This is a genomic window from Paenibacillus haidiansis (genome assembly GCF_036553665.1).
Classification (GTDB): Bacteria; Bacillota; Bacilli; order Paenibacillales; family Paenibacillaceae; genus Fontibacillus; species Fontibacillus haidiansis.
Genome location: NZ_JAZHPZ010000008.1, coordinates 1 through 57,671, shown reverse-complemented (window position 1 = coordinate 57,671; position 57,671 = coordinate 1). Strand labels below are relative to the sequence as shown.

Below are 57,671 nucleotides of genomic sequence, written 5' to 3'. Positions count from 1 at the left end.
GCGTTCCGGCATCGCCGATGACAATCGGCCGGCACATCTCGTAAACGTCGGGGTGCGCTAACGCCTTCACAATAACCTCAGGCCCGATACCGGCCGCGTCCCCCATCGTAATGGCAATAATCGGCTTCATCCTGTCACACCTTTCTGCAGTGCCTTTACGGAGCGGACCAGAACCTGATCGCTTCCGAAAGCCCCTGCTTTCGTAATAATATATCTGCCCGGTTCGCCCGGCGTCCGCCCGAGCGGGACTCCGTTCTCCACCTCATCAATCAGCTTGATCTCCACATCGCTTAAATGACGGCAGACCTGCTTCGCGGTATCGCCTCCGGTCAACACCATATGGCGGATTCCGCATTCGGCGATAATATCGGCAGCCACCCGGCCAAGCTCCACGCTGATGCGTTCGCCCACTTCCGTAGCGCCCAGTCCGCTTGTGCGTCCAAGCTCGCGAACCCGTTCGACCTCGTCCGGATCGCCCGACGTATAGAGAGCCACATGCTTCCCCTCCCGGGAGATGATGCCGACGGCAAGCTCCCGGACACGGTTTAACTCCGCCTCGCATGTACCTGGAAAGAGCAGCTTATCCGATTCAACGACGATAGCGGAGACGTTGTCCTCTTTCACCAGTTCGGTTAGCTGGCGGCGCGACCACGGGTTGACGCTGCCGACGACAATAAGCACACAATTCGGATTGTAATACACGGCATTATGGTTGAATGTTGCTTCTATCCGGACGGACTTCTCCGGTATAGCACCCGCTTGCTCCGGGGCTTCTCTCATGCTGAGGAGAATTTGCGTCGTCAGGGCGGCTGCCAAGCCCGCCGATCCGGCCCATACCACTTTCGGACGTCCCGGTTCTTCAGGGAACAGGGACGCGATCAAGGCCAGATCCTCTTCCCGCTCCGCGTCGAACACAAGGTAAGGAATGCCTGACCGGCGGTACCCGGCAATCCGTTCATCAAGCGCAGCGCGCTCTCCTCTCAGCTGTTCCAGCGGAATAAGGGCTGCCGGATAACGGCTTTGCCGCTCAAGAATGGCGGAGAAAGCCGATTCCGTTGCCGGATGCTTAGGATCATAGGCCATCTCCGTTTCGTGCAGCGGCATCCCGTTCACATACATAATTCCGTCCGTCAGCGTGCGCCCGGCCCTTGGAAAAGAAGGGGCGATGACAATGAAGTCAGGCTGCAGCGTCTCATAAACGGCGTCCAGCTCACTGCCGATATTTCCACGCAGCGTGGAGTCGAACTTTTTGTAGATGACGGGAGAGGATGCTTCTCCGCCGCGCCCCAGAAACAGACATACATCTTTGACTTTCTGATAAGCCTCCGGGGGAGAAAGAGAGCGGCTGTCGGTATCAAACACAACGGCCTCCTGTTTCCCGCCGCCCGTCCTCAGTTCAAGCAGTACGGAAGTGGCCAAGCCCTGACGGGCCATTTGCACCCCCGTATCGTTCGCCCCGGTCAAGTCATCCGCGATGACGGCGATGTTCATTTTCTATCCCCCTTAAAGTTTTGTGAGCGTTACTTTTCCGAATAAACTTCGTACAAAACTTGCTTCGGAAGCGTCGGCTTAGTTTTCTTTTAATTTACGCCACAGAGTCGAGCGGTTAATGCCCAGCCGCTTGGCGGCCAGCGACTGGTTCATGCCCTCCTGCTCCAGTACGGTCCGGATGATGTCCCGCTCGATGTCCTCCAGCGGCTGACGCAGGTTCAGTTCTTCCCTGCCGGACGCCGGGGACAATCCGCTGCGGGCTTTCCGGCTTCCTTCCTCCAGCATCGCCAGCGCTTCCCGTTCAATGAACGGCCCTTCCGCCGCCGATACAAATAGATCCATCACCGTGCGCAGTTCGGTAAAGTTGCCTTGCCACGGATGCGCGAGAAGCGCTTCCATCACTTCCTCCCGGATCCCGGCAATCTGCTTGCCCTGCCGTTCGTTCGTCCAGATCAGGCAGGCCCGGATGCTGCGTTCCAGCCACGGCGTATCCCGCAGGGCCGGAAGCGAGGTTCTCCGGTTCTGAAAGCTGCGCAGCAGCTTGCCGGCCAGCCGTTCCTCCACAGCGAGCGTCTCCGGGTCCCTGTCAAACAGAAACACCGCCTTCATCTTGCGTTTGATAATGAACTCGGCAAGCTCTCTCTGTTGCTTCGCAGGCAGCATCTCCGCCCCTTCTATGGCGGTGACGCGCCCGCCGCCGTACAGCATCAGCTCCATCATCGCCTTCAGCACCTCTTCCGACGGTCTGCGGATATTGAGGTACAAAATGCCTTCCCTCGATTCGGAGAGGGTGGCGTTGATGACGTAACGCTTGCGCCCGCTGCCTTTTTCGCCGTATACGGCTGCGGGATAAGCCTGAAATTCCGACTCTTGCCCGCCATCTTCCTGATGAGAGAAAAAAGGGGCATCCGTCAGAAGGTAACTGGCCGCAAGACCGCTGTGCTCAGGCTCTTCCACCGTTGCGCGCAGCATATATAAACGGCGTTCATCCGCGGCAGGCAGCAATTGCGCCCGCAGATACAAACCCTGCTCAGGCTCATAAACGACTGTCGCCCGGTCAAAGTCTGCTCCCCGTCCGACATCCCTGAGCATTTCGCGCAGACCCGGATACATGGTGTACAGCGTATCCGCCGTTTCAGGGAGCTTCAGCAGATGCTTGAACGAGGGGTTGGCGAACTCCAGCTTCCCGCTTTGGTCCGCTGCCGCATATCCGCCCTGCAGCTTGCCTAGCATCGCCTCGTACATTTCATTTTTTATTTTCAGCTTCTCGGCCGATTTATAGAGCTGCCCTGCACGTGAGAACGCTTCCATTAAGGACTCTTTGCCGGAGGTGATTAACACGCCCTGCAGCCCGCTCTCCGCCGCCATTTTGACCGTGATGCTGTCGCCGATGACAACCTCGACGCCTCTCGCCTTGGCGTCCGCCAGGGCAGCGCCGACTTCCCGCTCCTGATGGATAACCGTGTACGAAATATCGACCTCCATCAAACTGGACACGGACATAAAGCCTTCGATGATATTGGGAAATCCGATCATTTCACACTTGGCGTTATATCCTTTCACCAGCGTCAGGATCCGCAAAATGTCGAATCCGGAAACGGGAATCTCCACAACCGGCAGATAGGAGTGCTTTTGCAGCAGCTTTGCCGTCCCGCCTCTGCTGATAATGACATCGTAGCCTTCCGTGTGAATGCGGCCGATCAGCGGCAGCACCCTCGACAGATCTCCATGCTCCACTACAATTTCAAACTCCTGCAGCTCATTCTGCAAACTCAGCGTTAACTCGGATAACCCCGGGTAAGGAGCAATGACGATTGCTTTAATTTTCATACAACTACTCATCCTTGTTTTTTTATGCCATTATAACCCAGCCGATGCTCTTTAGGCAGTAATAAACAGTTCACCCCGGGTCCTTGAAGTGCGTGTTCAAAAAGTCGGGTTTTCAGCACCAAGAAGGTTGGATGAAGCTAGGGACTTAGGAGCGGAGCGTACGTTTTGGGTACGTGAGCACCTGAAATGATTCCGTAGGAAACCTACTTCGGAAGCATCCGCTTAGGCCCGGCTGAATTCAGGATTCGACGTCGAGTCCACTCCCTGTACTGCTTCGTCATGGAATGACGCCTTTTTGAACAACCTCTTAGTGAAACAGTTTGCCGTATACTGCCCCGATATCGTCCAGCGTCATCGCCTTCGGATTGTTGCCCATCAGCCGGGTGACCTGCGAAGCCGCGAGCGAAAGCTCGGGAATATCCTCGCGCGCAGCACCGAAGAGCGCCAGATCCTGAGGAATGCTCATCTCCTGCGTCCACAGCCGGATCTGCTCAATCACCCGCTCCGCATCGCGCTGTCTTCCAGCTCCCGACTGAAGTCCCATCGCTTCGGCAACGAGAGCCAGCCGCTCCACAATCGCATCGAAATTAAATTCCATCACATGCGGTAAAAGCATGGAATTGGCAACTCCGTGCGGCACATGGAATTTCCCGCCGATCGGATAAGCCAAGGCATGTACGGCCGCCGTTCCGGCGCAGGTCAGCGCCATTCCGCCGTACATGGAACCGATCAGCATATCCTCCCTTGCTTTTCTGTCGTCTCCGTGGTGATAGGCTTGCAGCAGGCTTGCGGAAATATTGCGGATCGATTCAAGCGCGAACATGTCGCTGAAACGATTCGCCTTGTTGGAAATAAACGATTCCAGCGCGTGGGTATAGGCATCCATTCCTGTCGAGGCCGTTATCTCACGCGGCAAACCCAGCGTCAGCAGCGGGTCCAAAATGACAAGCGCGGGCAGCAAATAGCGGCTGACAACGCCGATCTTCAGCTCTTCCTCCGGCAAAGTCACAATGGCGTTCGGCGTTACTTCCGAGCCCGTGCCCGAGGTGGTGGGAATCAGTACCGTCGGAATGCCCGGATTCGGAATCAGATCCGTCCCCAGCATTTCCCGGACAGAGAGGCTATTGGTTTTCATGACGGACAGCAGCTTTACAACATCCAGCACACTGCCGCCACCGATACCGATAATCGCATCGCAAGGAATTTCGGCTATTGCGCCATAGAGTTCTTCCAATTGGGCGATGGTCGGTTCAGGCTGAACATCGGTATTCCAGTGCACGGCGATACCGCCGCTCTTCAAGAGATTTGTAACTTCGTCCAGCGTGCCGCTGCTTTGAAGAAAGGGCTGGGATACAAGCAGCACCGATTCTAAAGATCCCAGCTTTTGCAAATGCTCCACAATCCGCTCTAAGGAGCCGCAGCCCGCGATAATGCTGCGAGCCGTTTGAAAGAAATACTGTTCCATCTTACCTTCTCCTCTGGATGGTCTGATACATCAACTATCGCATTAAGTATAGCATAGCGTTGCTATATTACAACAGTTTAACGGTTTTTATTAGAGAAAAATAAAATAATGTTTTATTTTGCAACATATATTACATAGAAACAGAGCTTCCAACCGCAATATGATATGCTCCCCATTTCGTATAAAGGAAAAATAAAAAAAGCCTGTTGCTGTAAGAGGAGCTTGATGCTCCAGGAAATTGAATACAGCAACGGCTTAACGCAGTCGTTTGCGATAATTTTTGATGGACAGAGGAAACTAACTTCTTAATTTATTTTGAATTTCTGCCCTTGTCCTCCTCTATAGCTAGAACCTCCCTTGCTGCTTCTATGAAAGATAATATAATTGGCGAAAGCCACTTGTCTTTATGCCATAACATTTGTGTATACACGTGCAAGTCGGGAATTTGCCATGGAAGAGCAACAAGTTCGCCCCGTTCAACTTCGGCTTTCGCGACGATTTCAGGAAGAAAGGCAATACCGATTCCCGAAATAGCGCATTGTTTAATGGCTTCGGCACTTTGAAATTCTAAATAAGTAATACTATCAATGCCCTCTTTCTCAAACGACCGGTCAAACATGGTTCGATAGGGGCAACCCTTTTCATTCGTCAGGAACACCTCGCCGTGAAAGTCTTCCAACTGTAGCACGGTTCGTTTCGCGAGCGGATGGTCCGGAGCGGCGAACAGGCGGAATGTTTCTTCCTGTAACGGTTCCACGGCAAGGCCGCTTGAGCGAATGGGTTCATCCAGCATAAAGACAACATCCGCGGCTCCCTCAAAGAGCATTTGCTTGAGCTGCTGATTCGGAACGGAGCGGAAGATCAGACGAACTCCCGGATGCCGCGAACGAAACCGCTGAAAGACAGCCGGAAGCCGATAGGCGCAAATAACCTCGTTGGCGCTTATCGTTAGGGTACCGCTTAGAATTTCATTGTCATGAACGACGCTGCGAGCTTCGTCCAATTTGTTTAGAACGTCTTGGATATGAGTTAAAAAGCGTTTACCCTCGGTTGTGAGAACGAGCTGCTTACCCAATCGATCAAAGAGACGAACACCAAGTTCATCCTCCAATGCTTTAATTTGCATCGTGACGTTGGAGGGAACATAGTTCAGCACTTCCGCAGCCCTACTGAAATTTAATGTCGATGCAACCGTACGGAACGTGTTCAGTTGGCGCAATTCCATCATTCGGTCCCCTTTTACTTTCAATAATATTGAATATTACTTTGAAATCTATTCACTTTTATTGAGAGTACCATAGGTCTATACTTAGCACAAGAAATACATTCTCGATGTGTGAGTGGTTTCATTTTGAAGGGAGCGACAATGCGATGGATTATGAAATTTTTGATTTAGGTGACGTAACCTTGCAATCAGGAGTGACGTTACCGGGCGCTTTTCTTGCTTATAAGACTTTTGGAAAATTAAATGAAAAGAAAGATAATGCCATCGTCTATCCGACTGCTTTTGGCGACACGCATGTTCAGAACGAATGGTTGATTGGAAACGGCATGGCACTGGATCCGCAAGATTATTTCATAATCGTCCCAAATTTGCTGGGCAACGGATTATCTTCGTCTCCGAGCAACACGCCTTCCCCATTCGACCGGGCTAATTTTCCTCAGGTAACCATCTATGACAACGTGAAATTCCAGCATCGGCTGGTGACCGAAAAATTCGGCATTCAAAAAATCGCTCTCGTTGTAGGGTGGTCCATGGGAGGCATTCAAGCCTACCAATGGGGGGCAAGTTATCCCGACATGGTGGAACGAATTGCACCTTTCGCCGGAGTTGCCAAGACTTGGCCCCAAACGTATGTGGTCCTTGACGGAATGAAAGCTGCGCTCATGAACGCTGTCCGTTTCGATTCAAGTAAACTAAACCAATTAACTTATGCGGACATGCGCGCCGTTGGCCGAGTCTATGCGGGGTGGGGCTTATCGCAGGCGTTTTACAGAGAGGAACTTTATCGTGAACTGGGATATGACTCATTGCAGGATTTTGTGGCCGGCGTCTGGGAAGACAGCTTTATGAAGATGGACCCGCATAATGTCCTGGCCATGTTATGGACAGGCCAACATGCCGATATTAGCGCAAACCCCTCCTATAACGGAGATTTCGATCAGGCGCTCAAAAGCATCAAAGCATTTGCCTGCGTCATGCCGGGGAGTACGGATCTCTTCTGCCCGGCGGACGATAACGAATACGAAGCCAAGCTTATACCTAATGCTGAATTTAATCCGATCCATTCAATCTGGGGCCATTTTGCCGGCCGCGGCATCAACCGTGCCGATAATCAATCTATAGACGACAACTTAAAACGCTTGTTGGCGCGTAGCGGCAACTGAATTCAGCCGGTATTTTCACGATCCTCAGCCTCTCCTCTCTCGTGGGTCATTTCTCTCTTGAATAAGCTATATGAGGTCACCAGGACTACTGGTCGACCTCCTTTTGATTACCTAATTAACAATGCATATCTCTCCAAAACTGTTGAGGATCCTCAACAGCTATATTCGTTTTAAACGGATTCTGATTTCACAGAAACTTTTGAGAGTCATACTTAGACTCCAGAAATCTTCGGGGATGAATAGTATCCCAAATGCTCCTATACAAGTGATATAACTTAAAAAGGTTGCCCCTCAATGTAAGAGGGACAACCTTTTTTGCTATAGGGATCATCCCATTCGCTACGATTCAGCCATCCCCCGAATACCCGGCTTAGCAGATAATGCATCCCACACGCTCATCAGTTGAGTTATGGCAGCATCAATGGCCTCGTATGGAACACCGTCACGGGCTTGCGTGGAAATTCCCCGTAGAAATGTTTCAAATAAAATCACCACCATGGAGATATCCGTGGATTCGGGTAACTCACCGTTAGCCACAGCTCGTTCTATACATTCTTTTATCCAACCCCGGACCCTCTCTCGTTCCTTGGACAACAGGTCTCGGATATGTTGTTGCTCGGGCGAACAGTTTACGGCAGACAAAACCAACAGACACCCTAAAGGATGGGAGGTTTCTGTCTGCATCCGCGCCGATTGCCGCAGTCCCAGTTCCATTGCTGCCCTCGATGTCAGGCTCGTATCCCTGAAAGATTCGGTAACATGTCCATAAGTAGATATATATCGATCCACCGCTTCGCGGAACAGCGCTTCCTTCGATTCAAACGCCGCGTAAAAACTCGCCGCCGAAATATCCCCCATCGCCGCCCGCAGCTGAGCCAGCGAAGTGGATTCAAAGCCGTATTCCCAGAACAAAAGCATGGCGGCGGCCAACGCCTCGTCGCGATTAAATGAGCGTGGACGTCCCGTTCGTGGCATAAAAAGACCTCCCTTTATTAATTTTATACTAATCGATCCGGAATTCCTTGACAAGGGAGCATGGCTAAACTTAATATATGGAATGATCGGTCTTTAATTCAATTCTGGCTTAACTGGAAAACTCATGATTTTTGCTCAATTCTTCGATGAGGGGTGTATCGACAGATGATAATTTTTAGAGACAAAACATATCGCTGTACCTCGGAAATTGTACTAGGCTTAGTCAGCGGCAAATGGAAAATATCTATATTAAATCAATTAACCAAAGGCCCGATACGGTTTAATCAACTGCAGCGGCTGCTTCCCGACGCGACCCAACGCATGCTTACAATGCAGCTAAGAATGCTGGAAAACGACGGACTCATTATTCGCAAGGTTTATCCGGTTTCGCCCCCAAAAGTGGAATATAGCTTGTCGGGGCTGGGTGAACAATTGGCTCCCATGCTCACGATGTTATGCGATTTTGGCACCACCTATACCGAGAGTTATCCCGACGAAATATCGTATACAAACCAAAAACATGCCTAAGACATCGCTTCAAATATTGAAACGGTAAGAGGTGCCCAGAGTGGGTACCTCTTACCTTTATATTTCGTGATCACAAGTTTCCTTCGTATTGGCCGTGCAGCCCTTTGTCCTCTTTAGATACGCTGCGAGCTCTCCGATCTAAACGATAGTTGATCCAAGCCAGCACGGCTGCCAAAACAGCCACAATTCCCCCGGACCAGGAAAGATCAATAAGCTCCAGGTTCGTCGTGACAAAACCTCCCAATGCGGATCCCATCGCAATCCCTACATTGACGGATACGGAGGTTAAGGACGAAGCCAAGTCTCTGGCCTCGGGAACATGCCGATCGGCCCAATCCATGAAGTACAACTGCATCGTCGAGTTCATAAGGTAGACAACGAGCGCCATCAATGAGATGCTGATGAGCCCCCCGACAAGCGAGCCGGAAGATACATAAAGTGACGCAAGAATGACGGCTTGAGCCAGGAATACATAGCGAATTTTCCCCATTCCGCCACCGGCAGCCAGCTTCCCCCCGATTAACGTGCTAAAGATGGACACGATACCATAAAGCAAAAAAACAAGGCTAATATACCGCGCCGGCACAAAAAGCACGTCCTGGAGCAAAGGGGCTAAATACGTATAGACGCTATAAGTTGCCGCAATGCTCAACGCAGGAATAAAGAAAGCAAGCACAACTCTGGGATAAGCGAATAATCTGAGTTGATTTTTGAGTGAGCTCCGCGCCCCCTTTATTCCCTTGGGAATGGTTGCACAGCTTGCTATCAGTGAAACGATCCCCAATAGCGTGGTAAACCAATAAGACATATGCCACCCGCCCCATTGCCCGATGAAAGTGCCAAGGGGGACGCCAAGAACGCTGGCCACGGTGAAACCCGTAAAGATGATGGAGATCACCGGCCCTCTTTTTTCCACGGGCATCGTTTCGCTGGCCACTGACATTGCGAGTGCTATCAAAACGCCGGTAACTACAGCCGTGATCACTCGGGACGCCAAAAGCAGACCGTACGATCCGGATATAGCCGTGATTATATTCCCGACAATAAATATGCCGATCAATGTGAGCATGAGCGGATACTTAGAAAATCGACTGAATAACGCCGTGAAAACCGGGGTTCCTATGGCAAAAGTTAGAGCAAAAGCCGTCACCAGGGAGCCTGCTGTCGATATGGCGATCTTCATATCCGCGGCTACTTCGGATAATAATCCGACCATCACAAATTCACTCGTTCCCAGGACAAAAGTCAATAAAAATAAATTAAAAGTCAGAAGCTTGTGTTTTCTAGTCAATATAAATCTCCTCCTGCTCCTATCCGGTACGGACAGTAAATCTCGTTTGGTTTAAAGACCTACAGCACTAAAAATTGCGTTCCGAACCCCTTCCCGGAAACATAAGCCGCCTCCAGCTCCTCCTTATCCCCTTTGTCCAATAAAACCACATTTTCGGGATACAGTTTGCCTAGCAACGCCCATAACACAAGTTCATTTCCGCCGGTTGGAATGAAATGAATGCCATCGGTATTCGTCACCAATCCGGAATGTGAGAGAATGTCCGCCGCAAGGTGCCAGGTGAGGGAGTCTCGCTCCGCAACTGCGGCAGCGGCATTGTCGTTTCCATACGGACGATATAAAAACCGATGCCCCCTAAAAAGCTGACCGAGATCTACCGCAAACTCGCGGCCTTCCATTTCCAGGCTGAACCGCAGGATTGATCTGTCGGTATCGGCACTGGGCAGCAACCGGGCGATGGATGGCTCATCGTAATGCTCTCCCGTAACAGGAAGCGTTTCTTTGTTCCCCGGTTTACCTGCTCCCGCCTCGTTACGCGGCGCGGCATAATAATCTTCATATTCATAATCGAAGGAGACCGCAGCCCAATCTTGTGTTTCATTTGCCGCTATGGTTTGTACCGGATGCCATTTCAACAGATACCGCGCCGCTGTCCGGGCCGACTCTCCCAAGCCCGCCGGCAAGACGGTTCCCAGACGATATTGGAAGCCGTAACCGGCTACGCTTAACCCGGAGCTGACCACACCTTGCGCATACTGAACAATCGATTTGTGAGTCAATTTCTTTCCTAGCAATTGTGTTAAAAAGATCTCCCGAGCCGGTTCCAGAAAACGCAGTCCTTTGAATCCCGTATGTTCCTTGACTTCAAACGGAACCTCCTCCCAATTGGCGAACGGAAGCAAGGCATCCCGCAGCAGAACGAATTGGTGGAGGTATTCATTATAAATTTGCATGATCCTCGGTCCGCCAAAGGGTCCCCATACCTGAGCGGTCGCTTCCGGGATCAGGGGATGACCATAACAATGGCTCCGAAATTCCAGCTTTCCGAGCGTTTCGGGCCCATACTTAGCCAGCGCTCTCTTCTCGGAGTTAATTTCCCGCGCCCAGCTCACCAATTGCTCGCCGATACGCACCGCCTGAGCCGTAATCTCGGCGCCAGCTTTATCCTCAAGAGCCAACGGCCCCAGCGGCAAAGACGACAAGCGTCCGGAAATCGCCAAATTGGCTTGAAGGCTGTCCAAGAGCACCGTCGGATCGCCGTTCACCGGTTCGCCAAGCTGAACCAGCATCGCCTCGAGCATCTTATCGAGCTCCATAACGACCTCTTTTGCCCGATATACACCGGCAGGCAAATTCCAATCCAAGCCCGCGTTCACGCCCTGTCTGATGGAGTCGCTAGGATACTGGCCAACAAGAGACTCAATATCGATAGCCTTCCCCCATACAATTCGCTTATCTTTCAAAGTAAGTTGATATTCCTGCATACCTTCGCACCTCTCACCTATGATTTTTAAACGACCGTACCGCTTAATGAAATCTGGATCGATCGTTCTTTATGTAGGTTATCAGGTTGCCTTACGCTTGAATAGTACGCACTTTTTTGTACGATCCGATCATTTTTGTAAGGTAGGATAGTTTTTGTTACTGGGATTATGGGGAGGGGCGTGATCTAAGTCATCGGCGGAAAAAGAAAAAGGCCCGTGACGTTTAACGCCACGAACCTTTGTCATACCAAGATTTTATATAAATATGACGCCTAGGGCTGTTCCATAATATTTTCCGAAGAGCCGTATGAATGTCATTTTGTTTGAGAGCATGTATTGCCTTTGGCATTAATAGAATCCGCATATAACTATGCAGCGTATTATTGCCACATAAAAATGAGGGCAGTCCTCGATATTCCTTATCGGGACCACCCTCTAGATACTTTTAAATTATTTACGTGTGCAGTTGCACTCATTTTTTACTGGTTCCACAGTTTTTTATCAGTGGGCTATACCTGTTAGGTGATAAAAAAGTCGTGAACCGAATTTGTTGGTTTTACTATGTTTGGCGCAGCACATGATAAAGACGAAAAATAAAAAGTCTGGAACCACTAGTTATTACCATGTAAAGAAAGTTGGAAACCTTCTTCCAAATGTGTTAAGTCATTTTTACCGTGGGATTCGAGTCCTTTATTTAAAATTATTAACTGGTTTTCAACATGCTTTATATATAACGTGAAGGCTTCAAAAATGTTAGTAGCATTTTGAAATTCAAAGGTTAATGTTGACGGCTCACCACGTCTATTCTGATTTTGATATTTAAAAATACCTTCATCAAAAACCACTTGTCCCATTCCATAATGTGTTTCTTCAGTTCGAATCATGTGAATGCCCTCATACCAGAAAGCAGCAGGTAAAATTAAGTTTTTTATCACCTCATCTTTATAGATTTCTTTCTTCTCTTTCTTTACCTCACTAAGCATGCTATTAAATCCATCTGAAAGTTCTATACCTCTACGGATTTTTTTGAATTCTTGTCTAATAACTTGCGATAAATAGTCCATACTTGAATATATATTTTCGCAGAAATCACTAAGAGCTGAAACTAATAAATCACTATCTGTTGGAGAAACTAAAGGGATATTATTATGCAAATTAATTAATGTTTCGTTAATAATAATCAAATGTCTTTCAATATTAGATGATTTTCTTATAAGGCTCGTATAGCTTCTATATGCATACGGATTCAAATAATTTGATAATTTAGTGTTAATCTGCATCGTCTTGAAGTTCCTCAATCATATCATTCAATGCAATATTAATACCAGTTAATAGGAGCTTACTGTCTGAAATAAAGTTAGGTTTAAACTCAGCATCTCGTTTCCAAACTTTATTGTACTCTTTAATAGATCCCTTATGACCAGCTAATTTATTTCGTGAATTATATGAAAGCTTAAAAGAATCATCCAGTTTTTCTGCAACTTTAATATTTAATTTCTTTAAAAAAAGGTTTAATTGGACTCTAGATCCTAAAGAGTTTCCGGATTCATCCTTTAGTTCTTCAGCAGGAATATTTTGTTTTATTAGGTTAGTATTAATTCTTTCCACAGTTATTTTATTTAATTGCATTAAAAAGTTTTGAAATACAGTAACAGAGTTATTAGTAGGCAAACTAAAAGCACTTTCTAGTTTTTTATCTGCATCCCCTAAGTCAGAGAATAACTTTAGTCCGTATTTCGATTCCATAATTGCATTGATATTATTTATTAAATGAAATATTTCTCGCTCAGGAAGTATAGCATCTGTAAATTCTGCTAACATTTGGCGTTTGAAGAATTTTTCTTCGATTTTACCCTCAGGTTTTTCATTAAAGAGTTTCCAATATTTTTGTTCTGAATTCGGTATTCTACCTAAATCCCCCAACCACACTATTACATAGCCTTCATTATTTATAGTAAATGGAATCGACCATTTATTTAAATATGAAATGTTCCCATCATCTACTGCATAATCATCGGGATTATTAGTGTATCTATTTAATACTTCTCTTCTGAAATACACAGGAGTTAAAAAATGAGGAGCACCTAGATTTACACCAAAATAATTAGCTAATTTATTTTCATCGCAAGTGAAAAGAATAGGCTGCTCATTATCATCAACACCTATAATGAAATCCTCATACTTATCTTTCTCAAAAAAATATTTGTAATGCTCGTGTAATGGCTCGCTGATAGGACTCAAAAGCGTTTTCCCTAAAAGGTAACTCATAGCATTATTTTCTGTATACTCTGCGGTATTAAGAACCAGCGCTATATTGTATGTGGTATCTTGATAACTTTTAGAAGTATACTTCACCTGTGACTCTTCGTTATAATATCTTCTATTATCAAAGCAAATAGCTAGAACTTTATTGTTAGCAGCTAAGAAATCTCTCAAATATTTTCTCTCAACTAATACACTATCTTTGGAAACTTTTATATGAGGCTGATCATTATCAGGATTAATATACTCATTACCTCTCAACAACAAATTCCCATACCATATAAGTTTAGGGTTAATTTCTATGACAGGTTCGTATTTATTGAAGGTTCTATATGTAACTATATACTCCAGTTCATCAACTATATCTCCGGCAACATAATAGATTTCATCACCTTGTTTATAAAAAGTACTATGTCCAAACGTATCAGTTGAGAAACCCCAGGACGGTTCTTCTAAATATTTTGATAACACTTCTTGATTGTTCTCAATTAGAGCTGACATTAAAAAAATATCATCAACCCCATCAGATTTTTTATCTTTTTTTATATTAATAAGGGGTATCCAGTTTTCTTTTGATATATTGGTATATATTTTGATTAAGTCTGAATAAGTTTTATCCATATCATTACCTCCAAGCTTTAATTTGCTTTTGTCAATATCATATTCTCTTTACAATGAAGAATTATTAATGCTGTCATTAGAATTGGGCTTGGTAACAACCTGCCATTTAAGAAGCATGGACTTTAAGACTTCATTGATACCTCTGCATTTATTAGAATCCAGCGCCTGTAAGAACTGAATAGTGTAGTTATTAATTTGTTAGTGAACCTCAAACCACTTTTAATCCAGTCCAATCGCTTTTTTATGCATGATTAAATAAAAAAGAAGAAGAGACCACCCTAATATGGGTAACCTCTAAGTTATGCTGCATTAAAATGAATCTAGTCCAGATTTGCAATTTGTCTTGCAATCAGAAAGATTGAAGACTAGAAAGTGGTGATTTCTGCAGAAAATCTTTAATGGACATCGGATCCATTCCATACTCACGATAAGCGGTTATCGCTTTCACACGCCATAGCTCATCACCAACTCCCGGATAATCAAGGCGCAACCTTCGAATTACAGCTATGGATTCATGAGCCCAGTTAAGAAAATACCCTTGGTTCCAATAGGCTACATCCCTAGATATTGTCACAGCTGCTCTCTCGACAGAAGTTGATGGTGAAATAATGACCCTAACAAAATTAATGTTTTTCGATAGGTGTGGAACCATCCTTGTAATCCAGCTCGGATGATCGTTGACTTGCCGTACCTTATGCAAAGAAATTGGGTTCTTACCGTCGGTTTCAGTGTAATCTTATGCCGCTAAGCAAAAATCACCAGTTTTCAGCTGCGTGCGCATCATCTAGAATGATAAAGTTAGGGTTATTAAAAAAAGGGCCTGAGTTAAATAAACTACTATAATTGGTTACTGCAATCGCCTCCGCATCACGATAAGCCGCCTTATCTAGAGGGTTATAATTTTTATTCGAACCTGTGAAGGCTATTGGGTGAATATCGTATTTATTCTTTGCTTCTTCTACCACTTGATTAACCAATTGATTGGTCGGGCATAAATAAACAACTCGTTCATTTAACATACGCCGCCGATATGCCCAACCAACAAACCAATTAAAGTCTTCCCGCTTCCTGTTGGCAGTTCCATGGCTACATCAGAGGATTTAAGTTTATTTTGGTAGACCCGTAGCACATCGGCTTGATGAGATAAAATTCCTTCAACTTTCCGATTTCGTAAGTCCAGTAACAATGCTTCCGGACTTTCAATGGAAGCTCCGCCCTGATAATTTGATTTAAATGCCATATACAGCTCCCCTTAAAAGAATTTTTTTACAACATCTAAAATTCAGTGGCGATAACTTTGCGGTAAATTTAGTTTATTTTTCTAGATAGATTTCACCTAATCGAATTAAATAATGTGCGTTTCTAAATAACTGAACACTTTAATATGCCACTTATTGGATATAATGTATTAAACACATCTTAGACAAAACATTCTTGGCTTTTTCAGATATCCCTGGAACACAAATGTATAAATTCTTCTTCGCCCTACTACAAGCTACATAATTTACTCGATGATCTTCATTACCATCTATATCTGGCTTTAATAGAAAGCTTAAATCTCGCTCTTCATTGTACTTGTGACCGTCTTTGCCCTTCACAATTACCATCACATTATTAAACTCACTGCCCTTGGCTTTATGAATTGTACGATGTAGGCTATCATCTTCAGTTATCTTTACATGCAGAGCAATACTGGAGTAAATCGTATTTTTATAATACTCTTCAATTAATGACGGAGCTTTGTCCCCTTTACTTTCCCGTATCTTTGGTATATTAAAGAAACCTGTTTCATTTAATTTACAATAAATTGTCCATAGTGATTTATCGCTAAAGTCACTATATTCGTTTAGCAGCATCTTAATAAGTATTAATGCGGTCTTTTGACCATTATGGTCATCTGTCAATCTCACATGTCTACTGAGTTCCTTTATCGCATCCTTATAATGATTCAGTCTTGCATACTCAATACTCTTGATAACCGAGATTAATACCTTTCTTCGATCAGGATTGGAATCCACAAATGCTTCATCAATTAACATCCATTTTTGTTCATCTTTATAATCCTTGTTATTTCTAACCGAATTAGCCATTAGATTAGAATATGAAAGGGTAGTAACCTCCTCATTATCTAGAACCTCTTGCACATACTTTAGAGCTCTCAAGGGGTCACCTACGATAATACACGGAGAGTTTCCGACTATTTTATCTGGGCTTCTTTGAATAATATCTTTTCTGATTCCATTTAATAAGTTAATTATGCTCTCAGTACTACGATGGTTATCTTCCATTTTATAAAGTACCATTTCCGGCAATGTAAAATTATCGAATTGCTTGACATCAGCACCTTGAAACTCATAAATGGATTGAGCTTTATCTCCAATAACTCCCACAACTATTTCTTTTTCAGCTATTAGTTTAACAATTTTAGCTTGGATCGGATTAGTATCTTGAAATTCATCAATAAAAAAATACGGGAATTTTGAACGTATTATACGAAGTGTTTCTGTTGATGAATTTAAAATCTCCCAAGCAAAAGCCAGTACATCTTCGTAATGTATGATTCCTTTTTCCCAAAACATTTTTTTATATTTGAGCAAACTCTTATGGAAGTCACTCTTTCTGTCTCGTATATGTAATTTGCATGAGTCACCTTCAATAAACCAGAATATCTTCTTCATTTCTTGCTCTTGTATATTTTTCATACTCAAATCAGTTTTTCTAAAATAACCATTTGAGAAAATATGCTCATAGGGAGAATCTACTTTCAAATGGTTAATCTCGTATTTACCACTAATTAAGTGCAGATATGGCTTAACAATATGTGTGAAGAGAAAACTATGTATTGTACTAACCTCTACATAATCAACATCGTCACCAAGTCTTTGTACAATAGTCTCAACTCCTACATTTGTATAAGTTATACAAGCGATTTTCCGACTACGACCTAGGCGAGTTGAATTATGAAGAACATTCTTTAGATGATTTATTAAGAACTTTGTTTTACCGGCACCTGGTCCAGCAGTAATCTTAAAATGTTTTTCGATATCAATTTTAGAATCGGATTTGACTAACTGCATACCCATACTATCGCATCCTTAATATAAGTTGGCACTTTAAAGTTGGTATTATTTTTCTTTCCGAGATTGTCTTCTAAAGCTGCTGCTAATTCGTAAGCATTCTCACCTTTTTTAATGGAGTTTAAATATCTTGATGCAATTAAGTGCTCTCTATTATCTGAACCAGTGTACTTTTTAATGTTAGCAGCAATTCGGGGATTTTCTTTCCCTTGCGTTCCCATTAACTTGAGCAACTGATCTAATGGTTTACCTTGTTTATAACAATCCATTATATCTGTTAACTCCTTCAAATTAGAAATTGATTCGGTAAGTATTAACTTACAATCAGGATTGTTGTATGCAAGTGCATATTCAAAAGTTTTACCTTTTCCTAACTCTTGAGAAAAGCACAAAATGTTTTTTCTTGGTTCATGCTTTTGGCGGTCAAATGGGTATTTTCCAACTAGCTCGTTTGAACATGACTTATAGGTATATTTAGTCTTTTCTTGATCTAGTTCATACGGATAGCATTTTTCAAAATGTGCATCCTTTACATTTTCTTTTCTAACAGGATCAAGATCTGTAATACAAGCAACTTTTTTGTGGATAGTATATTCATTATTAGAATCAAAGAGTTTAAGAAAATGCTCAAAATATCTCCCACCAATATTTATTACCGATATGTGATTACTTTCTAGATCATATCCTTCATATTGTGCGAATAGTGACATATTTAATTGCTCAGTGATTCCCTCAACAAGAATTATGCCCTTAGCAAACAACATATCGCATTTAGTAGAATCTAAAAACCGCTGTACGTAAGCTTTAGATGTAAGATCTTTACCAAAAGCTTTGCCTAAATAACCAACGTTTAACTTATTATCTTCTTTACGATGAAAACAGATGATTTCATCTAGACTAACTGCGGCTGTAATGCTTGGTGAATGTGTGGTGACAAACACTTGTCGAGCCTTTTCTTTAATATTGTCTCTTATAAATTTTAAAAACTTATATTGCATAGCAGGATGTAGATGTGCCTCAGGCTCCTCGATTACTAATATAGGAAAAATCTTAGCGTTGCTTCCAAGATAATCACCAGAAGCATCTTTCTGCATTTTTGCTAGTAGTAAAGACATAAATATTAAATTGTTGTATCCTAGTCCATTATGAGTAGCTGGAATAGAGATACCTGTTTGATATTTAACAATTAATCTAAGAGCAGAATACAATTCTGTATCCATAATATGACCATCAAAGTCTGGTTCTGCATTACCAAATGAAGCGCCGGTACTATTGGCGTAACTAAGCATCTCGCTCTTCCCCTGCTCCATTCTTAATTGCAAACTATTAATTAACTCAGATGCTCGAACAGAAAACTCTCTTTTTAATTGTTCTATCTCTTCTTGCTGCTGTGGCTTATCTTTAGTACTGTCATTCTTTATTTCATAATCCATAAAGAAATCAATGACTTCTCTTAATAAGGTGTTCCTACCCGTAAACAGATCGCGTTCAACGTCTCTTATAGCATCTAAAAATTGAAAATCAATTTTCCGCAAATTCTCTGAATCAGCAACTTGTTTATAATCCGGGTTCCCTCCATAGATATTACTCTTATATTTTCTCAAAAAATTATGTTTAATCGCCAGCCAGTACTGCTCAATATCATCAGATTGGATGTTTGCTAATACTCTCTTATACTCCGCTTCTTCTTTTTCAGGCAGGTAGAAAACATAAGTCAATTGCGCTTGATAGGGACTTTTGAGTTCAGTCAACCACGTAGATACAGTTACTAAATCTTCAGAAAACTCATCTTCATTTTTTGATTCAGAAAAAGTAACGGTAATTGAAACTTTAGGCGACTTTTTCTTTAACTCTTGGATAGTTACTTCTTTATTGAAATCATCGATTGATAATCTTTTGGATGATCCAACGTTTAGGACTAAATCAAGGGCTCTTAGTGCATTAGATTTTCCAGAATTATTATGGCCAATGATTACATTAACTCCTTCGTTAAACTCTACAATATTATTATTTCCTTTAAAGTTTCGATAATTCTCTATATTAATTTTGGAAATATACAACTTCAAAACTCCCCCTTCTCAAAATGGAAAATTTTGCATAAACACTTACTTTATTATTGTTGCAGAATATCGTTTTCCCGTACATCCACTAGCAGATTTTCAAAATCAAATTACTCGGCACCCATGCCGTATTCATCACTATTTAGATGCTCCAGAGCTAACCAATCACAGCCCAACTACTTTTGATTTTGGTAACAACAATAATTTGATATCTACTCCTATGAATTCAATTTATCTATTCAGCTTTATGTACAACCAACTACATGTTTACTATAAAAATTCGACCTCGGATGAGAATATCCTACCTCATACCCAAAAAATCCCCAAAAAATGCGCCGTTTGCAGCATACCAAAAAGGATGAGTAGCGATCGTGTTAATGCACACGCTACTCATCCTTCGTTCTATATTGAATTTTTTTACGTTTCCCAACGCTATTACAGATATCCCCTGCCTCTTTAAAAGACAATTGTTCAAGAAGTTGCTCAAATTCAATTGCGGCTGCATCCATTGCATCCAAATAACCAACTTTATTCAACGAAGCGATCAACGAACCTACTGCCCTTTTGGTAGTAATTTGGTTATGTAGTTGATAAGGTAATGTTATCTATGAATACTTCACTGAATATTTCAGTAAGCCAAAGTGCCATTGAATTAATGAGCGAGAGCCACCCTGTTAATGAAATAGAGCCACGTTGTTAATCGTGAAAGCCACCGGCTATGTTCTTTCTCTAGAATGAAAGAATGTGCCTCGACAATGGGATGTAAATTCATCGTGGGACGTCACCGAGACTAGGTACGACTGAGCAGCATTACTTCAAGTTGCCAATGTTCACGAAACACCGTTTCCGAAATGTTGACATCCAAAAATTTATAATGTAAATTGCAGGTGAAGGGGATATTCCCCCGTCACTTAAGGAGGTTATTAGCATTATGGAACTTCGTATAAAAATTACAGACACAGAATTTGCGGACATTGAAAGTCGGTCGAAAGCAGCAGGATTCCCATCAGTTAGCGCTTATAGTCGTAATCTGCTTTTTCCCCAACACAACTACGAACAGAAGTGGGTTGAGGTAAAGGCATACATTAGCAATCTCAATTCTGGCGATGTCTTTTATATACGCGACGCATTGCCTAATACACCATCACTCTTCGGGAGATGGGCTTTTGAGCAACGTGTCGATTTAGGAATTGAATCCGTTGGAAAAGACCGCAAAGGCACAAATCAATGGCGTAAAATTTAAGTTGTGCGCTTACATGTATGTATAAACAACAGTCCCTTTCCTCATAAATGCTGGCGTTATCCTCACCGCTGGGCATAGCCCTCGTAAGCCCATTACAGGAACCACCACTCCGCCGTTCGGGGGGGGGCTCTTTGCACTAACACGGTGGCTCTATCTCATTAACATATTGGCTCTGATAGATTAACCGCGCCGAAATATTCATTACTATTTGAAATTGCCGCCCTTTAATTGTTTGAATGGTTTTCGCTTAAGAAAATTCGGATCAATTCAAGATAATTTGCATAACGTTTCCATTACGGTAGCGGAGGCTAACTCTTCACGTTAATTTATCGATAAGTATTCAAAAAATAAAAGCCCCAGCCAAAAAAATCTCCGACTGAAGCCACTTGTTCTTCTTACAAAACTAATTGAAGTTCCTTCCATTCCTCATCTGCAACATAACGATACGACTGCGGAGCTACGAAATGTCCAAAAACCTCTTCCGGTTGAATAGGTTTTTCATATTCCTGATATTCCTTAATTTGAATCGCATATCCGGTTTCCCTATCTGAAAAATATTGCATAAAAAAGTTTTCAGAAATCCCTGATTCATTGTGAGTCCGATCCCATAGCGCCTGAGGAGTATCAGATATAATATGATCAAATGTAAATTCTCCGACAATCATCCCTACCGGCTTCGTGCAGTAAATGATGACGGACTCAACCTCTTTCTTAAAAATCCTCTTCCGGTATTCGAAAAGCTTCTTACCATTTACAATCTGCTCCACAAACTCAGGTCTAATCGATAACAATACTTTCAAGTACTCCACCTTCTTCTAGTATACGAACAAACTGTTCATCCGTGATTTGAAAGAAGCCCCAATAAATGTTTCGGTCAATCCCAATCTGCTCAATAAGCTTCTGACGAATCAATCGTTTGCTCAATGCTGCGTTGTATGTCATTTTTATTGTATAGCACCCGCCGCGGTTATACCAATATTGTAAATCATTTCGATCAAATACACTATATTTTGTGGCATAAGAATAAAATGCTTCAAAATTTTCGAATTCGGTTTGATAACGGACTTCTTCCACTACACATACAGAACTGACGACAGAACTGTATTCTGCTTTTTTTCCTTCATCCTTGGTTCGATACATGACCAATATATCTCCTCTTACCAGAGGATACACTTTCATTCTGGTTACATATATCTTGTGAATGCTGTTCGTGTATGAGACATCTTCCAGGATGTTGACGTTCTCATTTCTTAAGATAGAGTCTGGGAACATGACGGAATGATATTGAGGATAGATTGAAAGTATGTATTTGTTATTGCCTTTTATCGAAATCAAAGGATAATCCGTTAATATTTCGCCCGTAAATGTGGTCAGAGACTTTACAAACACCAACTCAGTTCCGTTTACAGTTACCTTTACTCCATGGCGTGAAAACCCATACTTTTCAAACAGATCTACGAGTGCCTTATGTTTTTCAAATACAGTGACGTAACATTGTTCTACACCCATTACAATTGCATAATCGACGGCCTTTTTGATAAAGCGTTCGCCTAAGCGCGTACCGTGTGGATTTATTTTGAGCGTACCTATCTTCAGAAGGCGCTTGCCGGAAATGGCGGGTTCTACATCTGTAATGGGTCCTGTTTCGACTTTAAAATAAAGAAAGCCTTGTACAAACCCGTTTTCGTAATACAGATATGCCTCATCATCTTCCTTCCGTTCAAACCAAGCTGTAAATTCCCGATAATCGGATTTCAGAGAATCAAAAAAGGGGTCGTTTAGATTAACCTCTCTAAACTTCTTCCGCTCAAGTATTCCGCTCATCGGGTCTCCTCCTTGTAACATTCGCTTACGAAGCTGCTCAAATCAAACGTATTGGTCGGAGTAATAATGCTAACAGGGCAGTGCAATTTTCCCGACACGTACTGAGCATATTCTATTTCTGCATTTTGAAACTTCTCTAGAAATGAAAGGTCATAATGCTGAGCATCTCTAGCACCTAATCTATCGTGAATGGAATTCACATCATCCTTTAGAATGATTACTCCAGATGGGTTAAGATCTGCGAATGTTTGGTATGGTACCCTTTCAATTGCATTCCCTTTATTAACAAGGCAAAAGTGCCCGTCTAATAAAAATCGCTGGGAACCGCGGATACGCCTCACAGCGGATAGAAGCAACAGTTGGTTTTCCTCAACTTGATCTACCCTCTTATCAGTTGTAAAAGATTCGTTTCTTTCTTGGGCAATTAGCGTACTTGCTGAGTAGTAAGCTATACCTGCATGAGCAGACCTTTCATTGCACCAGCTTGTTTTTCCGACGCCGTGTATACCAGCAACGAATATCAAGGAATTCACCTCAGAAACATAGTCTTATTGCACTAACATTTCGACAAATTACAGTAAATTCCTCTATACCCATCTAAAAAACTTGATTTTGATCAAAACCTATAATAATTCCGTACTTGGAAGGTCAAGGTATACAGAGTTGTCTATTGGTCCTAACTGTTTAAAAGGATACGGCGACTATGACAAATGAAAGTACCCTCATGTGGAGACAGCTAACCATTATAATTGTTGGCCAAACAGTAAATTTAGACACATGCAGTTCACATTGTCCAAATATCTTAATCTTATCAAATTCCTTGACTTTCATTGAACAATTACATTGATCTTAAATTTATTTTCAATTGTATAAACTCAATTATTTCATTCTTATCATAATCATCAAGATTTCTAAAAACTTCAATTAACCTTTTCTCGAATTCATCTTCATATGTCGTCCCATCTTCTGCAGCGACACCGGTTAATAGCCAATTTAAGTTCACATTATATTGTGTACCGAATAGATATTAATGTTTCCGCAGATGGGTTACTATTTCCCAGCTCAATCTCGCTCAGGTTCCCTTGAGAAATTCCTATGCTTTTTGCGAATTGAACTTGATTTAAATTGTTTTCTTTACGGATACATTTTATTTTATGGCCAATGTCATTCAACATTTTCACCACCAATCATGTGGTATGTATAATGTTTTTTAGCATTTTTAAAGGGAGCCACGAATCAATCCTTCGGGCTCCCTTCTAGATGCTGAAAATCATTCATCTTGCATTTCGGTTCACGACATCTTTTACTGGTTCACAACTTTTTTTACTGGTTCATGACATCTTTTACTGATTCACGACTTTTTTATCCTGGGACAATACTGTTCAGTGAAAATAAAGTTTTAGACTGGAGTTGTTGATTTGACGCAGATTTTTAGTTGGAAATTCGTCAGCTTTTGAAAAATAAGTTTTAGACTGAAATAAGGAACCATCATTTATTATAAAATTTGCGTGAAAATAAAGTATTAGACTGAAATGCGTTGTTCTAGTTGTTTTAGCGAAGTATCACTTCCAACAAATTGCACAGCAACATACTTTTCTTCTGTCCCAACTATAACCAAAAAGAGGAAATCTATGCTCATCTTGGAATCACGTAGCATGTTAGTTATTAATTTTCGATCAACTGAAGATGGTCTAGGTACAGGCTCAGGGTGGGTATGCCATTCGCCTAAGTATATTACCTCTCCATTAGAAGATCTCCACGCTAAATCTACGAACCACTGGGCTCTTTTTACATTCCGTTCAAAAAAATACCGTCCTGATTTATCACCAGGACCCGGAGTCGTAATTTGTTGTATAATAATTTGATCGTCAAATATTCGGCCCAGAAGGATACCGCCTGCTTCGTGTTGCTTTTTCTTGACTTGTCTATACGAATTGAGTATGTCAACAACCTCATCCGTAAACTTTACCAATTTATCTCCAAATATATATTCCATTTAGTTCGAGCAACCTTTGCAATTTGTTCGTTCCCTGATTGTACGAATGCGAACGGAATAGCTGTCCGCAGCAACCCACATTGAAGATATTTTTCTCTTGTTTAGTCTTTGTTCCTTTAAGTTACCTAGCCAGGTAAATATAGTATTCTCCTGCACTTTACCAGACAAAGCATCTCGAAGAAAAAGCATTAAATCGTTAATGAATCTTTTTAATTCTAGTGCGCCATACGGAACGAATGTGCTTTGGCAACCAGCTTCTCTTTTTGTAAATTCACCTGGATTAAAGAGTACGCTTTGAATGAAACGGTGTTGTTCATCAAACAAACATTGAAAACAGCCATTTTTAGTTGGGTCGACCCAAACTGCATGCGCCCCCGCCAGATAAGGTTCAACCCAAACGAATAATATAGGCTTTTCAATTATTCGCTCTTGAATTAGTTTATTAATGCGAAACTCTGTGGGGAGATGTCCTACCGCGACAACTGAAAAATCACAATTGTTCAGTATGGATTCATAACTGACAAGCAATTTTAATATATCTTCCGGGTAGCAAGCGACTTCACAATTTGGAAAATGTGACGTAATCATCTTTTGCAGAGCGTCAACTTTTTTCTTTCCAACATCACTTGCTCCGCAAACATGTCGAGCTATATTGTCAAAAGTTAATATATCCTTATCAACAAAAAGAAACTCTTCAACACCAATATCCGCTAAAGAACGTGCAATATGACTTCCAACTGACCCACATCCGACTATTCCGACTCTTAACCCACTCTCGACATTTCCGTCTCCGCCACGAATAAATAAATAATCTTTATCAACTCTTTTAATGGTATGCTTCAATAACTTAAGATCTCCGAAATCCCTCGTCAATTCAAGTAGTGCATTTTTTCTGCCAGGCCTGAACCCCTTCAATCCTGTCTTCTTTTTCTTCTTGCCTTTAAATGCTGAGGTAGAAATTAAAATATTCTCCCCATGTTCCCATACTCCAATAACTTTGCTGCTACCATAAGGGATGGAAAAAACAATTGTACTAGGCCTATTATCTCTATCCAAGAATTTCAAGAGTGTCTTTAGCGAATCACGAGAAAAGCTTCTGAGTCTCTGCAATAGTTCGCGGTTGTTCCTTGGAAATGGTGGAATTCCAATAGATTGTAATGGAAGGTAGAGAGCCTTTTTCCGCTTATCATATATTTTCCCGCCAACTTGCAGTATCCATCTTTGCCCATCGACTCTTGAATCGGCGAACAATAGTTGATTACCCCAAGAAGGATGGTGGAAGCTTATGGCTTCAATGATTTTGGGGTCATCAGTCAATTTAATAAGTGACAAATATTGATTAGTCGATTCCTGTCCCCAATAACTTTCGAATTCATCCATGTATTCCGTAATATTTAGTTTGTTCTTCCCGGTATAGATGAGTTGTTGAGCCTTTTGAATAATTTCTTTTATCACACCTATTGGGTCAACCGCATTTGGATGAGCTTGATCGGAATCAAATGTGCATAGGACTTGTTCCGCATCTAAATGCGGAATTGGGTAAAGCTCTGAGAAATACGGTTCGGGAATAACTACTTTCGGAAAAGAGTCTGGATAATTATATGGGATCGCGATTATTATTTCTATACTTTCTTCATTCAATTTAATCCTAAATGCTTTAGGATAATTTCGATCATTAAATTCCTTGTCGGTTTCTTCTACAGCGCCGTATGAATTTATAAGATGGAGTGTTACTAGCTGTAACACTCCATCATAATATTCCTCAAGTTTACGCAGATCTTCCATGGTTACCTAAAACTGCTGCCGAATTGGTTTGAATGGCAGAATTACTCCCTTTATTCTCATCTTTGGGTGGTTGATATTCAGGGAATCGTGAACCGAAAATTTTTCTCCACTTCTTTGAAGCCTCGGTTTTATCCTGATTTTCTAAAGCTTCCCCACCTTTTTTAACAAGATCTTCAAGCTTGTTCAGGAAATTTGTTCTTCTCGTTTCTGACCAGTTATCAAAGAGTTCCTCGCCAGGTACTACTGGTCTAACCAATGAAAATGATTCAGAAAGTGTATTATGAATTTCCTTTGCTGTTGCTACCAATGCTGCATCATCTTCATCCGGATAATCGCTTACAAAATGATTGGCTGCAAGTATTGTCAGAATCATTCCACTTGGAAACTTGGTATCGTTCTCCTTATAATCCTTCCATGCTTTTAGATACCGAACCAGTCTCTTTAATTGGTCCCCTTTTGTTTGAACTTCCCCCTTAAACCAATCGGTTAATGCCTTGGGGTCACTGGTTATCCATCCTTTAGATTTGTGCGCGAGTTTTGGACTTTGGTCGTCTTTTTTGATGTAAATCGGTAAATCGACGTGGTAATTTGCTTTATATATAACCCTGACACACGTATTTTTATCTACAGGATCCTCACTGGTATGGCCATTTGTGGCCTTAACAATCCAGCTATGAACAGTTGATGGGGTAGGCCAATCGCCCTCATCCGTGTCCTTTAAGTGTTCCAAATATATACCGTCATCAATATCATATTCACCATCAATAGGAGTTACCGTAGTATTCATCATGTATGAGCCCTGGCCATAAAACTTGGGCTTTTTCACATCTAATTCTTCAGAAAAATACTTCTTAATTTTATCCCGCAACGCATTCCTGGATGTTCGTAAACTTTCTTTTTTGTCAGATTTAAGATAGATTTCATCATCATGAAATTTAATGAACAAGTCATGACAATTTGACATACTTCTCGTCCTCCTGAATATGATATTCAAAGATTTTTCTGACCGAATCTTCAAACAGCCATTTTTTACTCGCTTGAACACCTTTATCAAGCATAATGCTGATTGCGGTAGGACAAGCACGGTCTAACTCAATATACTTTTTTTCTTGATCCGATAATTCTGTACTAGTTATTCGAACATAGTGACCCGGTAAGTATTTTGTTATAAATTTCATGTGATTGTCGACAGCGAAACTCTGTGTATCGATCATAGTGGAAATTAACTTATTCCCCCAACTACTGAACGATTTCGATTTCCACACCTTATGCGGCTCTGGAAATCTCGCGTGCTCATTTAAAGATGAAATTGATAATAGACAGTAGGAATCAAACCCCTTGTTAAGGTAGTATGTAAAATATTCTTGCATCCCCAATAAAGATGGGTTATTGGCCCAGAGTCCACCATCAACAAATTGTTGCGGACCCTCTTTTGTTTGCAGCTCTACAATCGGAAAGTAAGTGGGAGCAGCAGTAGTTGCAAGTGCGACTTCGGATAAGAGACGTTTACTATCCCTTGTTAAAGTTGGTTGGTGGTCTGATTTAAATACATAAGGTGACCCTGTGGTAACATTAACTGTTGGAATTAATACAGTTGTCTTGCAATCTTCTATTTTTTTATCCTGGAATACTTCTTCGAGCGCCAATTTTAGTTGATTGCTCGAATACTTTGATTTGATCAATATTTGTTTAAAATAATGAATCTTTCGATAGAATGGATTTTGATATGGAAATATAGAAGGTCCTTTTTCTTTATAGAATCTCACAATGTCTGACGCTGGCATGCCAGATGCCAATGCAAGTGCAATAATTCCCCCAGTTGATGTGCCGCATATGAGATTGAAATTCTGGTACACAGGTCCGTATACTTTTTCAATCTCTTCTAGAATTACAGCAGAATAAAGACCTTTAATACCTCCGCCGTCTATAGCTAATATCCGATAACATCCCGACACATTCTCACCTCTCAAAAAAATGGCGTAGAAACAGTCAAACTTGATGTCCTACGCCTTTGATGTCCGTTAATATTTAAACTCTTCCGTCTCCGCCTGCGCCATCAATTCGGCTTGCTGAAGCACCAGATCAATGGCCATTTTCTCCAGATCCGGCGGGTAACCGTATTTCTTCAGCAGTCGCTTAACGGTAATTCGCATCTGAGCACGTACATTCTCACGAAGCGTCCAGTCGACTTTGATGTTGCTTTTGATCGCTTGGGTCAGTTCATGTGCGATCTGCTTCAGCATCAGATCGCCCATCAGTTCTTTGGCCGATTCGTTCGAAGCTAAAGCTTCGTAGAAAGCCAGTTCTTCCTTGACCAGACCGAGATCTTCGCCGCGCTTGACGGCTGCGTTCATTTCTTTGGCCATCTGGATCAGTTCTTCGATAACCTGTGTCGTTTCGATGGTACGATTGTTGTATTTCCGAATGGCTTCCTCCAGCATCTCGGAAAATTTCTTCGATTGCACAATACTGGTTCGGGAAACGGCCTTCACTTTCCCCTGAAGCAGCCTGCGGAGAAGTTCCACAGCCAGATTTTTCTGCTTCAACCCGCGCACATGTTCCAGAAACTCGTCCGATAGTATCGCGATGTTCGGTTTCTGCAAGCCTACGGCTTCCAGAATATCGACGACTTCATCGGATACGACCGATTTCGAAATGAGCTGATTCAACTCGGCATCGAGTTCTTTCGTCGTTTTTCTCTTGTTTTCGTCTGTTATCAGCTTAATTATACCAGATTTAACCGCTTTGAAGAAACTGATTTCGACATTGACTTCCTCCGCGGCGGGAGTCGTCGCGCAGAGCGAGAAGGCTCTTGCCAATTCCGTCGTCCAATTCAGGAAGTTCCGCTTGCTCTCTTCACCTAATCCAAGTACGTAATCGACCGTCTCAACAATGGCCTTCATCCGTTCGGCTGCTTTCTCCGAAGCGAATTTACTGTAGTCATACCCATGAAGCAATTCGCGGATGAGCTGCAGCCTTTCCAGCATAAAGTCAACGGCTTGGTCTGTATCGATACCAGCAGTTTTTCGGTCATTTTCCGTATATTGTTGAAGCGCCGATTTCAGCAAGTCCGCAATTCCGATATAATCGACGATCAGACCGCCCGGCTTGTCGCGGAATACCCGATTCACGCGGGCGATCGCCTGCATCAGATTATGGCCTTTCATCGGCTTGTCGATGTACATCGTATTCATGCTCGGCACGTCAAAACCGGTCAGCCACATATCACGGACAATGACGATCTGAAGCGGATCGTTCACATCTTTCATCCGCTTCGCGAGATGTTCGCGTCGCCGCTTGTTGCCGATAAACGGTTGCCACTCCTCCGGATCGCTGGAACTTCCGGTCATGACGATTTTGATTTTGCCTTCGTTATCATCATCGCTGTGCCAATCCGGCCGGAGTGCAACAATCGCTCTGTACATATCGATGGCGATCCGCCGCGACATCACAACAATCATCGCTTTGCCGAAGCCGGCTTTCTGCCGTTGCTCGAAATGTTCGACGACATCCTGCGCGACTTTCCTGACCCGTTTCTCTGCACCGGCCAACGCTTCAAGCCTGGCCCAACGCGACTTCAGACGCTCCCGCTGCGTGTACTCCTGGTACTCCGTAATATCCTCATACTCGCTGTCAATGACCGGGAGCTCCGCCTCCGACAAATCTAGGCGGGCAATGCGGCTTTCATAATAAATTCTGACCGTGGTTCCGTCTTCTACGGCTCGGGTCATATCGTAAATATCGATGTAGTCACCGAAAACGGCAGGCGTATTTTTGTCTGTCAGTTCGACCGGCGTTCCGGTAAAGCCAATATAAGAAGCGTTCGGCAACGCATCGCGCATATACTTGGCATAGCCATACTTAATGGCCGCTTCGTCGTCCCCGGCGACCATATCCGCCTGAAACCCGTACTGGCTGCGATGCGCCTCGTCCGCAATCACAATCACATTGCGGCGTTCCGTAAGTACAGGATACTTGTCTTCATTTTCATCGGGGGTGAACTTGTGGACCGTTGTGAAAATGATCCCGCCCGACTCCACTGACAAAAGCTCACGCAAATGAGTCCGATTTTCCGCTTGCTGAGGCGTTTGCCTGAGCAAGTCCTTCGACTTGCTGAACGTGCTGAACAACTGATCGTCCAGATCGTTCCGGTCCGTCACCACGACGATCGTCGGGTTGTTCAGCGTCAGGACAAGTTTTCCCGCGTAGAAAACCATGGACAAGCTTTTGCCGGAGCCTTGCGTATGCCAGATGACGCCGATTTTGCGGTCCCCATCATCCATCGTCGCTCTTTCCGTACTTGCAATCGCCTTGTTGGTGGCGTGGTATTGGTGGTATCCCGCCAATATTTTGAACAGATGCTCCCCATCGGTCTGAAACAGCACGAAATGCTTGATAATATCAAGCAGTCGGCTTTTCTCGAACATTCCTTTCACAAGCACTTCAAGCTGGGGCAGGGAGGAGGGCGCCACGTCATCGCCGTCGATCGTGCGCCACATCATAAAGCGGTCTTCATTGGCTGTCAATGTGCCGACCCGCGCATTCACGCCGTCGCTGATGACCAGAAACGAGTTGTAGGTGAACAGGGACGGTATCGCGCCTTTGTACGTCTGCACTTGATTATAGGCATCGCTGATCCCGACTTCTTCGTTGGAGGCGCTTTTCAATTCAAATACGGCGATCGGCAATCCATTTACGAACACGACGATATCCGGGCGCTTCTCTCCCTGATTTTCAACGACGGTAAACTGGTTGACGACCAGAAAGTCGTTGTTGTCGATCCGGTCCGGGTCGGTGTCGAACAGCCATACTTTCTCTGTCGGATATTCGCCATTGGCGGCTTGATACTGCACGTCGATCCCATCGGTAATCATCTTCTGGAACGCCTTGTTATTGATCAGCAGGCTGGGACTGCGCGGCACTTCAATGACCCGGATCGCTTCCTCAATCGCTTCTCGCGGCACATGCTTGTTGATGCGAATGAGAGCCTCGCGCAGCCGATCTTTCAGGATGACGTCATGGTAAAACTGTCGTTCGGGATACTCGCCTTCCGGAGAAATATCCGGGCCGTATGCTTTCTCGTAGTTCAGTTCTTCGAACCACTCCAGTGCGGCCTGCTCCAGGTCGCTTTCGGTATAGGACGTCGTATAGTAGGCCATGTTGCACCTCCTTTGGATTAGGGCTGATAGTTTGCGCTTCTCTCCGCAACCATTGGCAGGTAAGGAGCGCTGTGATCCTGCTCGACAGGGATACGGATCTCGCCCGACATCAGTTTGGGGAGAAGGGTGTCCCTTATGTTCGACAAGTTCATGTTCTCATAAATATTATTAGTCATCATGGATACGAATCCGCGTACTACTGTTGTAAATTTCTCTGCGATTTCCATCGGTGGAATTACTATGGAATAGTTACTCATATCTCGCCAATTTGTCCTTGGCATTTTAGTACCGTTAGAACTCTGAGTAACATAATCGACCAATCTTTCACTAAAAAGCTGAAAGACAAGATATCCATAGAATTCATCTCTCTTAGAATTTATTGATAGAATATCTGTTGAACAGACTCCATCGAAAGGTGCGATTGAGACTTTATGAAAATAAGGTCGAAGTTTCCCAAAAAGAATATCGCCTTTATAGAACCACAGTTTGTTGCTCTCTAATTCATCGGAAACACCAAAATGGGAAATCGCGAGCTTTTTCCGGGGAATATGCTCTAATCCTATATATTTTGTTCCACTTGGTATTTCTTCCGGTCTTACTGTCTGTGTCCTGTTGGAAGCAATATCGCCGATTCTCCCTATCTTCCACCCCTTCGGAATGAGCCCCAATTCACTTTCCTCAAACTCGCCGCCGCTGGACTTATACGGTTCGACGTTTTCATTCGGAAACTCGAAGTCCACAAACCATCGTTTAAAAAGGGCTTGGGTCATTTCTTCAAGGTTTTTGTTGATGGCGTTGTTGAGTTCGATTTTTTTGTCTACTGATGCCAGCATTTCTCCAATCTCGCATTGTTCATTTTCAGGAGGCAAATAGATCACAGTGTTCTCTATAATATCTGAATTAAAAGCCGGGTATGCGGATGTCTGCCCTTCGGCGATCTGAGTCAAATATCTTGTATAAGAGTCCGATGTCAAATAATAGTACAGAAAATCCGGATGAACCCTCTTTGGTGATATCACTGCAAACCCTGTCGATGCAATCATATCGGGTTCAGCCTTACGAATCATGGTATAGTGCTTCAAATTCGGGCGAACCGTGGAAATCAAAATATCGTTATCCTGCACGATCCGACGAGCGCGACTAGGGGCGTCGTTCAGTTTGAATGTTTGTAGTTGATCTATATTACGATGGTTGACCGCCGCAATATCAATATACTGTATTGTATCAATACGATCACTTTTCTTGATCGACCTTTCATTCACAACTGCAATATCTTTCACCAACCTAGCCTTCCATTCATTAGGAGGCGTCATCCCATTAAATGGCTCAAAACTCAAATCCGATCCCCCCTAACCGCTTGCGAATTTCCTCTTCCAACTGCCGGGACTTGGCGAACTGTTCCGCTAGCTCCGACGTCAACCGCGCCATCTTATCCTCGAAAGGTTCGCTGTCTTCTTCCACATCTTCAATCCCGACATAACGACCAGGCGTCAGGATGTATTCATGCTCCTGCACCTCTGCAAGCTTCGCCGCTTTGCAGAAGCCCTTCATATCTTCATATGCACCCGCTTCTGGCTGTCCACGCCATGCATGGTATGTATCGGTGATCTTCCGGATGTCCTCTGCGCTCAACTCGCGATGTGTCCGATCGACCATATGACCCATTTTGCGTGCATCGATAAACAGGATTTCGCCGCGGCGGTCCCGAAGACCTTTTGGCGCTTTATTTTTGGCGATGAACCAGAGACAAACCGGAATTTGCGTAGAGTAGAACAACTGCCCCGGCAAGGTGACGATACAATCGACCAGATCGGCATTAACCAGCTTGCTGCGAATTTCAAACTCCGCCGTCGTACTTGTCGACATGGAGCCGTTCGCCAGTACGAAGCCGGCAACGCCGCTGGGCGCAAGCTTGTTCACGATATGCTGAATCCACGCATAGTTGGCATTCCCTGCGGGAGGCACCCCATATGCCCAACGGGTATCCTCCGTCAGCCGCTCGCCGCCCCAATCGCTGATATTAAACGGCGGATTCGCCAAGATGTAATCGGCCTTCAGGTTTTTATGTAAATCATTGTGAAACGTATCCGCGTGATGCTCGCCAAGGTTGCCGTCGATGCCGCGAATGGCGAGGTTCATTTTGCACAATTTCCACGTTGTCGGATTCGACTCTTGCCCGTACACCGCGATATCGCCGAGGCGCCCCTGATGTTCCTCTACAAACTTCTCGCTCTGAACGAACATGCCGCCGGACCCGCAGCAGGGGTCGTATACGCGGCCCTTGAACGGCTGAATCATCTCGACAAGCAGGCGAACGACGCTGTTCGGGGTATAGAATTCCCCACCGTTCTTGCCTTCCGCGCTGGCGAATTTGCTAAGGAAATACTCATATACCCGCCCCAGTACATCCTTCGAACGGCTTTCTTCATCGCCGACTTTGAACGAGAACAGATCGATCACTTCGCCGAGACGGGTTTTATCCAGCGCCGGCCTGGCGTAATCTTTCGGCAGCACGCCTTTCAGCGACGGATTTTCCTTCTCGATGGCAATCATGGCATTGTCGATGATCTGCCCGATTTCCGGCTTTTTCGCGTTATCCTTGATATGGCTCCAGCGCGCTTCCTTCGGTACCCAGAATATATTTTCTGCCACGTATTCGTCCCGGTCCTCCGGATCGGCATACGGTTCATTTTTCAATGCTTCATATTTTTCTTCAAATGCATCCGACACATATTTCAGAAATAGAAGACCGAGAGCTACATGCTTATACTCCGCTGCATCCATGCTGCCACGCAGCTTATCGGCCATGCTCCATAACTTTTCCTCGAATCCAATGTTCGCTGTTGCCATTATCCTGAATTCCTCCTCAGTAGAGTTGCTCATATAACTGGTTCTTCACTTGTTCCCAACGGTTAGCCGCTTCCCGAACGACCTCTTTATATCGTTCTTTCTCCCGGATATATTGCTGTATTAATTCTTGCTGTTTATCTTCCGGTACCAAGGGCAATTCCATTTCCGCCACATCCGCTGGATTCAAATTCATCACGGTTGTTCCCCGCTGGAAGCTTTGAATAAGGGCCGTCCCGACCGGGCTTTCCAGAAACATTTTGGCAAAATGGCTCTTGATTACCGACTTGAATCGAATCACGATTATATTCGAGGAGGCGATGACTACCCCTTGGGTCTCCGGAAACACAGCCAGCTTGTTCACGGTGCCGCGGCACGTCATAACCAAGTCGCCTGGGAGAATCTCGTAACGCTTCACTTTCCGCTCTTCCTCGTCAATCGTTTCAAGCTGATCCAATAACACTTCGCCGTCATCCAGATTGGATATATTCAGCACCTTAATGTTCCCGGGCTTTAGATCCTGTTTAAGAATCGATTTTCCCCGAAAAATTTCTGCCACATCGCGCAGCTTCACTTTCGGGGTTGCCGCCTGTTGGAAGGAACGAAGTGTATCCTGATCTTCATCCAACAGTAGTTCAATTCGCCAATGATCTAGTTGACGGAACCGATCTGGATGGATGGTAATCTCCCGTTCCGCCACAAGCTTTGACTTTTCCAAATGGAGCCGCCCGAGGATCACTTCTTCCACAGGCGCTTTGCCGAAGTCAACCTGATAGGTCTTGATAGAAGTGTAGGGACGAAACAAGCCGTCCGGAAGCGAATAAATTGTTTGAACCGGCGCCTGTTCATTCATTTGCTTCCGCCAGCTTGCGATTGAGCCGGATTGAAACAGCATCCGCGCGGGCAAGGTCACGCTTAATCTCCCGCCATCTTGCAAGAGTGGAAGAAGGTAGCTGGCCGCTGCGCCTTCGGACTCCCGAACCGCGACATCGTCATCGTTCATTTTCATACCGAAATTCGGCATCGCCAGGATCGCGTCGAATTGATGTTCTGCGGGCAGCGGCTGATAAATGGACCCTTGAACTATGCGGATATTGGGATAGGGCTCGAAATACGTTTTGAACAATCTGCTGATGATGTAGTTTTCCGTTAACAATGTGATTGTCCCTGGGCGATGGTAACATTTCGTTTCAATGAGTCCTTTGATATACTTTTCAGCTTCTGCAAACAGAATGTTGTTGCAACCATGTCGCTCGCAATGGTCGATAAACCGCTCGACGATTCCAGGATGGACGATAATGCCCCCAGTAACACGATCTTGTTGGATTGTTAGCATGGCGTATTCCAACAAGTCCATATCCTTGCCTGTGTGGTACAGTTTATAAAATAAATCCCGATCGCCGGGGAAATGGCCTAATTCTTTGTCTAAGGCGCGTTCCTTCATCCACTGAAACAGCGTCTCGGGTTCCGCCGTTAGCTCCGTTTCGGCCAACTGTTGTTGTTTCAGTAGTTGTTGTGTCCGCTTCACTCGAATGGCCTCGCGAAGCAACTGATCACGTGTTGATATATCGTGAAGCAGACAAATATTCCAGAACGATTCAATCAATTCATCACCTTCTTTCACTGCCAATAGCCAACTAAATTATACCATCCAAGAATTGAGTATTTCAATACCAAAAATAATCAAACATCTTTTGCCTAGCCGGATAATTTCCCGTTTATCCGATACGCCCAATCCCTAATTGAATCGTTTTGGTAATGCTTAACCTTTTCGATATTGAAGCCGTTGCATTGGTTTAAAATGTTCTGATCCCAGTGGCCGCCTTTTTGAACAAGCCCCTCAAGGAGTAACTTAATATCACACTCAACTGTCTTTAGTGAAATCTGCCGGGTTGGGTGGAGGATCAATGTCGAAATGGACCAATCATCCGGCCGGGCTACTTCGATAATAAACTTAGTCGTGATACCATGATCCGCCTGTACGATCGCACATGTTCGTCGGGAGCCGTTTGGACATACAGAAAATCTTTTGCCGGGAGGAATCCTGAGCACAGACATCCGGATATGACCGGGAAAGACATGCTTCAAGATTTGAGTCATCTCGAAAAAAGATTCAAGACCGATTGCTTCTGTGATTGGTATGGTTTCAAGCGTCTGAAAATCGATAGGAGGCGTATCACCGCCGACCATTGAATCCTGTGTGCTTACTTCCTCTAATCCTCCTGAGTTCTTCCCGCCTCTCCCGGAGGTGATGATCACGTCGTTGCCGGTATGGGAATGCCTCACATCCTCTCGACGAGTAGTAACTCTCGGATAATTGGAGAAACGCATAAACGTAGGAGGGGCCTCCAATACATCTTGCCGCGTGTTTTCCCTGGCACTATCGCTTTGATCATTCAATATGTAGTCTTTATTTTCGGATCCATACGTAACTCGAACTTGTTTATCTCCTGAAATCGACTCACGACGCTTCTTCGATGGGTGCCAAAAGACGATTTCTTCCGCCGGATGCTTAAAACCGCCAATACCGAGAATTTCTTTCACCAAGAAGTAGTTATTGAATTGTTCTCCTCGAACGTGAAACTCAAGAGGACCAACAACCGGGAGTTCAACGCCAAGCGGAATTCCCTTCTTCATCCTGGCGTTCGGATTTTGAGGCGAGTCCTTGATCGCTTGATTGAACATCAATTGATAAACGGAATCCCACATGGTACGAATAGCGGGATCGATGTAAATCCAGGATAGGTGACGCGCGTTACTTTCGCTTGCCAATTTGGCCGGTACACGAAAACTCAAATCAAAATACAGAGTTGTTCCTCTCATATCGCTATTATCGATCAACATTTCCAGACCGTGCGGCTGCATTAAATAATACGCCAAATACCTGGAATTAATAAACATGGCTCGAATGAATTCGAACACTGGAAAGCAATAAATCGTCCCGTCAAACTGAAACTGAATAATTTTTTGAAGCCCTAGCTCCGGATTTTGACGGAAGTCAATCAAACGCTTGGGCAATTTAAACCCATTGCTCATCAAACCTTGACCAAGCTGCTTATCGTTATTCTATGTACAATGCCTTCCAATGGCTTAATTTGATCAAATACTCCGTTGGTGTAGACTTGTCCCATGCGCAAATAGGGTACTGTTCCCCATGGGTAGGATACAACTTTCAAGTCCCTGGTTTCCGTCCGAAATGCGACTCGAACTCTCCAATTCCCCTTGTAGTCCATGAAAGGGGACCCGAACCAAAATAACTCAACCCCCTGATTATCCGGAAACGGCCATGAACGCAGTGTCAATGCAGCCATAATGGAGTCACCTCAGCAGATGCAATTCGATTCATTGAAGCTCCTTGTCCAATACAACGATCAATTTCATCCGATACCTCTTGGGCATATCCCGGTCGCAGTCCGGTTTTTTTCACAAGTTTCCACCGTTTTATGGGCCATTCGCCAGCCAGTTGCTCAGCAGCCCATCGAACCCTCCTAATTTGAAATTGGGATGTCGACTCAAGGTAATCAGATAATACTTTCGTCGTTACAGGGAGCTTTTGTTTTTGCTTTTCTAGCAAACTCAGTTTCCCGATTCGTTTGCCTATCGCTGAAATCGTAATTCTGACAGGTTTATTTTTGCGATCTGATAACATCCTTCTACATGCTTCCTCGACAATCCAACTTAGCTCCAGATCACGTTTCCCCCAGTCGACTCGTGTATGTTTAGATCCCTTAGACCGGACCGGCTTGGAAGATTTTCTTGAACTCTTTAATAATGCAGGTTCCAAGTTGCGTGTTGTTATAGTACCTTTGGCGTACTTAATGACTGTATTCGTATCAACCCCCAATAACGCTGCCATGGAACGATAGGAAATGCCCTCTCGCAAATGTACCTGAAGCTTATTTATCCAAACAGAACCAAACGATTTGATACGCCCTCTGTGGTATTTATCTTCTTCGGATTGATCCGGTCCTCGTCTTGAATAGGCGAAGCCGCATTCACAAGTAAAGGTTCCTACAGGCCGGCCGGTATCTGTACAACGCGTAATGCGCAGGTCCGTTATTATTGAGGTTCGATAATGTTCCGCTGCTTTGTTCAGACATGGCCATGGCCCTTTACCGAAGGGTGCGTCATCCACCTCGGATTGTTCTAAAAATCCATTGAATGACCCGTACAAAAAACGGATCAGCAGCATCTGCCGCAGCGGATGAATCGCCCGCCGGGCGGACCTTGTCGCCAGATTCAGCCATGTGTAGTCCTTACCGTATGGAAGGCTGCCCAGCATCTCCAGCAGCTCTCTCCCATAGCAAATGACGAACTGCTCCTCAAGTTTTTGCTGGCGAATACGCCCGCCTGCGGTTACATACCCTTGCTTCCGTAAGCGTGGTAGGAATATGTTCCTGGAGTCATAAAGAACTGGAAAATCGTTGGTTTGCATTAATGCCTGAATGTCTCTTGCGATGTCTGAAAGCTGATTGATTGTTTTACCTGACAAGTTGGCGACAATCGGTACTGAGCCGAACATCTTCTTCGAAATAAGGAGAACGGTCAACCCATATCGATCTGAAACCGGGTATGTCATCCGATGCAGAACATCCCGATGAACCGGACAAACCCATACTCCCGGAAGCTGGTGAATGCGGTCCCAATACGGTTCTCCAAATTGATGGATAACTTCTTTATAGCATTGTGAACAGAACCGTAAATCACCGCTCCTATCCACAGTACTGGCGGTAATCCCAACAAGTGCATGTATCCCCGATCCATCTGGCCCTTTCATCAGTTGCTTTAAACGATTCGCACGATCCTTTGGCAAGAATGGAGCATAAAACGGATAAAAAGTGTGGTCTTTGATCCAATCATCGGCTGTCATTTCATGCCACATACTTCTACGCGAAAATGCCTCGATATGACTTGGCAGGTCAATTGTCGGAATGACATTCTTCGTGCCATACACTTCTTTAAACGTACATTTTGGACTTGTGTTATTAGCCCTTAAGTGATAACGACTGATCACGCCGTATAAGAGCTCATCTGGATACGGAATAGGAATTGGAAACCGTTCATTCATGGGTTCAATGCCTAATTAAGGAACTCCAAAGGATTTTTAATATATCCGGCTGCCTTCAGCGCCTCGTAAGCGGACAACTTCTTCTTTTTCCCTTGTGATACGATTAATCTCAAATCGTCAGGCTCGGTCGGAATCACTTTTGAACTGCTTCTTTCGCGTTGCTTTGTGAAATCACTTGATGGAACAGGCTGTTTTTGTAATGCCAGCTTTAAGGCCTCTTTATGCAGATCTACACGATCCAGTTCATTCAGGTGCGCCTGTACAACTTTTTCAGCCGATCGCTTTGCTGACTCGCGATCAATACCCGCCTCAACAAGCCATGCGCAGACTTCATTCACGGTTTGTTCCACAACGTCGTAACCGAGTTCATTCCGAATCAATTCCAATCGTTCCGCTTGCCGCTGTTCAGCCTCAATCCGATCCAGATAATCGTCAATGGACACACTGGAATAAATGTCGGCAAAGTTCTGAATTTGTTTTTTCTTGCCGGATCGTAATGCTTCAAGAGCAGGCCGAATCAATGTCAGCCGATCCTTTGCAACGGAACGAATCAATTCGGGAGTAATTTGCTCCAATTCTTTATCCAATGCTCTCCATTGGGTCAGCATAAATAGTTTTAACGCAATGTCGGAAATACCCTGGGATTCGTCGTACATGATATCGATAAACTCCTGATTCAGTTCAGCCTTTTTGACTGTCCACTGATATTTCCACAAACCTTGCAGCAGCCACGTCCATTCCTCATCTTTCTTAAAATGGTGCCACGTAGCGTCCCCTTGGCCGCTGTTGCGCCGCGCGTTTCGAAATTCACCATTTAATGCGGGGAGCGCCTTATATGTTCCGACAAGTATGACTGGCAACCCGATCGTGTTGACCAATTGAACGAAGAAGTTCAGCATTTGAGCTGCGCGATCGTCCTTGGCTTCCTGAAGGTTTTGGATTTCGTCAATCACAAGAACCCCCAGACAATGCACAGCAGCAGCCTGCGCCATGAGCGGCAACAATTCATCCGGATTTTTCGTGACATTCTTTTTGTAGTACTTTGTCCCAACGAGACTATTGACCGCAAGCAAAAAATTCAGGCAGAGCCCTCTGATAGAACCGTCATGCGGGCAATCCATCTTTAACCACACAATTTGATAGGGGGCAGGCATATCTTTGCCTTGATATTTCCGATGCAAAATCACTTGCGGATACATTTGCAAGATTCGAAGCAAGCTGCTGGACTTCCCGATTCCCGAAATTCCCACTAAAGCAAATCCGGCTGATGTGGGTGTATTCACTGGATATCCGCTTGTACTCCCTTTCATGATGAGCTCATATGCGTCCTTACGGGCTCGGAAAGCATAATTCGGGGTTAGCGGATTTCGGCCGACATAACCGTCTCTAATCAGTCGGGAAATGCTTTGCTCCAGCTCCAGATGCCGAGATAATGGTTGAAAGAAATCGCGAGAAATTCGTTGTACGCAATGTAACCGAAGATGGACGGGCAACTCTCGTTCAGAAGCATGAAACTTCGGTCTCGAAGCTAATTTCTGTACAACGGTTTTCTCGTCCCATATCGGCGGCAGTGCCTCAAGCAAGGGATTGCTGCGATAATCCTCAATTAACGGATCCTGATAGTCTGCTTCAACAAATGTGCCGCGGCTGAAATGAAATAAGGGGATATCAAATTCACTCATTCCTCTTCACCATCTTCGATCATATAGGCTTTAATTTTGGACAGTTTGTCTGCCGGCGGAATATATGACGGTGCCTTACCGTCATCACTATCTTCACGCCTCATTGGAATAACATTATTTGCTGGGATGTTAGGTACTTGAGGTTGCTCTGATAATTTAAAAGCTTCTTGTTCACGATTGAGCATTTTTTCGTTGGAGCGATGTTGTCTCGTCCCTTTTATTCGCTGGTTACTGCTTTCTTGATTTTGCTTCATCGCTTCATCAGTCTTTTTAGCCGCTTCTTCTACAATCGCCTTCGTATGAGCGTCCAGTTCGATTTTGGACAACATATTGTTGAATTCTTGATGGCGGCCTTGATACTTTTCAATCTCAAGCAAATCCTCTACTTCTTCGAATCGTTTGTTCATATAACGTTCTTCCCGTTCAAGCAAAGTACATGTTTCAAATCGGTGTCCTTCGTCCAACCACAAATAAATTTCGTCGGTGGAACGGGGATCGTAGCATACTTGAACACGCCACGTTTTTCCTGCCCTTGCTTTTACAAACCACTGCTCACGCAATGCCAGGTCACAACCGTAATGCATGCCTTTGAACTGAATTCCAGCCGCTGTGACGGTCGCTTCCCCATGGTACATTAAGTTTAGCTTGACAATGTGTTCCGGCTGCTTCTTGAGCCGTCCGTTTCGGTTAATGATGCCCCATTGCCACAGCTCGCGTGGAATAGGGAGAATATCATCGGCAATCATAAACTCATTCCGATCGTACCATTGCATGTGGTGATGATTATTATGGTAAAGCACATTGCGAATCATAATCTGGGTAAACTCCCGAAGCGTTAATTTGGCATCCAGACGGTAATCTCGTTCACCTCGCTCCCGTTGACGCTCTTTGATTGCTCCCGGTATAAACCGAATACTTCGAAGATTGATTAATCGGAACTGCTGCTCAACAATGCCCTTCCAATCTGCCCGGTAAGGAGAAGCGTTCTCCACATCTACACCCAAAGCATCAATAAGATGGCTTGGCTTGTGTCCTTCCAGTTCCCCGCGATCAGCTGTCAACTTTTGAGGCAAGTGACTGCAAATCCATTCCTCCGGTTCAATATCGATGCCATATTGAGCACAAAATCTCACTTTATCCATTGTCGTATTGGCCAGAGCCATCATCGCTCCGATCCAGCTCGGTCCTTCGAGCCCGATGTATAATCCGACGATATATCGGCTGAATACATCGATTACGATGTAAATAATCGGTCTTCCGATAATCCAATCTCGACGATATTCACTGACCAGGAAGACATCCGCTACAGTCGCATCGATCTGGAATCTGGAACCTGGACCGAAGCTTTCATGAGTAGAACTGCCAAGAATAGGCCTGTACTTGAGAGCATATTGTTTCCTTCCAAGCCGGCTTTTTAAGGAATCTTCCAAGTCTAATTCTTTCTTGAACCAATAACGATATTGTCCGAACGTCGGCAATTTATCCGGAGGAGGGAGAATAGGTACGAGTGCTTTCCCATCTTGTCGAAAGCCCGTGGCAAAAAACTTTTCAAGCGTTTTTTGGTAGGCATGTTTGAGTGGGGCTTTCTCCCTGTTGTTGTAAAATAGCCGAATTCCCGACCGAAGCAGTTGTTTTGTTTCTTCGTCAATATTGATGCCTGTCGGTCCATCCTCGAACTTTCTGGGACGGCCGCGTTTTGCTTTTCCGGGCGCCCGATCCGTCCCATAGTCTCCACAATTGTAATAATGGGGGAGAAGCGCATTTTTCAACTTTCCGCCTTGCCAGAATCTCCGCAAATATCGATAGATTGTACTTTTATGAAGTCCTGTCTTTTCCTGAACTTCTCGTACACGTATTCCTCGCCATTTTTTATCAAAACAATCTGGTTCATCAGACACGATATCCCTAATCGCATCCCACGCCTTATCACGGAGGAGGAGATGATCATGATCAATGGAATGCTCCAGTAACGGAATGTTTGAATTGATCCAGTCAATGGGCTTACATAGATTAGCCTCTATGCCAGCAATGATCTCTGTATATGTTTTCATAACCGGAAACGCCTTATCGTCCTCAAGTGCGATACTGAATACCACGTCATTTGCCTGGGAAATCCACAGGATTCGCTCTACAGCGCGGTCATCCGTTTCGGATGAAATCCATTCTATCACCTGATTTTCTAAAATAGACCTTGATGACATTGCATTCATCCACCTTTCGCTTCAAGCCTTATATCCGAATGCTTCTCAGAGAAGTCCTTAGCTGGAAGAGTAGGTATGATTCGTTCGGTCATATCGACGGACCAAATTTTTCGTGCAATAAAATGGCGGAATAGCGCAAGTGAAGTACCTGCATCAAGTCCTAACTGTTCATCGCAAGCCAAGCATGCTCTCGATACGACTTCACCGTTATGTAATCTAGCGGATAACATCTGTTGCAGATTTCGAATCGTAAATATTCCAAGCGCCGGAACGTCCTCATTGTGGAACTCTTTATGCACCCATTCGATATTTCGTATAAGTGCATCCGGCAGATCTGATTCAGTGATGATACCCCAATCTACATGTCTGGAATCCCAGTAAATCCGCTCAATTTCAAATTTTGCTATGGTTCGTTCATTTTCCAATTCAGCGGATGGTTTCACTGTTCTGGCTAATGTTTTATCCCGATAAGTAATAAGAAAATCCGTGGTCATCACGATCGATATGCCTGTTTTCGGATCTTTGGGATGTTCCACACCGATTTTCTCCGCGATCATTTGCGTTTCTTCTAACGGCAGAAGTGGAAATTGTTCGCGAATATCCGATACATCATCGCAGTAATCCAGAAGGTAGAAATAATCACGCTCAATATCCGACAAGAGTTGGTGTCTTCGACCGGTCGTCCATCCAACTCCACGAGTTACCCTGCCTTCTGAAGGGACGTCCTGAATCGTAAGCCAAGGAAGATAGTCCTTACCGGACCCCTGTCCTCTGCCTTCTTTGATCATCCTTTCAATTTTTGCTTCTGTGAATTGCCGTTTCCGCTTGGCCACTGGATCACCTCAAATGCTTGTCCGGCAGACTGTTTCGTGTACTATCTGCAAGCTCTTTTCTCAACGTCATCAATCTTTGGAACTCTGAATAATACGCCCTGACTTTCTTTGAATCACATGGTAAAAATTCAATTGGATAGCAGTTGATCTTTAAACCATCCTCATGAATGATTACAATCTGATCTTCATCATCTTGGGACTTAACCGACACCGGCCAACCCCCAACTTGACGTGCTCGCTCAAACCATTTCTCATGAATGGCTAGCGAACAGGAGTAGAGGCTCCCGTTAAACCAAATTCCATTTTGAGTCACGATTCCAATGCCCGACTTTTCTTTCACTTGGTAACACCCCAATATGTTTTGGTGATATTACCATATTTACACTTTCCGGATATTTTAATCCGTTTTCGGATATTTATTTTTTCTCTTTTTGATTTCTATAATTTCGTAGAGCTCATTTTTCTCTTGAGCAGGGAGTGCACGAATACTGGTAAGCAGCTTTAATTCCTCTCTTGATATATAGGTTGGAGTTTGAGAGAAAGATTCGTCATCATCTGAAAGCAGCCAATTAAGATCACATTGGAACGTGTTTTTAAGCGCAATGATCGTTTCACACGATGGCAAACAAACCCCGCGTTCAATATCACTAAGCGTTCCTTGCGAAACGCCGATTTTCAGTGCAAATTCTTTCTGATTCAACTCATGCGATTTTCGGATAGTTCTGACTTTCTCGCCCAGATTCAAACCGGATCAACTCCAAAAAAAGAAAATAACCCCGCAAATATTCCATTTACGGGGTTCATGCTCATGATGTCTGTTTTATCGGAGTAAATGCTGAAGCACCCAGCAGTCTAACACTTTATTTACTCAGTCTAAAACTTTATTTTCACGGTCTAACACTTTATTTTTCAGTCTAATACTTTATTTTCACCGAACAAATACCAACATTTATGCCCGTTCCCTTACTCCACCGTCACGCTCTTCGCCAGGTTACGCGGCTTGTCGACATCGTTGCCGCGCTCCAGGGAGGCGTAGTAAGCCAGGAGCTGCAAAGGCACGACGGACAGAGCCGGCGTAAGCAGCGGCAGCGTCTGCGGAATCGCGAACGCCTGGTCGACGGATCTCAGCAAGCCGGCGACATGCTCTTCGTGCGTGATCGCCATAACATCGGCGCCGCGGGCCTTAACTTCCTTGATGTTGCTGACCGTTTTTTCAAGTACGGAATCCTGGGTCGCCAAGGCGATCACCGGAATGCCTTCTTCGATCAGCGCCAATGTACCGTGTTTCAATTCACCTGCAGCATAAGCCTCAGAGTGAATGTAGGAAATCTCTTTCAGCTTCAGGGAGCCTTCCTGAACGACCGCGTAATCCAGACCGCGTCCGATGAAGAACAGATGCTCATGCTTGGCGATTTGCTCGGCGTAAGTCTTGATCGCATCCGTATTGGCCAGCATGCTTTCTACCTGCTCAGGCAGAGATTGCATGGCTGCAATTACATGAGCGACTTCCTCCGGCGATTTCGTGCCGCGTACTTGGGCCATGTACAGGGCCAGCAAGTAGAACGCGATCAATTGCGATGTGTAAGCCTTGGTCGAGGCTACCGCGATTTCCGGCCCCGCCAGGGTGGCGATCACGTCGTCCGCATCGCGGGCGATCGAGCTGCCGACCACGTTCGTAACGGCCAGGACGTGGGCGCCGTTCGCTTGCGCTTCGCGCAGGGCGGCCAAGGTGTCGGCCGTTTCCCCGGACTGGCTGACGACGATAACGAGCGTCTCAGGCGTAATCAGCGGGGAACGGTAACGGTATTCGGAAGCGACGTCAAACGCTACCGGTACGCGCACCAGTTGTTCAATGGCCGTTCCGCCGACAAGACCCGCATGATAAGCGGTACCGCAGGCAACGACATGGATACTGTTGATGGAGCGGATTTTGTCATCGGTCAATTTAAGGCCCGGCAATACAACCTTACGTCCGCTAGCATCGATGCGTCCCAGCATCGTGTCGCGGTAAGCCTTCGGCTGCTCATGGATTTCCTTGAGCATGAAGTGATCGAATCCGCCTTTCTCCGCGGTTACCGCATCCCAATCGACAGAAATCATTTCCCGAGAAATAAAATTCCCTTCGATGGTCATCAATTCGACAGCGTCTTCGGTCAATACCGCCATTTCCCCGTCATTCAAAATATACACATTGCGCGTATAGTTCAAAATCGCCGGGATATCGGAACCGATGAAGTTCTCCCCTTCGCCCAAACCGATAATGAGCGGGCTCGCCTGACGCACGGCTACCAGTTTATTCGGCTCGTATTCCGTCAGTACACCGAGAGCGAATGCGCCGCGCATATAGCTGATCGCTTTCTGAACGGCCTTGACGATGTCACCCTCATACTCGCGAGCCACCAGGTGGGAAATAACCTCCGTATCCGTCTCCGAGACGAACTCGTAGCCTTGCCCGATGAGCTCTTCTTTCAATTCCAGATAGTTCTCGACAATCCCGTTATGGACGACCGAGAATTTCTGGCTGTGGTCCGTATGCGGATGGGAATTCACATCCGACGGTTTGCCGTGCGTAGCCCAGCGTGTATGGCCGATTCCGGCCGTACCTACCAGCGGAGCTCCTTCCAGCTTTGATTCCAGATTGGCCAAGCGGCCGATCGATTTGGCGATTTGCAGTCCTTCTTTTGTGAAGACCGCGATCCCCGCCGAATCATACCCCCGGTACTCCAGCTTTTTCAGCCCTTCCAGCAAAACCGTCTGAGTGTCTCTTTTCCCGATATATCCAACAATACCGCACATATTTATATATCCTCCGTTTCATTCTCTCCGAATTTAAATGCAGGAGGAAAGAAGCGGAAGACGCTTTCGCGGTCCACGTGAGACAGGTGACTATTCAATTTTCGAATGATGCAAAAAATCAACCTTTGACCACGCAAAGTATACATGAATTCATCAGAATGCAAAAACCTATGAATAACATGCACCTTTTCATGAATGTCCCCAGTTCTCCGTTCACCGCGGTTCTTCCGCGTCTCCTCATGCACTCATGAAAAGTTTGTACATTCCATTAGCTAGATTCATCAAAAATCATAAACATCGGTCCGCAAGGTTTGTGAGAACGGTCGCCCATTCCTTTTGCCTTTGCGGTTACGGTGCGATGCGGCACCGGGAGGCCCCCGCCGAACAAGTTCGAACACCTCCACCTCGTCAGCTTGCATTTGCCGCTTCCCCCGCCCGGGTTTATTGCCTTGCATTCTTCCGGGTCGGCTTCCTGCGCGCGAAATCAAGCTCTGGCGCTTAACTGCCCTGTAACCTCACTGCCCTCTCTTTCTTTTCTTGAATATGCTTATTATATGCACCTGCGAGACATTTGGCAATAATCAAGATGTCCCAATTGCCACATCCTGTCTCCTCAGGCTCTATACCCCAATAAGAAGCCGCTGAAACCCGAATCTTACGGTACCAGCGGCTTATTTTTAAGACCTATGATAAAAGTCGCGATAATCTTTATTAAACCAGTTCTTTTTCGACAACGGAGGCAATGTGAGCCACCAGCTCCTCCAATTCGCCCTTCTCCGGTCCTTCGGCCATGACGCGGATCAAGGATTCCGTCCCGGAAGGACGCACCAATACCCGGCCGTTATCGCTGAGCTGACGCTCCACGGTGCTAATGGCCTCCTCGATCGCCGGATTCCCGGCAAACTTGCTCTTATCCTGTACCCGGACATTTACCAACACTTGCGGATATTGTTTCATGACTTTTCTCATCTCGCTGAGCGGTTTGCCGGCCGCCTTCATCGTATCCACGAGTTGAATCGCCGTCAAGATGCCGTCGCCCGTCGTATTGTAATCGAGGAAAATCACATGGCCCGACTGTTCCCCGCCCAGATTGTATCCGCCGCGGATCATTTCCGCCATGACATACCGGTCGCCGACGGCCGTCTGCTGGGTGTTGAGCGACAATTTCTTGGCCGCCTTGTAGAAGCCGAAGTTGCTCATGACGGTCGAAACGACCGTGCTGTCCTTCAGCTTGCCCGCCCGATTCATCGCGTCGCCGCAAATGCACAGGATGTAGTCGCCGTCGACTTCTTCCCCGCGCTCGTCGATGGCGATCAACCGGTCGGCGTCTCCGTCAAAAGCGAGCCCCAAATCGGCGCCGAGACGCACGACCTCCGCTTTCAGATTCTCCGGATGTGTCGATCCGCAATGATCGTTGATATTCAGCCCGTTCGGTTCCGCACCGATCGTATGGACTTCGGCGCCCAGTTCCCGGAACAGTCTGGGGGCGAGCTCATAAGCGGCGCCATTGGCGCAATCCAGCACGATTTTCAGGCCTTCGAAGGAATGGCCGATCGTCGTTTTCAGATGGTCCAAATATTTATATTTCGAATCATTGTCTACAGTAACATTCCCGAGCCCGCCGCCAATGGGACGAGGAAGCTCGTCTGTCTCTTTGTCCATGAGCTCTTCAATCATCAGCTCGGTTTCATCCGACAGCTTGAACCCGTCGCTGCCGAAGAACTTAATGCCGTTGTCCTCGACCGGGTTATGGGAGGCCGAGATCATAACGCCGGCGTCTGCATTCAGAAGCCGAGTCAAATAGGCGACCGCCGGTGTCGTTACCACGCCGAGACGAATGACGTCGGCACCGATCGACAGCATGCCCGCCACCAGCGCCGATTCGAGCATGACGCCCGAAATCCGGGTGTCCATGCCGATAACTACCTTAGGCTTAGAAACCTGCCCTTGGCCCGTAAGCACATAACCTCCGCAGCGGCCGATCTGAAAAGCCATCTCCGCCGTGAGTTCCTGATTTGCGATTCCCCTTACTCCATCTGTCCCAAAATACTTCCCCATGATTTCACTCCTTCAACATGTTGTGAAGCCCCAGCCGTATATTCTGCTATACGACTAAAGGCTTCAATCGCTCTTCATTCCCATGTTCTTTATGACGTAATCGTTCCATGCTTGATCCAAGCTCCGGGCTCCCCTAACCTTCGGCGTTCGAAGTTTCCCCTTTTCCGCCGTCTTCGGTCTGGGCGGGCTCCTCTACGGCATTTGAACCGTTCCCGACGTTCCCGCCGTTCCCGCCGTTTCCGCCGTTCCCGTTGTTCTGCGCTCCGGCATCGCCGCCGTTATTCTCCTCCGGAACGGAGGATGCAGGCTTGTCGCTTGCCGTTAGCTCAATCTGAACTTCGATCCTCTGATTCGGATCGTTAAGCACGATGTATTCGGGCAACACTACGGACACCGGAATCGTATGCGTTCCCGGCCCCAGCCCGGCCAAATCCGCCGTAGCCGTAATATCTTCGGCTTTCAGCTTATCCAGCACATCCTTCGCTCCGCGAACCGTCAGCGAAATTTCGGAATCCGCAGGATCGATGAATTTCTCCGTCAAGCTGTCCTCAAGGTTGATCAGGGTTACGGGAATATGATCGATCAGCTTTTGACCGGCCGGTTCTATTGTTACGGTAATCTGAACCGAGCTAGGCTCGATTTTCTCAAAACCTTCCGGCGGAGTCAAGTCCACCGTGTACCTGGTCTCATCTGTTCCCTGAAATTGGCCTAAGTCCACCGTTACCGGATAGGAAGATATACCCTCCAAAACATCCTTTGACCCATAAACCGCAACACCCTCCACATTGGTGGTGATCCCGGAAAGAACGTAGCCGTCCGGCAATTGGCCGGTCTTGCGCACCTCGATCGGAACGGTTTTGTACAGTTTATTGATCGGGACATCCACATCGACCGTATCCGGAGAAATCTCCGCATTACTCATTTCTTGCCCTTGCTTATCATATGCGGTTAGCTTTACGCTCTTGCCTTTTACGCTTTCAGTCAGTCCGGTTACGTCAACTGTCCCCTGCACCTTCTGCAGCTCTCCGATCTCGCTTTGCGGCAGTGTGACCTTGACCGTGCCCGCACCGTTTACGATCGGACTGCCCAACTGCATTTCGTCCGCAGGACTGCCTGTCGTGACTATCGTAACGGGCATATCGACCGTCTCCTTGGCTTCGATCGTCACTTTGATGATCGACGGCTCCATGGAAACCAATTGAACGCCGGGCGGAAGCTCATATTCCAACGGCAGCGTAATCGTGCCCGGGCCGATGCCTTTTAAATCCAGTTTCACTTTATAATCGGAAAAATTCGTCGTCAGATCCGTCCGCTTGCCTTTGACCTCCAGCCGGACCGTATCCCGCTCCAGATCATACAGCACATATTTGTCGCTATCAAAGCCGGTAATCTGGATTTTCGTATCGATGGTCTTAGTATTCACCACAGTGGTCGGCGCGACGGGCGTTCCGCTGTCAAGGTGAACCATCATCCATAGCATAACGCTGACCACCAGGGCGATCACCTTGGCGATATTGTTGTGGTTGATCCACTTATCCATTATTGTCGGCCTCCTTCTTTTTCCAGAAAGGCCTGCGTTTGTCCTTCTGACTCGAATTCGGGCCAAGCTCTTCATACAATTTCGATATCAGCGACTCTTCGTTAATATCGCGCACGATTTGTCCGTCGATCGCCAGCGAGATTTGCCCGGTTTCCTCGGAAACCACGACGGAGATGGCATCTCCCACCTCACTGATCCCGATCCCCGCGCGGTGTCGCGTCCCCAGTTCTTTGCTAATGAACGGATTCTCCGATAGAGGCAAATAGCACGCGGCCGCGGCGATTCGCTGCCCTTGAATGATGACGGCGCCGTCGTGGAGCGGTGTATTCGGAATAAAAATGTTAATCAAGAGCTCCGATGAAATCATCGATTGCATCGGAATCCCCGATTCCGTATATTCGTTAAGTCCGGTATTTCGCTCAAACACAATTAATGCGCCGATTTTTCTACGTGATAAATAATTAACGGCTTTAATGATTTCGCCGATTCGCTTGCCGAACTCCTCTTCGTCCGCCGTGTTCCGCCCGAACAATTTGCCGCGTCCAAGCTGCTCCAGCGCCCTTCTGAGCTCCGGCTGGAAAATGATAAACACCGCCAATACGCCGAAGGTGAACATCTGATTCATCAGCCATTTCAACGTATATAAATCAAACAAGGTGCTTACCGCCCAAACGGCGACCAGGATTAAAGTGCCTTTCAGCAGTTGAATCGCCCTCGTTCCCCGAACCAACAAAATCAAGTGATATATTATATAGGTAACGATGAGGATATCGATAATGTCTTTAATGTAATCCTGCCATGTCAAATTCGCAAAATAGTTCATGGTGTAACCCCCAACAAGTCTCTCCCGGCAAGAATACCGGGCTTAAGAGACGTTTATGTACATCCCATTTCAAGCTTGTCTATATAGATTTCCCCTAAGTTCTAGGTTATAACGTTCCCAAAGCAGATGCAAGCGAACAATAAATTTAGTATCTTCCGTAACGGCAACAAAAATTTTCCTTTTGCAAAAAAAGAAAAAGGCGCCCGTGATCCCTTATAGGGAGGCGCCGCTTTGCTGCACTTGCCGTTATCACTTGGCGACTTCCGTAACCACATTGGTGATCCTGTACCAAATCCAGTCCAGCGCCTGATCGATGCTTTTGATCTCTCCTGCGATATGCGCGGTTGAGGCCTGGTAATATGATCCGTCGATCACCGTTAGATTCCCCTGGACATCGCCGTATATTTCAGCCTTGCCGTTCTCAACGGTCAAATTCCCGGCAATGGTCGAGCCGCTCGGTACGGTCACCGTATTGCCGTTGATGATCACCTGATCCAAATCGGCGGTTTTGACGACGAGCTGATCATTGCTTTCCCAAATGGAGACCGCGCTGAACAGCATGACGAGCAGAAACATGGCTGCGGCCGTCAATGCCGGATGTCTCCGGATCCACCCGATCCAGGCCTGCTGCTTGCGCTGGTTCGGAATCTTGCTCATAATCCGGTTAACGAGCTCATCCGGTGCCGCCTGCGCCCGATGCTTGATCGTGGCAAACAGCATCATTTCCGTCTGCTCCAGCTCTTTAAAGCGCGCGTTGCAAGCGGAACAGCCGCTGAGATGCGACTTCAGCCCCACGGCCTGCTCATGCGTCAAATCGTCATCCAAATAATCGTGCATCAATGAGGAGGCTTGTTTGCAATCCATTGTCAGCCAATCCTTTCAGTCATTCTTAAATCTATAGATAACCAAGTATACAACGGTACTGGCATAGTCGTCCTATCTTACATTACGTTGCAGCCATCAAAGCGTTTCATAAAAAATCTTCGCAAGGCGGATTATAAAACCTTATTTTCCAGTTTCTTGCGGAGAAACTCGCGTCCCCGGTGAACCCGGGTTTTCACAGTCGTCACCGGCATGTCCAGCACCTCGCCGATTTCCTGCAGCGACAGATCCTGCAAATACCTTAAAATGATGACCGACTTATATTTGGCGGGCAAGCCATCGATCGCCTGGTGAATGACCTGCTGCGTCTCCGACAACAAATATTCCGTTTCCGGTGTTCTTTCGTCGCCGGGAATCAGCGTATATCCATCCATTCCTTCCTGATCGTTCATTTCCGCATCGAGATAATAGCTCGGTTTCCGCTTTCGGAGCCGGTCGATACACAGATTGGTGGCGATCCGGTAAATCCATGTCGAAAATTTTTGCTTATCGTCATACCGGTGGAAATTTTTATAGACACGTAAAAAAGCCTCCTGCACGATATCCTCCGCTTCATGCCGGTTGGATAGCATCCGGTACGCGAGATGAAACAACTTATCCTTATATAAATCAACGAGTTCGGCAAACGCGGCCTGATCGCCTTTACGGGCCAGCTTCACCAGTCTCGCTTCAAAATGGTCTACCACCATAATTTCCCCCAGATCCATGGACGGGCTTATTTTCGGACTCTGCCCTCCGGCTTTCCGGTTTCCGAGCCCACTCGCGGCACTTAGGACCGCCTTCACTTCATTCAAATGTTAATTCAACTCCCTATAAAATGCAATAGCTTTCACATCTCATTTTCAGCCGTTTAATCCACAAAAAAGCCGGTCCCGCTCCCGTAAAAAAGGAGAAGACCGGCATCGTTGAATCCGCCGCGGTATCAGCCCGTATTCCGGAGCCCGGCGGCAATCCCGTTAATGGTAAGCAGCACCTCGCGCAGCAGTTCCGAATCGTCATGTCCCTGCTCGCGGGCGGCCCGAAGCTCTGTAAGCAATTGGACCTGCAGGTAACTTAGCGGATCGACATAAGGATCGCGAAGGCGTATGGATTCCTGTACGGCCGGGGAATCGTCAAGGATTTCCGAATTGCCGGTAATCTTCGAAATCATATCCTTCGTCAAATGGAATTCCCGCTCGATCTGCCCGAAGATCCGGTCCTTGGCTTCGGAATCCTGACACATCTTGGCGTACTCTTTGGCGATAACCAGATCCGCCTTAATAATCGCGAATTGCAGCGTATCGATAAGCGACTTAAAGAATGTCGAGTTCTTGTACATATCCTGAAGAACGCGAAGATTCTCCTCGTTGTTCTGATAATAAGCATTCAGCCCTGTACCGGCTGCATACCAGGCCGGGAAGAGATAACGACTTTGTGTCCAGGCGAACACCCAAGGGATTGCCCGCAGATCCTCAAATCTGTCGCTATTCTTACGTTTGGAAGGCCGTGAACCGATATTCAGTTCGCCGACTTCCACCAACGGGGTGGATTCTCTGAAAAATTTCATGAAATCAGGTTCGCGGAAAACCAAATCCTGATACTTGTTCAGCGAAATCTCGGAGATTCCGGCGACGATCTCATCCCATTTTTCCTCTTCCGCACTGGAGCTCTCCTGCAACTTAGCCTGTTTCGCCGATTGGATCAGCGCCGAAGTCGCCGTTTCCAGGCTTCGGTAGGCAATGCCCTTGAGCGCATACCGCGAGGATATCACTTCACCCTGTTCGGTGATTTTGATACCGCCGCCGATCGTTTCCGGCGGCTGTACGAGGATGCTCCGGTTCAGCGGCATGCCGCCCCGGCCCAAAGCTCCGCCCCGGCCGTGGAAAAATTTCAGCTTCACGCCGGATTCTTTGGCGACGGCCGTAATTTGCTTGAGGGCCACCCGCAGCTCCCAGTTGGCGGTAACTACGCCGCCGTCCTTATTGCTGTCGGAATAACCGAGCATGATTTCCTGGAGATCGTTCATGGCCGCTACCGACTGGCGGTAGATCGGCATATTGAACAACCGCCGCATAATGCCGGGAGCTTCATGAAGATCATCCACCGTTTCGAAGAGAGGAACGGATTGCAGCGTGCACACTACGGTGCCGTCGGCTTCCTTATAGAGCAAACCTACCTCTTTGGCGAATACCATAACTTCGAGAATATCGCTGGCCGCTTCCGTCATACTAATCAGATAGCTTGTGATACACTTTGTTCCGAATTCTTTCTGCGCCTTAAATACGGTCCGGTATACGTTCAAGCATTCCGTTGTGCTGTCGCTGTATTCCTGATAAGGGGAAGTCAGGGGACGCGGATCATTGAGCAGCCGCTCCAGCAGATCCACCTTCTCTTCTTCCTCCAATTCGGCATAATTGCTCACGATATTCATGTGAGCCAGAATTTCCGTCATGGCGTTTTCATGTTCCTTGCTATGTTGGCGAATATCAAGCGTAGCGGTATGGAAACCGAACAACTCCACTTGACGGATCAATTTCTTGATATGAGTATCCGCGACATAATCCGCATAATGATGGCGCAGGCTGCGGTCGATAATTTTCAGGTCATCGAGCAGGCTGTTTACTCCGGTGTAACGTTCCGAATCTTTTTTCGACTCGTCCAGTACATTTTGAAGCTTCTGCGTCATATAAGTCAGCTTGATGCGGTAAGGTTCTTTTTCATTAGTCCATTGCGGTATTCTGCTTAGTTTCACCTGCAGCCGGTCCCTTTGAATGGAGGCCAGCAATTCATCCGTAACATCGACGATGCTGGTGCTGAAGCTGAGATATTTGAACAGCTCCGCCAGCAGCCGCTGATATTCCATGATAGCCAGCTTACGCTGCATTTTCAGCGTCTCCCAGGTAACATCGGCGGTCACGGAAGGGTTCCCGTCCCGGTCGCCGCCAATCCACGAACCAAAGCGCAGATAAGTCGGCATATGCCATAGATGTTCCGGATAGTACTTGCTTAGACATCGCTCCAGTTCTTGATAGACCTCCGGCAGAACATCGAACAGGGTTTCATGGAAATAGTACATGCCGTTCTTCACTTCATCAAGAACCGTCGGTTTGCGGTCGCGCAGCTCGTCGGTTTGCCAAAGCGTGATGACCTCGTTCAGCAGCTTTTCTCGAAGCTGCTCGCGTTCCCGGAAGGTGAGCGTCGGGTTATCGAGCAGCATGACATCGTCGGCAATCCGTTTATGGATATCGAGAATCGCGCGGCGCTTTGCTTCTGTCGGGTGGGCCGTCATCACCAGCTCCAGCGACATCCCGTTGAGGATCTCCTCTACCTCCCAGAAGCTGAAGCCGTGCTCCTTCAGTTCTCTTACCGCAGCTTCAATGCTTCCCGGTTGGACCGTTTCCCCTGCGGAGCGCTCATAGTCTCTTCTGCGGCGAATCCGGTGATTCTGTTCGGCGATATTGACCAATTGAAAGTAAATGGCGAATGCCCGGATAACCTGATGTCTGATTCCCGGTTCAAGCGAGTTGATCAATTCTTTAAACTCTTCATGCAGTTCCGGCAAAAAAGCAGCCCTTAGGGACTTACTGGTTTCACGAATCTTCTCGACAATATCCAAGAGTTCATTTCCGCCTTGATGGACCAGGACCTCTCCTAGAATATTGCCCAAAAAACGTATATCGCGCCGAAGCAGGTTGTTCGAGTTGGTTTTACCGGCGGTTACCGTTAGTTCCGTCATATTTTCTCCCCCATTTCATCCCTATTCCGTCTCTAAAAGCCTTCCTATCATAATACAATAAACTTCCCCGAAAATCTTCACTTTATTTGTAAGGATTTATAGGGAAACGGCGGTTTGCGTAAGCGATGAACGGCATTCCGTAGGAATACCAAAGTTTGGTATCAGTTGCATCCTGCTCGCTGAAGGGGACAACCAAAATGTTACCCGTTATGACAACTCATTATTTACCCTAACACGGTGAAGCAATAAAATGCAAGGTTAAAAAAACAATAAACTTTCGATTATAACAAAAAACATCATCAGTCTGATGATGTTGCTGTTATGTATGGAGCGGGTGATGGGAATCGAACCCACGCTACCAGCTTGGAAGGCTGGAGTTCTACCATTGAACTACACCCGCACCTTATAATGGTCGGGACGACACGATTCGAACATGCGACCCCCTGGTCCCAAACCAGGTGCTCTACCAAGCTGAGCTACGTCCCGAAATAAGATGGTACAAACACTATTTAGTTGAAAAAGTGGCGCGCCCTAAGAGATTCGAACTCCTGACCTTTTGATTCGTAGTCAAACGCTCTATCCAGCTGAGCTAAGGGCGCATATAATGGAGCGGACGACGGGAATCGAACCCGCGACCCTCGCCTTGGCAAGGCGATGCTCTACCGCTGAGCCACGTCCGCATTCATGGTGCGCGTGGAGGGACTTGAACCCCCACGTCAAAGACGCTAGATCCTAAGTCTAGTGCGTCTGCCAATTCCGCCACACGCGCATTTTGAAAAGTGAGCCATGAAGGACTCGAACCTTCGACACCCTGATTAAAAGTCAGGTGCTCTACCAACTGAGCTAATGGCTCATACATCATCTTATCAAAGATAAAATGGCTGGGGATATAGGATTCGAACCTATGAGTGACGGAGTCAAAGTCCGTTGCCTTACCGCTTGGCTAATCCCCAATATGGTGGAGGCTGAGGGGATCGAACCCCCGACCCTCTGCTTGTAAGGCAGATGCTCTCCCAGCTGAGCTAAGCCTCCGTATGTAATTCGAATAAATCTTAAATGGAAAGTGGTGACCCGTAGGGGATTCGAACCCCTGTTACCTCCGTGAAAGGGAGGTGTCTTAACCCCTTGACCAACGGGCCATCCAGTAAGAAAAAAATGGAGCTCTCAACCGGGATCGAACCGGTGACCTCATCCTTACCATGGATGCACTCTACCTACTGAGCTATGAGAGCAAGTGGCTCCCCGAACAGGACTCGAACCTGTGACAACTCGATTAACAGTCGAGTGCTCTACCAACTGAGCTATCAGGGAATATTGCGCTTGGCGGCGTCCTACTCTCCCAGGACCCTTCGGTCCAAGTACCATCGGCGCTGGAGGGCTTAACGGTCGTGTTCGGGATGGGTACGTGTGGAACCCCTCCGCCATCGCCACCAAACATATTCAAGCTTAATCGCTTGAAAACCGGATACGAAACTTAGATTTGCGTGTTAGCCCCTATTTGGTTCACCGGGGTCCCCGAAAAGTAATCGGAATTACCTTCGAAGCCTCGCTTCACTTTTTGGGGTAATTTTGGATAAGCCCTCGACCGATTAGTACTGGTCAGCTCCATGCATTGCTGCACTTCCACCCCCAGCCTATCAACCTCGTCGTCTTCAAGGGGTCTTACATACTGGGAAATCTCATCTTGAGGGGGGCTTCACGCTTAGATGCTTTCAGCGCTTATCCCGTCCGCACTTAGCTACCCAGC

At 45.8% G+C, this 57,671-nt stretch carries 44 protein-coding genes, 11 tRNA genes and 2 rRNA genes (1 of these 57 running past the window's edge); 3 read left to right on the top strand and 54 right to left on the bottom strand.

Annotation, left to right across the window (positions count from 1 at the left end; all coding sequences use genetic code 11):
• From pdxA to V3851_RS16415, 5 genes are all read right to left on the bottom strand, one after another.
• Positions 1–130 carry the 5' portion of a 4-hydroxythreonine-4-phosphate dehydrogenase PdxA gene (pdxA, locus tag V3851_RS16435; protein ID WP_331847635.1) on the bottom strand. 875 nt of this gene lie to the left of the window's left edge, so the window shows 130 of its 1,005 coding nt (coding positions 1–130); the start codon lies at positions 128–130; its stop codon lies off the left edge, out of view.
• Entirely contained in the window at positions 127–1,491 is a 1,365-nt protein-coding gene (locus V3851_RS16430) for a four-carbon acid sugar kinase family protein (RefSeq protein ID WP_331847634.1), read from the bottom strand. The genes pdxA and V3851_RS16430 overlap by 4 nt, the downstream gene beginning before the upstream one ends.
• A gap of 78 nt (positions 1,492–1,569) precedes the next feature.
• Positions 1,570–3,321: a PrpR N-terminal domain-containing protein gene (locus V3851_RS16425; RefSeq protein WP_331847633.1), complete on the bottom strand. Its 1,752-nt coding sequence runs from the start codon at positions 3,319–3,321 to the stop codon at positions 1,570–1,572.
• A 307-nt stretch (positions 3,322–3,628) separates the two neighbouring features.
• Positions 3,629–4,786, bottom strand: a complete 1,158-nt coding sequence (locus V3851_RS16420; protein ID WP_331847632.1) for an iron-containing alcohol dehydrogenase — start codon at positions 4,784–4,786, stop codon at positions 3,629–3,631.
• Positions 4,787–5,096: 310 nt separating this feature from the next.
• On the bottom strand, positions 5,097–6,011 hold the full coding sequence (locus V3851_RS16415) for a LysR family transcriptional regulator (protein WP_331847775.1): 915 nt from the start codon (positions 6,009–6,011) through the stop codon (positions 5,097–5,099).
• A gap of 146 nt (positions 6,012–6,157) precedes the next feature.
• Here V3851_RS16415 and V3851_RS16410 point away from each other — a divergent pair, with 146 nt between their 5' ends.
• Positions 6,158–7,174: an alpha/beta fold hydrolase gene (locus tag V3851_RS16410; RefSeq protein ID WP_331847631.1), complete on the top strand. Its 1,017-nt coding sequence runs from the start codon at positions 6,158–6,160 to the stop codon at positions 7,172–7,174.
• A 339-nt stretch (positions 7,175–7,513) separates the two neighbouring features.
• On the opposite strand, the gene V3851_RS16405 is transcribed toward V3851_RS16410, so the two are convergent.
• Entirely contained in the window at positions 7,514–8,149 is a 636-nt protein-coding gene (locus V3851_RS16405) for a TetR/AcrR family transcriptional regulator (RefSeq protein ID WP_331847630.1), read from the bottom strand.
• Positions 8,150–8,314: 165 nt separating this feature from the next.
• Here V3851_RS16405 and V3851_RS16400 point away from each other — a divergent pair, with 165 nt between their 5' ends.
• A complete protein-coding gene (locus tag V3851_RS16400) occupies positions 8,315–8,677 on the top strand; it encodes a winged helix-turn-helix transcriptional regulator (RefSeq protein WP_331847629.1) in 363 nt (120 codons plus the stop codon).
• A 70-nt stretch (positions 8,678–8,747) separates the two neighbouring features.
• Here V3851_RS16400 and V3851_RS16395 read toward each other — a convergent pair whose 3' ends face one another.
• The 9 genes from V3851_RS16395 to V3851_RS16355 all read right to left on the bottom strand — a co-directional run bounded on the left by V3851_RS16395 (position 8,748) and on the right by V3851_RS16355 (position 20,020).
• Positions 8,748–9,968 (bottom strand): MFS transporter, encoded by a 1,221-nt coding sequence (locus V3851_RS16395; protein WP_331847628.1) that lies wholly within the window; start codon positions 9,966–9,968, stop codon positions 8,748–8,750.
• 59 nt (positions 9,969–10,027) lie between these two features.
• The gene (locus tag V3851_RS16390; RefSeq protein ID WP_331847627.1) at positions 10,028–11,452 is read right to left on the bottom strand and encodes a hypothetical protein; all 1,425 of its coding nucleotides are present in this window, start codon (positions 11,450–11,452) and stop codon (positions 10,028–10,030) included.
• Positions 11,453–12,063: 611 nt separating this feature from the next.
• Entirely contained in the window at positions 12,064–12,732 is a 669-nt protein-coding gene (locus tag V3851_RS16385) for a hypothetical protein (RefSeq protein ID WP_331847626.1), read from the bottom strand.
• Complete coding sequence (locus V3851_RS16380) at positions 12,722–14,335, bottom strand: hypothetical protein (RefSeq protein ID WP_331847625.1); 1,614 nt, start codon at positions 14,333–14,335, stop codon at positions 12,722–12,724. The genes V3851_RS16385 and V3851_RS16380 overlap by 11 nt, the downstream gene beginning before the upstream one ends.
• A 755-nt stretch (positions 14,336–15,090) precedes the next feature.
• Positions 15,091–15,354, bottom strand: coding sequence for a DEAD/DEAH box helicase (locus V3851_RS16375; RefSeq protein ID WP_331847624.1), 264 nt, complete (start codon positions 15,352–15,354; stop codon positions 15,091–15,093).
• Positions 15,348–15,575: a hypothetical protein gene (locus V3851_RS16370; RefSeq protein WP_331847623.1), complete on the bottom strand. Its 228-nt coding sequence runs from the start codon at positions 15,573–15,575 to the stop codon at positions 15,348–15,350. The genes V3851_RS16375 and V3851_RS16370 overlap by 7 nt, the downstream gene beginning before the upstream one ends.
• Before the next feature lie 151 nt (positions 15,576–15,726).
• Entirely contained in the window at positions 15,727–17,418 is a 1,692-nt protein-coding gene (locus V3851_RS16365) for an ATP-dependent helicase (protein WP_331847622.1), read from the bottom strand.
• Positions 17,403–19,472: an ATP-dependent nuclease gene (locus tag V3851_RS16360; protein ID WP_331847621.1), complete on the bottom strand. Its 2,070-nt coding sequence runs from the start codon at positions 19,470–19,472 to the stop codon at positions 17,403–17,405. The genes V3851_RS16365 and V3851_RS16360 overlap by 16 nt, the downstream gene beginning before the upstream one ends.
• Before the next feature lie 386 nt (positions 19,473–19,858).
• Positions 19,859–20,020: a hypothetical protein gene (locus tag V3851_RS16355; RefSeq protein ID WP_331847620.1), complete on the bottom strand. Its 162-nt coding sequence runs from the start codon at positions 20,018–20,020 to the stop codon at positions 19,859–19,861.
• A gap of 383 nt (positions 20,021–20,403) precedes the next feature.
• On the opposite strand from V3851_RS16355, the gene V3851_RS16350 reads away from it, so the two are divergent.
• Entirely contained in the window at positions 20,404–20,715 is a 312-nt protein-coding gene (locus V3851_RS16350; protein WP_331847619.1) for a hypothetical protein, read from the top strand.
• A gap of 395 nt (positions 20,716–21,110) precedes the next feature.
• On the opposite strand, the gene V3851_RS16345 is transcribed toward V3851_RS16350, so the two are convergent.
• The 39 genes from V3851_RS16345 to V3851_RS16165 form a co-directional block, all read right to left on the bottom strand.
• The gene (locus tag V3851_RS16345; protein WP_331847618.1) at positions 21,111–21,524 is read right to left on the bottom strand and encodes an ASCH domain-containing protein; all 414 of its coding nucleotides are present in this window, start codon (positions 21,522–21,524) and stop codon (positions 21,111–21,113) included.
• Positions 21,493–22,539, bottom strand: coding sequence for a GNAT family protein (locus V3851_RS16340; protein WP_331847617.1), 1,047 nt, complete (start codon positions 22,537–22,539; stop codon positions 21,493–21,495). Before V3851_RS16340 ends, V3851_RS16345 begins: the two co-directional genes overlap by 32 nt.
• Positions 22,536–23,072 (bottom strand): ATP-binding protein, encoded by a 537-nt coding sequence (locus V3851_RS26995; RefSeq protein ID WP_414859330.1) that lies wholly within the window; start codon positions 23,070–23,072, stop codon positions 22,536–22,538. The genes V3851_RS16340 and V3851_RS26995 overlap by 4 nt, the downstream gene beginning before the upstream one ends.
• A 471-nt stretch (positions 23,073–23,543) precedes the next feature.
• The gene (locus V3851_RS26990; protein ID WP_414859329.1) at positions 23,544–23,714 is read right to left on the bottom strand and encodes a helix-turn-helix domain-containing protein; all 171 of its coding nucleotides are present in this window, start codon (positions 23,712–23,714) and stop codon (positions 23,544–23,546) included.
• Between the two features lie 347 nt (positions 23,715–24,061).
• On the bottom strand, positions 24,062–24,535 hold the full coding sequence (locus tag V3851_RS16335) for a Mov34/MPN/PAD-1 family protein (RefSeq protein ID WP_010274523.1): 474 nt from the start codon (positions 24,533–24,535) through the stop codon (positions 24,062–24,064).
• Positions 24,536–26,320 carry a ThiF family adenylyltransferase gene (locus tag V3851_RS16330; RefSeq protein ID WP_230192084.1) on the bottom strand — a complete coding sequence of 595 codons (1,785 nt, stop codon included), beginning with the start codon at positions 26,318–26,320 and terminating at the stop codon, positions 24,536–24,538.
• Entirely contained in the window at positions 26,304–27,284 is a 981-nt protein-coding gene (locus tag V3851_RS16325) for a CBASS cGAMP synthase (RefSeq protein WP_331847616.1), read from the bottom strand. The genes V3851_RS16330 and V3851_RS16325 overlap by 17 nt, the downstream gene beginning before the upstream one ends.
• Positions 27,268–28,275 carry a CBASS cGAMP-activated phospholipase gene (locus tag V3851_RS16320; protein ID WP_331847615.1) on the bottom strand — a complete coding sequence of 336 codons (1,008 nt, stop codon included), beginning with the start codon at positions 28,273–28,275 and terminating at the stop codon, positions 27,268–27,270. The genes V3851_RS16325 and V3851_RS16320 overlap by 17 nt, the downstream gene beginning before the upstream one ends.
• A 66-nt stretch (positions 28,276–28,341) precedes the next feature.
• The gene (locus V3851_RS16315; RefSeq protein ID WP_331847614.1) at positions 28,342–31,479 is read right to left on the bottom strand and encodes a type I restriction endonuclease subunit R; all 3,138 of its coding nucleotides are present in this window, start codon (positions 31,477–31,479) and stop codon (positions 28,342–28,344) included.
• A gap of 17 nt (positions 31,480–31,496) precedes the next feature.
• Entirely contained in the window at positions 31,497–32,816 is a 1,320-nt protein-coding gene (locus V3851_RS16310) for a restriction endonuclease subunit S (protein WP_331847613.1), read from the bottom strand.
• On the bottom strand, positions 32,806–34,329 hold the full coding sequence (locus V3851_RS16305) for a class I SAM-dependent DNA methyltransferase (RefSeq protein WP_331847612.1): 1,524 nt from the start codon (positions 34,327–34,329) through the stop codon (positions 32,806–32,808). The genes V3851_RS16310 and V3851_RS16305 overlap by 11 nt, the downstream gene beginning before the upstream one ends.
• 16 nt (positions 34,330–34,345) lie before the next feature.
• The gene (locus V3851_RS16300) at positions 34,346–35,854 is read right to left on the bottom strand and encodes a restriction endonuclease subunit S (protein ID WP_331847611.1); all 1,509 of its coding nucleotides are present in this window, start codon (positions 35,852–35,854) and stop codon (positions 34,346–34,348) included.
• Between the two features lie 170 nt (positions 35,855–36,024).
• Positions 36,025–37,362: a Tn7-like element transposition protein TnsE gene (locus V3851_RS16295; protein ID WP_331847774.1), complete on the bottom strand. Its 1,338-nt coding sequence runs from the start codon at positions 37,360–37,362 to the stop codon at positions 36,025–36,027.
• Positions 37,363–37,624: 262 nt separating this feature from the next.
• Complete coding sequence (locus V3851_RS16290; RefSeq protein ID WP_331847610.1) at positions 37,625–39,394, bottom strand: TnsD family Tn7-like transposition protein; 1,770 nt, start codon at positions 39,392–39,394, stop codon at positions 37,625–37,627.
• Positions 39,395–39,405: 11 nt separating this feature from the next.
• Positions 39,406–41,076, bottom strand: a complete 1,671-nt coding sequence (locus V3851_RS16285; RefSeq protein WP_331847609.1) for an ATP-binding protein — start codon at positions 41,074–41,076, stop codon at positions 39,406–39,408.
• Complete coding sequence (locus tag V3851_RS16280; RefSeq protein ID WP_331847608.1) at positions 41,073–43,277, bottom strand: Mu transposase C-terminal domain-containing protein; 2,205 nt, start codon at positions 43,275–43,277, stop codon at positions 41,073–41,075. The genes V3851_RS16285 and V3851_RS16280 overlap by 4 nt, the downstream gene beginning before the upstream one ends.
• 5 nt (positions 43,278–43,282) lie before the next feature.
• Positions 43,283–44,110 (bottom strand): TnsA endonuclease N-terminal domain-containing protein, encoded by an 828-nt coding sequence (locus V3851_RS16275; protein WP_331847607.1) that lies wholly within the window; start codon positions 44,108–44,110, stop codon positions 43,283–43,285.
• 4 nt (positions 44,111–44,114) lie between these two features.
• Positions 44,115–44,450 (bottom strand): hypothetical protein, encoded by a 336-nt coding sequence (locus V3851_RS16270; protein WP_331847606.1) that lies wholly within the window; start codon positions 44,448–44,450, stop codon positions 44,115–44,117.
• A gap of 57 nt (positions 44,451–44,507) precedes the next feature.
• Positions 44,508–44,855, bottom strand: a complete 348-nt coding sequence (locus V3851_RS16265) for a helix-turn-helix domain-containing protein (RefSeq protein WP_331847605.1) — start codon at positions 44,853–44,855, stop codon at positions 44,508–44,510.
• A 218-nt stretch (positions 44,856–45,073) separates the two neighbouring features.
• Entirely contained in the window at positions 45,074–46,906 is a 1,833-nt protein-coding gene (glmS, locus tag V3851_RS16260) for a glutamine--fructose-6-phosphate transaminase (isomerizing) (protein WP_331847604.1), read from the bottom strand.
• Positions 46,907–47,617: 711 nt separating this feature from the next.
• Positions 47,618–48,964 carry a phosphoglucosamine mutase gene (gene glmM, locus V3851_RS16255; protein WP_331847603.1) on the bottom strand — a complete coding sequence of 449 codons (1,347 nt, stop codon included), beginning with the start codon at positions 48,962–48,964 and terminating at the stop codon, positions 47,618–47,620.
• A 133-nt stretch (positions 48,965–49,097) separates the two neighbouring features.
• A complete protein-coding gene (locus V3851_RS16250; protein WP_331847602.1) occupies positions 49,098–50,504 on the bottom strand; it encodes a CdaR family protein in 1,407 nt (468 codons plus the stop codon).
• On the bottom strand, positions 50,497–51,327 hold the full coding sequence (cdaA, locus tag V3851_RS16245) for a diadenylate cyclase CdaA (protein WP_331847601.1): 831 nt from the start codon (positions 51,325–51,327) through the stop codon (positions 50,497–50,499). The genes V3851_RS16250 and cdaA overlap by 8 nt, the downstream gene beginning before the upstream one ends.
• A gap of 249 nt (positions 51,328–51,576) precedes the next feature.
• A complete protein-coding gene (locus V3851_RS16240) occupies positions 51,577–52,191 on the bottom strand; it encodes a zf-HC2 domain-containing protein (RefSeq protein ID WP_331847600.1) in 615 nt (204 codons plus the stop codon).
• A 131-nt stretch (positions 52,192–52,322) separates the two neighbouring features.
• A complete protein-coding gene (sigW, locus tag V3851_RS16235) occupies positions 52,323–52,898 on the bottom strand; it encodes an RNA polymerase sigma factor SigW (protein WP_331847773.1) in 576 nt (191 codons plus the stop codon).
• Positions 52,899–53,131: 233 nt separating this feature from the next.
• Entirely contained in the window at positions 53,132–55,924 is a 2,793-nt protein-coding gene (gene ppc, locus V3851_RS16230; protein ID WP_331847599.1) for a phosphoenolpyruvate carboxylase, read from the bottom strand.
• Positions 55,925–56,250: 326 nt separating this feature from the next.
• Positions 56,251–56,324, bottom strand: a tRNA-Gly gene (locus tag V3851_RS16225).
• A gap of 9 nt (positions 56,325–56,333) precedes the next feature.
• Positions 56,334–56,410: transfer RNA gene (locus V3851_RS16220), tRNA-Pro, on the bottom strand.
• A 36-nt stretch (positions 56,411–56,446) separates the two neighbouring features.
• A tRNA-Arg gene (locus tag V3851_RS16215) sits at positions 56,447–56,523 on the bottom strand.
• 6 nt (positions 56,524–56,529) lie between these two features.
• Positions 56,530–56,604: transfer RNA gene (locus V3851_RS16210), tRNA-Gly, on the bottom strand.
• A gap of 5 nt (positions 56,605–56,609) precedes the next feature.
• Positions 56,610–56,693: transfer RNA gene (locus V3851_RS16205), tRNA-Leu, on the bottom strand.
• Between the two features lie 11 nt (positions 56,694–56,704).
• Positions 56,705–56,777, bottom strand: a tRNA-Lys gene (locus tag V3851_RS16200).
• 25 nt (positions 56,778–56,802) lie between these two features.
• A tRNA-Gln gene (locus V3851_RS16195) sits at positions 56,803–56,877 on the bottom strand.
• 3 nt (positions 56,878–56,880) lie between these two features.
• Positions 56,881–56,956, bottom strand: a tRNA-Val gene (locus tag V3851_RS16190).
• Between the two features lie 32 nt (positions 56,957–56,988).
• Positions 56,989–57,063, bottom strand: a tRNA-Glu gene (locus tag V3851_RS16185).
• A 17-nt stretch (positions 57,064–57,080) separates the two neighbouring features.
• A tRNA-Thr gene (locus V3851_RS16180) sits at positions 57,081–57,156 on the bottom strand.
• A gap of 3 nt (positions 57,157–57,159) precedes the next feature.
• Positions 57,160–57,235, bottom strand: a tRNA-Asn gene (locus V3851_RS16175).
• A 7-nt stretch (positions 57,236–57,242) separates the two neighbouring features.
• Positions 57,243–57,359: ribosomal RNA gene (gene rrf, locus V3851_RS16170) — 5S ribosomal RNA — on the bottom strand.
• Between the two features lie 134 nt (positions 57,360–57,493).
• Positions 57,494–57,671 (bottom strand): 23S ribosomal RNA (locus V3851_RS16165); the annotation flags it as partial.

Bases quoted from the DNA above. Each gene is read 5' to 3' on its own strand.
- V3851_RS16430 (WP_331847634.1), bottom strand. From the start codon at position 1,491: ATGAACATCGCCGTCATCGCGGATGACTTGACCGGGGCGAACGATACG.
- V3851_RS16425 (WP_331847633.1), bottom strand. From the start codon at position 3,321: ATGAAAATTAAAGCAATCGTCATTGCTCCTTACCCGGGGTTATCCGAG.
- V3851_RS16420 (WP_331847632.1), bottom strand. From the start codon at position 4,786: ATGGAACAGTATTTCTTTCAAACGGCTCGCAGCATTATCGCGGGCTGC.
- V3851_RS16415 (WP_331847775.1), bottom strand. From the start codon at position 6,011: ATGGAATTGCGCCAACTGAACACGTTCCGTACGGTTGCATCGACATTA.
- V3851_RS16410 (WP_331847631.1), top strand. From the start codon at position 6,158: ATGGATTATGAAATTTTTGATTTAGGTGACGTAACCTTGCAATCAGGA.
- V3851_RS16405 (WP_331847630.1), bottom strand. From the start codon at position 8,149: ATGCCACGAACGGGACGTCCACGCTCATTTAATCGCGACGAGGCGTTG.
- V3851_RS16400 (WP_331847629.1), top strand. From the start codon at position 8,315: ATGATAATTTTTAGAGACAAAACATATCGCTGTACCTCGGAAATTGTA.
- V3851_RS16390 (WP_331847627.1), bottom strand. From the start codon at position 11,452: ATGCAGGAATATCAACTTACTTTGAAAGATAAGCGAATTGTATGGGGG.
- V3851_RS16385 (WP_331847626.1), bottom strand. From the start codon at position 12,732: ATGCAGATTAACACTAAATTATCAAATTATTTGAATCCGTATGCATAT.
- V3851_RS16380 (WP_331847625.1), bottom strand. From the start codon at position 14,335: ATGGATAAAACTTATTCAGACTTAATCAAAATATATACCAATATATCA.
- V3851_RS16375 (WP_331847624.1), bottom strand. From the start codon at position 15,354: ATGTTAAATGAACGAGTTGTTTATTTATGCCCGACCAATCAATTGGTT.
- V3851_RS16370 (WP_331847623.1), bottom strand. From the start codon at position 15,575: ATGGCATTTAAATCAAATTATCAGGGCGGAGCTTCCATTGAAAGTCCG.
- V3851_RS16365 (WP_331847622.1), bottom strand. From the start codon at position 17,418: ATGGGTATGCAGTTAGTCAAATCCGATTCTAAAATTGATATCGAAAAA.
- V3851_RS16350 (WP_331847619.1), top strand. From the start codon at position 20,404: ATGGAACTTCGTATAAAAATTACAGACACAGAATTTGCGGACATTGAA.
- V3851_RS16340 (WP_331847617.1), bottom strand. From the start codon at position 22,539: ATGAGCGGAATACTTGAGCGGAAGAAGTTTAGAGAGGTTAATCTAAAC.
- V3851_RS26990 (WP_414859329.1), bottom strand. From the start codon at position 23,714: ATGTTGAATGACATTGGCCATAAAATAAAATGTATCCGTAAAGAAAAC.
- V3851_RS16335 (WP_010274523.1), bottom strand. From the start codon at position 24,535: ATGGAATATATATTTGGAGATAAATTGGTAAAGTTTACGGATGAGGTT.
- V3851_RS16330 (WP_230192084.1), bottom strand. From the start codon at position 26,320: ATGGAAGATCTGCGTAAACTTGAGGAATATTATGATGGAGTGTTACAG.
- V3851_RS16325 (WP_331847616.1), bottom strand. From the start codon at position 27,284: ATGTCAAATTGTCATGACTTGTTCATTAAATTTCATGATGATGAAATC.
- V3851_RS16315 (WP_331847614.1), bottom strand. From the start codon at position 31,479: ATGGCCTACTATACGACGTCCTATACCGAAAGCGACCTGGAGCAGGCC.
- V3851_RS16305 (WP_331847612.1), bottom strand. From the start codon at position 34,329: ATGGCAACAGCGAACATTGGATTCGAGGAAAAGTTATGGAGCATGGCC.
- V3851_RS16295 (WP_331847774.1), bottom strand. From the start codon at position 37,362: ATGAGCAATGGGTTTAAATTGCCCAAGCGTTTGATTGACTTCCGTCAA.
- V3851_RS16290 (WP_331847610.1), bottom strand. From the start codon at position 39,394: ATGAATGAACGGTTTCCAATTCCTATTCCGTATCCAGATGAGCTCTTA.
- V3851_RS16285 (WP_331847609.1), bottom strand. From the start codon at position 41,076: ATGAGTGAATTTGATATCCCCTTATTTCATTTCAGCCGCGGCACATTT.
- V3851_RS16280 (WP_331847608.1), bottom strand. From the start codon at position 43,277: ATGTCATCAAGGTCTATTTTAGAAAATCAGGTGATAGAATGGATTTCA.
- glmS (WP_331847604.1), bottom strand. From the start codon at position 46,906: ATGTGCGGTATTGTTGGATATATCGGGAAAAGAGACACTCAGACGGTT.
- glmM (WP_331847603.1), bottom strand. From the start codon at position 48,964: ATGGGGAAGTATTTTGGGACAGATGGAGTAAGGGGAATCGCAAATCAG.
- V3851_RS16250 (WP_331847602.1), bottom strand. From the start codon at position 50,504: ATGGATAAGTGGATCAACCACAACAATATCGCCAAGGTGATCGCCCTG.
- cdaA (WP_331847601.1), bottom strand. From the start codon at position 51,327: ATGAACTATTTTGCGAATTTGACATGGCAGGATTACATTAAAGACATT.
- V3851_RS16240 (WP_331847600.1), bottom strand. From the start codon at position 52,191: ATGGATTGCAAACAAGCCTCCTCATTGATGCACGATTATTTGGATGAC.
- sigW (WP_331847773.1), bottom strand. From the start codon at position 52,898: ATGGTGGTAGACCATTTTGAAGCGAGACTGGTGAAGCTGGCCCGTAAA.
- ppc (WP_331847599.1), bottom strand. From the start codon at position 55,924: ATGACGGAACTAACGGTAACCGCCGGTAAAACCAACTCGAACAACCTG.